Below are 57,671 nucleotides of genomic sequence, written 5' to 3' on the forward strand. Positions count from 1 at the left end.
GTAATTCATGTTCCTCTGAAAGATATTTTGCCGCCTCTTGCTCGATGTTGAAAGGCTCTTGATTCCAAATCAACTCTGCTAAAGGCTCTAATCCTCTCTCTTTAGCAATGGTAGCTTTCGTTCGGCGCTTTTGTTTATATGGTCGATATAAATCTTCGACACGCTGTAATTGTGTAGCTTGCTTAATTTCTTTTTCTAGTTCTTCTGTTAATTTGCCCTGTTCCTCAATAATGCGTAGAACTTCTTGCTTTCTATCAGAGAGATTAACAGCATAATGCCATTTATCCTGCACAGCTTTAATTTGTACCTCATCAAGACCACCTGTAACCTCTTTACGATATCTCGCAATAAAAGGAACGGTGTTACCTTCATCTAATAGTTCAATTACTTTTTTTATTGTCGTTGTATTCACTTCTGTTTCCTTGGAAACCCATTTTATAAGATTGCTATCTAACTGATCTGTCAAAGTTGTTCCTCCTTTATATACCAATATTATTTTATCAAAAAAATAGGTGAATTCCTAATTGACTTCTTTTATCGCGTCATTGAGATGAGGGAAGTATCGCTAGTCGTTTGATGCTTCGTCCACGTGGCCGTTTAGATAACTAAATTATCCACAGTATTCAAACTTTATTCTCTAAGTAACAAAAAAGCTGACTTTATATTTTAGTCAGCCAAAAGTTGTTTCTCTGCTATATATCTCACTGCAATTAGCGTGGTATCGTCCATTCTAATTTTATCACTTGTCTGTTCGTATGCTTTTGTAATACATCGAACATCTTTATTCATAAAAAAGTGCTGCGATAATTCTTTATCCAATACGCCATCAGAAAAAATGACAAAAGTCATCCCAGGTTCAAGCTTTTGTGTCATGACTTTAAACGGCCGATGGTACCCAGCCAAATAACCCGCATTTGGGATATTTCGCTTTTTTTTTCTATCCGTTGTAATCGACATAATACCTATATTACCTATGGAGGAAAACGCAGATATCTTCGTACGATAGTCCATCCTTAAAATTCCAAGTACAACCCCACGTTTTCCCATTAACCTAGCATTACATATTTTAACTAATTCCTCCACTGTCGCTCCAATATTGTCTCGGATAATATTGATAACAATTTGTGAAGATTCCTTTGCAAATTCACCACTACCTAAACCATCTGCTAACGCACAAACAAATTCATTTTCCGTTTCTGTATAAAAATAACTATCGCCACAAAGATAATTACCTTTTTTAGCTTTCTGAAAAACAGATACTTCTACTTTACTGTTCCCGTTCAATCGAAAACCTCCGTTTTATCGGACTGTATTGCTTCGCGAAGCTTTCTCAAAGAACGCCTTTGAAGTCTGGAAACATGCATTTGGGAAATTCCCAATAATTCACCTGTTTCTTTCTGGCTCATATTTTTAAAATACGTACATTCTAGTATCTGTTGTTCGCGTTCTGACAAGATAGGGAAAATTTTCTCAATCAACATTTTTTGATCAATATTGTTGTATCCTGCTTCGTCATTTCCTACTAAATCTAATATAGCTACAGAGCTACCATCTGAATCTGCTTCAATCTTACGGTCAACAGATAATGCTTTATAACTTTTACTCATTTCCATCGTTTCCAGTATTTCCTCTTCAGACGCATCCAAATATTCCGCGATTTCATGTACAGTTGGAGACTTCTGATTCATTGTTGTTAATTCATCTACTGCTTTTTTTATTTTCGGTCCCAATTCTTTTATACGACGAGGTACATGAACGCTCCATGTCTTATCACGAATAAATCGTTTGATTTCACCAATGATTGTTGGGATTGCAAAGGATTCAAATGACTTGCCAAACGTTGGATCATATCTTCTGACAGCAGCCAACAACCCAATCATCCCTACTTGCACCAAATCTTCATGAATTGCACTATTCTTGGAATATTTCCTAGCAATGGAGCTTACCAAATCCTTATAAGTTAGCACAATTTTCTCTTGAATTTCCTCATCTTTTGGCTCTTTTTGGAGATGTTCAATCCATTGGTATACCTCGTCTCTTCCTCTATTGTGTGGTTGAGACTTGGTCGCCATCAAAATCCACCTCTTTTTCGCTAAGGTACTTTTTCATTAGTACAATGACACCGTAATTATTATTGATCTGCACTTCATCCATTAAAGCCTCAATTAAAAATAATCCAAACCCACCTTCTCTAAGGTTCTCAATGGGTTCGTCCCGTTCATATGGTCCTATTTCGTCTTTTACCTTCTGCATATTGAAGCTATTGCCACGATCCGCAATCATAATTTCCAAATGGTCATCATAGATTCCAAATCCAATCGTTATCTCACCTTGACCTGTATCGTCATAAGCATGTGTAACTGCATTCGTTATCGCTTCTGAAACTGCAACTTTTAAATCTTCAATATCCTCATAAGAAAAACCCATTCTATTTGCAATCCCAGACATTGTCAAACGAACAACACCCACATACTCCGCTTCCGCAGGGATCTTTAACTCGACAAAATCAAATCTTTCCATCACTCATTTCCACCTCGAATCGCCGCTCTAATCGTAATCACTTCATCCAATCCTGTAATCTTAAAAATACGAAGTACACGGTCTTGTAAATTTAATAATGTTAACGTGCTATTATTTTCTTTCGTAGACTTTAAGGCACTAACAAAAACTCCTAGTCCCGTACTATCCATATACGTAACATTCTCCAAATTAACTTCTACTTTATTCTTTTCCTTTTTCGTTAAGGGAAGTAAAGATTCCTTTAATTTTGGAGCGGTATAAGCATCTATTTCACCTGATACATTCAAAACAGACTTTTCATTTTCCTCAACTACATTAACTGTTAAATTCATGGTTTACCTCCCATACGTCTATCACTATGTAGTACATTCATGCCTCTATTCGACATTGATCATCTGATAGAACTGCCATTTTTTCTTCATAACTCTTGTATTACCCGTTATTTTAAAAAGCTAAACCTTTTTTCGCAGAATAAGTAATGTAAAGTCATCTCTCAACTGGAAATCCTGTAACCGCTCAAAATGCTTGTACACATTATCTACCATTTCTTGAGCTGGTAAATAGGCATATTTTCTAATGATGCTGAGTACCTCCTGACTTTCAATAAACCTTTCTCCATCTCGGCACTCTGTTACACCATCAGTCAATAGAATAATCATATCATTTTTTTCAATCACTAATTCGTACTCACTGTATTCCGAATCCGGGGATACGCCTAAAACAAGCCCTTTTGCATCTATTTCTTTAAACGTATCATTTTTTGCATTATAATAATAGCCCGGCTCATGCCCGGCTGAGGAATAACGAAGCTTTTGTTCTGAAGGCAAGTATTGAGCATAGCACATCGTAATAAACATGCTGGGGTCCACATTTCTTTCTACAACCCGGTTCAAATTTTTTAATATCGATTTTGGACTCATTGATTCCTCTGGATAACTATCCATCGCGTATTTTATCATCGACATACATAAGGCTGCCGGGATACCTTTTCCGATGACATCTGCAATTGCGATTCCTAATGAACCGTCTTTACCTTTTATAAAATGGTGATAATCCCCATTCATTTGATGAGCGGGAACACTGACTATCCCAATATCTAATCCCTCAATAGACGGCTTCGTTGTTCCTAAAAGTGTTTCTTGCATGCTTGCTGCAACAGAAATTTCGGATTCAAGTACATGCTTTTCTTCCCGAAGCATTTGAATTTCTTGCATTGCAAGTCCATAAGAAATCATCGCTTCTAGTAAAAAATTCATTGAATGTTTGTAATCCTTATTAAGCTTTGTCGACACTTCCTCCATCGCATCAATATGAAGGTTGACAATTTCTTCTGGTAATATATTCTCTTTAATAAAAGCTTTCGTGACCTTCTCAACACCATACAAAGCTCGCTCATCTTGTGTATCTACATAGTTCTTTAATAACTCTTTGTACGTTGCAGCGTGTAGTTTAATAAGCTCTTCCATCTCGATTCCCCCTAAAAGCCAAATAACAGGAAGTATTTTTTTATTTACAGAGGTTGTCCAAAAAGTCCGGTGAAAATGACACATCGTAGGGGACCTTCTGCTAAAACCGCCCACGTCCAGTGGACAACGCAAAAGTCACCACATCCTGTGGAAGCTCGTTGGCGAGAGGGGAACTTCTACTAAGTACGCCCACGTCCTGTGGGCAACGTAGAAGTCAGCACATCCTGTGCAAGCCCGTTCCTCACGTATTAATTGCATACGTTCCGGTACTCAAAGTGTCACCGCCTCGAACTTCTCGGTCCTTTTCATCCTCCTTTTTAAACACGCACTTATAAGAAAGGTGTTTATTAGCCTAGCTAACAAACACCGCCCCCTTAATTAACGAATCCATTTTGTCGCTATTATTTTTGTTCCCTCTCCTACTTCTGAACGAATATCGAATTCATCCATTAGCCGCTTAACACCTGGAAGTCCTGCGCCAAGCCCACCTGAAGTTGTAAAGCCATCTTGCATAACCTGACCAATATCGGCGATTCCAGGTCCTGAATCAATTGCCATCATGCATAACCCTCGGCGCTCGATTGAGTCGATTATTTCAAAGCAAACTTGCCCTTGTTCGGCATATAAGTATATATTTCGAGCTAATTCTGATACCGCAGTTGCAATTCTTGCCTGATCGACTGTACCAAATCCAAGGTTTTTAGCCATTTCACGACCAAGCTGTCTCGCACCAACGATATCCCACTCTTTATGAATGTTAACACAGGACTGTGGTTCCATTATTATACCCCCAGTTCCTGTTGCAGCTTAATGAGCCCCTGTTCAAGATCCAATGCTGTAGGTACATTTTTTAAATGAATACCTAAGTCAATTAGTGTCATCGCTACAGCAGGTTGAATTCCAGTTAAAACTACTTTTGCCCCCATTAAATCTGACATTGAAACTACGTCACCTAATACTTTTGCAATAAATGAATCAATGATTTCAACAGATGTTAAATCAATAACAACACCTGACGCACCACTTTTATGAATTTTATCTAATAAATCCTCTTGAAATTGTATTGCTGTCTGATCATCTATTTCCGTCTGAATCGAAATCAATAAATAATTGTGTAGTTTCAGAATCGGAATTCGCATTCATCTCACTCTCCTCGTAAAGAATCCATCATTTTCTCAATGTTATTTTCTTTTACATTCAGGTCTGTTACATGTCTACCAGTAATCGCTAGGGCCGTTGAGAATCCCTTCTTTAAGGAGCTTTTCGTCGGGAAATTACTTAAATCGATTCCTAAGTTCACAATAGTTTGCGCTATTTCTGGACGAATCCCCACAAGGATGCATGTTGAGCCAATCAACCTTACAGCTTCAGCAGCTTGTATGATATGATGAGCTACCATTGTATCAACAACTGGAACCCCAGTAATATCAATTAAAACAACCTCTGAATTATGCTTTATAGCTCCTTCTAGCAGGTTTTCCATTATTAATTTTGCACGCTCAGTATCAATCGTTCCAATTAACGGCATAATTGTAATACCTTCCATAACTGGAATTAGTGGTGCAGATAACTCTTGTAACGCTACTCGTTGCAAGGAAACAATGTGTTCCCAGCTTCCAGAGTATTCATTCACTAATTCACGTATCAATGGTTCTACCCAATCATTAACACTCGATGATAGTTCAGTGAAAAAGTTAGAATCTACTACTTCCGATTGCGTTATTAAATATTCAGTAGATACTCTCCTAAATATTTGCAAACCGTCTGTAATATAACTTAATGGCCATCCGAGGTTAATAATTTTTTCAGAGAAATCCTCCACCGCTTTCGTGGAGCCTTCATTTCGAATGCTGGTAAAAATAACATTAACAAACTCACGGTTTGTGCTTTCATATAGTTCGTCTGATATTGTCGCAGTATAGTTGCTATCCTTAAGTGATTCGATTTCCTCCATCCATTTTTGTACAATTGAATCACTATTCTCAATCAGTAACCTTTTGAATTCCATCATCTTCCCTCCGTAATCAACTGGTAATGTCACGAATATTGTTACACGTTCATATTAAAAGTGCAAATCAAAATAGTACGGATACATCTATAAACTATCATCTATTTTAACATACAAATAATCCTTCAAAAAGTTTTACATAACGCCATTTCCCTCCGTCTGACACGCTTTCTTAGTATTTGATTCGAAATACCTATATTTTATTGGTAATAAATCCCTGGTTATAATTGGCTAACGACACAAAAAATACCCTTTCTCAGTTCGATAAGGGCATCATTAGTTATTGCTATAAATGTCTTTCAGTCCAAGACTAATTTCTAAAGCTTGGTTTATTTTTGTCATCATTTCATTATCTAATTTTGTTATTTTATCCGTTAAGCGCTGCTTATCCAACGTTCTGATCTGTTCTAGTAGTATTACCGAGTTGCGGTCAAATCCGTACCGCTTTGCATCGATTTCTACATGCGTAGGCAACTTCGCCTTTTGAATTTGTGCAGTAATTGCTGCAACAATCACCGTGGGACTAAAACGGTTTCCAATATCATTTTGAAGGATCAATACAGGGCGTACGCCTCCCTGCTCTGATCCTACTACAGGGGATAAGTCAGCGAAATATACCTCGCCTCTTTGAACGATCAAATTATTACACCCCGATCACAGAGCGCTCAAGGGTGTTTTCAGCCTCCTCTTCGGCTTGAAAGGCTTCTGAAGCTATCGTTAAATTAATTCGACCCATTTCTTCATATCCACGTTGCATGTTTTCGTGAAATCGCTGAATATGCTCCTCTTTCTTGTGGTTTAGATAATTTTGTGTTGCTTTACATATAAAATCGCTTAAATCGCTATTTTCATATTTCATTAATCCATCCACCTCATTCAATAGGTTCTTTGGTAACTTAACTAATATCTCCTGCAAGCTTTCCGACAAAACCATACACCTCCGACAACTGTTAAACGATCGATAAAATTCTATTTAATAATAGCATTGAATTCGGCCGATTGCAAAGGGTTCTGGAGTTTTTATAAAAAAAATCCGTATATTTGTCGTTTAATATCTGTTTAGTCGGGAATATAAAAGTGGTTTGACTTAATTTCTCAATAGCACTCCTGTAATATATATGCGACTGAACGTATAACATGCCCGCTTTTTAAATTTTGACTTTTTGCTTTGAACCACGAGTAAAAAAACAAAAAAGCAGACCCTCCTCTTTTATGAGCCTGCCAAATGACTGTCTTGTTGTTATTTTGCTGCTTGCCCTTGAACGGATTGAGCTACTTGAATCATTTCTTCCTGTGTTAATTCATCGCTTGCCAGTTTAAAGTCAACACCATTATAGCTCCACTCTATTGCATTTGAAGAAAGCGCTGCTATCGCATGACCTAAATTCACAATTTCTCCTTGCACTTCCTGTGGAGTTGCTGAAACCGGAGCCGTTTGATTTCGCTCCTCCACTAAGGTAAAATTCTTTTCTCCATCATAAGTCAAAATAACCCTTTTACCATTATCCATGGTAACTTCCCTTTTCTCCAAAACTTCTGAACCTGCAGTATATAAAGGATAGTACACTGCTAATTCTTCCGTTTCAGCATCGTCTCCTTCTGCCTCAGCGGAGGTAGTAGTATCCGCATCCCTGCTACCCATGTTTTTTTCCATTGAAAAATCATCATCTTCAAACGCAGGGTCCATATCAAAGTTAGAAAAGCTCACCTCAACCAATGCGTTGTTATCTTTGTCTAAAACTCTCACCATCGTTGGGACATAGGATTTTTTATCAAAATGGATTTCTTGGAAAGGCAAATTACTATTGCTTTGATAATTTGTTTTTGTCCGGAAAATATAATGCGTGTCAGTTGTCTCAAATTGTGCTTCGGAATCTTTCATCACATCATTTATAAGAGACTGATAAAGATACGGTTGGCTACTATTATCGGGCCACTCTGTTTGGAATTTAAAGCTTTTATCAAGTGCCGGTGTTAAAACAAATACGCCATCATCGTTTTTAAGAATAATTTGACTCTCATTTTGTTCTGAGCCATTTTCCAAAGCTACTCGATAATAATCTCCCTCTTTATACCATACATCTATATTAAACTTCTGCTCTTCTTGTCCGGTGTTCATTGACATTTCTGCAACTGCTTTATATCCCGACATATCTTCTACATTTTTTTGTAATTGTGCAACAACATCTTCTTGCGATTTCTCCCCACAAGCAGCTAATACAATTATTAATAAGGCTAAAATACAAGCCATCCGATACGAAAATAACTTTTTCATTGACATATCTCCCTTGTCTCAATTAACAAAGGGAACAACGTCACACACGTTTACAAGGAAATGCACGATATACTTTCGAAATACCATCGATAACATCTGTGGCCATCAAATCATAATACGTTTGCTTCTCTTCGATCTGTATGTCTGCAGACTTTCCATGAATAAAACAGGCATTGCACAATGCATCAAATAATTCTTGCTGCTGCATCATCATGGCAAGTGAAATTCCGGTTAACACATCACCGGTTCCTCCTTTTGCAAGACCTGGATTTCCACTAGATTCCACAGCCTGTCTACCTTCTGGCGATGTAATGATGGTATGCTTTCCTTTCAAAATAATATAAACTCTATTAGCTTTTGCAAAATCACGCGTGTAATGAAAAGGTGCTGATAAAAGATCAGAAATTGAAATACCCAAAAGCATAGCCATTTCACCTGGATGTGGTGTTATAATCGTTGGCTCGCTTCGTTGTTTTAACATTTCAAGCTGGTATTTTAGGTGATAAAGTCCATCTGCATCAATAAGTAGTGGGCAGGGTGCATTGTTAAGGAGTTCTGCAACTACATGCCTGGTTTCCTCTCTTCTCCCTAATCCAATCCCAACTGCAATTGCATCATAATTACTTATAGGTGATGCAGTACAACCTGTAATATAGCCATCTTTTTCAGGCAATATCATATACGTTGCTTCCGGACACATCGCAGCAATCATAGAAATGACTTTTTCGGTTGTTCCAGCCGCTACCAAGCCAGCACCTGCTTTTAAAGCGGCCTTCGTAGCCATCGCAAGCGAACCTGGCATTTCTGAACAACCTCCAATAATAAGCCCTTTACCATGACTCCCTTTATGGGCATGTACATTACGGGAAGGGATTGTTTTTCCGAAATCCTCCTCTGCCCATTGTCTCTTTGCAGTATTGTTCTGGAATACGATATTCGGTATACCAATTGGTACGATTTCCCACTGCCCATAAAAATCTGCTGTATCAACCATGAAGGAACTTTCTTTTGCTGCAGCGATGACAAACGTATAATCCGCCTGGATAGAAGTAAATTCTCCTATTCCTTCATCAGCTGGTAAGCCAGATGGAATATCAACGGATATAACACAAGCTTTTGAATGATTAATAATGCGAACTATCTCTTGGATAGGCTCCCTCAATACTCCTTTTACGCCAATACCAATTATTGCATCAATTACAACGTGTACACGTTCCACCTTTTCACGTATTAAATCAAGATCCGTGAGGTAGCTAACCTCTCCTCCGCATTGAATAAATACACGTTTATGAAAGAGAGCATCACCTGTAATTTTGTCATCCGGAACGACCTGTACAACTTGGACTAAATAACCTTTATCAAGCAATACCCTTGCAATAACAAAACCATCTCCGCCATTATTACCCGCGCCAATAAAAATGCAGACAGGCTCTGTTTCTCTTATCAGCTTTATGACCCTTTCACTTACTGCTCGTCCTGCATTCTCCATCAGTAATTTTCCTTCAAGTCCAATTTCACTTATCGTGTAATCGTCAATATCGTACATTTCCTTTGCGGTGACAATATACAATTCGTTCCCTCCTACCCGCAGTAAAATATATGAGACAAACCTGCTAATTATGCAATGTATCCGAAGTTCATTTCTCTTCCAGTACTACTTGAGCCGCAGCATAATCCCTGCTGTGCGTAATGGAAAGGAATATAGTTATATCCTCCTCGTACCCCTTCACAGCAATAAATGGAGCACCAAATTCATCGTTCATTACAACCATGTCCTGAAAGCTCAAACGCCCAATTCCGGTACCAACCGCTTTAGCAAAAGCCTCCTTTGCTGCAAACCTGCCCGCAATATACTCCACGCGACGTTTTGGTGATGTAAGTTGTTGATATATTTTTTTTTCACTTTCAGTTAAGATCCGATCGACAAACCTATTATTTCGTTCCATACTAGCTTGGATCCTATCTAATTCAATTAAATCCATTCCGATTCCTTTAATCATTATTAATCCTTACCCTTTCTTCTATAAATTCAATAGTATTTCAACGCATGTTAGATTGGTCATATTAAATGAAATTACGTATTATTATAGTAATAGTAACTTATCTACTCCACTTTCGCACGACTAAAAATAAAGTTCATTGATTTACACTTAGAATGTTTCTTTCTTAACAGACTTGGTAAAGATAAAGATTGTTATTTACACAAAAGGTATAAAATGCGGCGGCGTGATTTACAATGATGGATTGTACGTATACCCGCTACGGAATTACACTTCGCTTTCCGCGGGTGACCCGTGAGCCTCCTTGAACTCCGTTCTTCAGAGTCTCACTCTGGTCACGTATCCCGCAGGAGTCTACGTGTATTTCCTCCGCTAGTATTGCTTCACGAACTTCTAATAGTGGAATCCACGAGAAAAATGTCGTTGCTGTCACCAGTCCGGGTGAGCGTAGGGCGATGACTCCTGCGGGAACAGCACGTGTCTGAAGACTCGTAGGAAGTGGTTTTCTTCCGGAGAGGCTGAAGCCGTGCCCGCGGAAAGCTTCCGCCCGAAGCGAGCCCGGACGGTCGGCGCTACTCAAACTTTTCTAACAGAAAATAATTTACGTGACATTGATTTTACTTCAAAAGCGATGTTAATATGCAAAAAAATAATCCAATATGCAGGGGGACCTACATTGTTTATCCGTAACGAAAGAAGTTTAAAAGAGTTTTTTCAATCTTATCCAGTTGTTTCTACACTAATTACTATTCATCTCATCCTATGGATCATAATTAATTTACTTCAGCTGCCAATCGGCAGAGAGATTTATCAATGGGGAGTCGGAAGTAATTTCATGATCTACCTTGGTGATTATTGGAGATTTGTTACACCAATATTTTTGCATGGGGATTTAATGCATGCTTTATTCAATTCATTTTCACTTGCATTATTTGGCCCTGCCTTAGAGCAAATGCTCGGTAAAGTTAAATTTCTTCTTGCATACCTCGGAGCAGGTATTATCGGTAACATTGCTACTTATATGTTCGAAGACCTAAATTATTTTCATCTTGGTGCTTCTGGAGCTGTATTTGGTTTATTCGGGATATACGCCTTTATGGTTTCATTTCGAAAACATCTTATTGATCAAGGAAGTTCTCAAATCGTAATGACGATTTTAATTATCGGGTTGGCGATGACCTTCCTACGAAGCAATATTAACATTTATGCACATATCTTTGGATTTATTGGCGGCTTCGCAATCGCTCCTCTTGTCTTAATAAATGTCCAAAGCTATTCACCGTGGAGGCGAAGGAGATACCGCTATGATGACGATGATTCTATCCAGTTTGATCCAAATCGTTGGAATAAGAAAAGAAGGATTCCGTCGCAATTAAAGAAAAATATCATTTGGATTGTTTTAGGAATTCTGGTGTTACTAGGATTATTAAGCAGATTCTAAAAGAAAAAGTTAAGAAGTCGGCCTTAAGGAAAACTTCCCTTTAAGGCCGACTTCTTAGATAACGTACTGACTTGTATTTGCTATTCTCGATACGAGTACCAGTCTCCTAACTTATCAACATGCTCCTCTTCCAGCTCCTTGAGTCTATAATGCTTGCCTGTTCCGTTTTTTCCAAGAATCGATAGTTTCATCGTTGCCAGTCCTTCTCTTTTTTGGAACGGATGCTGTTTTTTCTCAAATGCTTGAATACGCTTGTGATAAAGCAACATTGTTTTCCTGCTAAATCCACGAAATCGAATAATAACCCGTTCTGGTTCTACAGAGAAGCCTCCATCCTGATAACGCATAAACCCAAGCAGGAAAGTTACTAACAAGACAATTACTGCAAGCCAACTAAATTGCGGATAAAAGTAGGTTGCCACTATCCCAAGTACTAATATAGATACACATGCACGAATCAAATAGAATTTCATTGCTCGCTTAGGCAAGGGAGTAAAATGCACTGATTCCATCGAGTAACCCGGCAAAAATTCCTGTAAAAACGACTCAATCTCCGTCTTTTTCATAATTGGAAATAAAACCGTAGAAAAGTCTTCACCGCTATCTAATGCCCCCCCTGCAACTTCGACAAATACAGTGACAAATCCAAAAGGCTGCCTGATAACACTTTCAGCTATCCCAACTGCTTGAATTCGTTTAAGCGGAATTGTTATTTGCTTTTTCTCTAACAGCCCTCTTGTTATGAATAACTCATCACCTACCTTGGTAATTGCAAATTTCCCATATTTTATCATTGTCCCAGCAATGCCTAACAGCCAAAATACCAATAATACGACGATCGCTAGTCCAATTATGAATGCAATTGCTAACTCACTTATCCAATCAAATGTCCGATCATAGAAATGCTCTGGAATAAATTGCTCTAGCTCAGAAAAAGCAATAGCTGCAAATGCCATAATGATACCAACACTACCTGATGTTACGCCAGCTAGCAAAAGGCGCTTCGGAGTGATTTCACGTAAAGGATTGACCAACTCCTCTTGCCCTTCTATTTCTATATCTGGATGCGATTCCTTTCTACCCTTAAGTGCATTTCGAAGCTTTTCACCATCAGAGAGCTTTATAGCATTCAGCGATGCTTCTGCACTCTTTCCGCTTCCAGCTGTTTCTATTTGCAGCTTAACCAGTTTAAACATACGGTGAATAATACCTGCTGTTAAGTCAATGGACTGGATTCGGTTTATTGAGATATAGCGCTTTTTTCGTATTAGAACGCCATATTCAATTCTTAACTCTCCAGCTTCCAGTCGATACGTAAATCGATACCAGGATAAAACACTTAAAAGTATTCCTAATAATGAAAAAATAGCTAGTAAAAGGATAAAGTAGAACCGATCAAACGTAATAAAACCAAATACAATTAAAAATATCCCTTCCCGTGCCGTCTTGATACAATTAAATAGGATGGATACTGGATGCAGCCGATATGACGGGCCATTAGACATCATCTTCGTCCACCCTTGCTAATGCTGAGATACGATCACGAAGTGCTGACGCATCTTCTTCACGCAAAGCAGGAATTTCATGTGTTGTAGCTGCTGTTGATATTGTTACACTAGCAAGCTGATATTTTTTTAGAAATGGTCCTTGCTTTGTATCAACATGCTGTACACGAATCATCGGCACTAACGTACGTGACATTATTAAAATACCATGCTGTATGTATATTTCTTGCTCAAATAATTCATAGCGCCACTTTCTAAATCGTAATTTAGGAAGGATAAAAACAGTAAAAATAGTGGATAAAATACTAATCATCACAAGTACAATTCCAATCCAATATGGCCAGTCAAATAGATAGATTATAATAGCAACTGCAATCGTAATTAACCATAACAAGCCTTCATAGAAAACGCCTGTTAATTTCCAAGCTTTTATCGCATCGGGGGCAATTGTATTCATTGGTGGCTCTCTCATACAACCTCATTCTCCTCTCTTTTCTTTCTTATGGTACTTACGTTTTAGGCAAATTAAAGTTTCAATATTGCTGCATTCGTACTCAAATATATTATATTCAACAGATTGGGCACAACAAAAAAAGCCCCAATAGGGGCTTTTTCGTTTAACTATTTATCGCGGTTTCTGCGCTGGAAATTGCCTTTACGACCTCTTCCCCCACCTTGGCCACGTCCGCCGCCACCATCTCTACGTTGACCATAGAAACGTTTATTGTTGGAACGACGGTTGTTGTCTTTAGAACGTTGTGCTTTTTTCACGCTGATTGGTGCAACAGACGAGATTTTAACAGGAGCATCTCTGCGCTCTTTTGTTAATAAGCTTAGTGCTGCTGCAATAACAGATACTGAATCATTATCTTCTAGTAAATCATTCGCTGCTGCATGATAAGATTTTAGATCTTTTTTCTCAATTGTTTTCACGATCTTATCGATTGTTACTTGCTGTTGTCCTCGCAATGCATCTTGGTTTGTTGGCGGCACAAGACGTTTCATTTTACTTTTCGTTGTTTTTTCAATTAATTGTAAATGCGCCATTTCCCGTGGTGTAATGAAGGATATTGCTTCTCCAGTACGTCCAGCTCTACCAGTACGTCCAATTCGGTGTACATAGCTTTCTGGGTCCTGTGGAATATCAAAGTTGTATACATGTGTAACTCCAGAGATATCAAGTCCGCGCGCTGCTACATCTGTAGCAACAAGTACATCAACACGGCCGCCTTTAAATTTATTTAATACAGACATACGTTTACCTTGGGTTAAATCACCATGGATTCCCTCAGCACGGTAGCCTCTTGCCTGCAGTCCCTCTGTAATTTCATCCACACGTTTCTTCGTTCTGCCGAATACAATCGCAAGTTCTGGAGAGTGGATATCCAAATGGTTATTCAGTGTATCAAATTTAAATTTCTCAGGAATTTCAATGAAATACTGCTCAATATTCTCAACAGTCATTTCTTTCGCTTTTACTTTAACTTCTTTTGGTGATTTCATTAACGTTGTAGCGATATTGCGAATCTCTTTTGGCATTGTTGCTGAGAATAACAATGTTTGACGATCTTCAGGAATACTTTTTAGAATTTCACGAATATCATCAATGAATCCCATGTTCAGCATTTCATCTGCTTCATCCAATACAGCCGTTTGTACAGCATCCGTACGAATTGTTCTTCTGCGCATATGATCCATTAATCTTCCTGGAGTTGCTACAACAATCTGTGGACCATCTTTTAAAGCGCGGATTTGTCGATCCATATGCTGCCCACCGAAAATTGCAAGTGCACGAATACCTGTGAACTTCGCTAAACGGTTTAATTCTTCTGCAACTTGAATTGCAAGCTCACGTGTTGGCGCAACGACCAAACCTTGAACCTTTCTTAATTTCGAATCAATTTTATCAATCATTGGAATACCGAATGCAGCTGTTTTACCTGTACCTGTTTGTGCTTGTCCGATTACATCGTTACCTTCCAATGCAAATGGAATTGTCTCTGCTTGAATTGGTGTAGCTTCCTCAAACCCCATTTTTTCTAAAGCTTTCATAATTGAGGCTGATACACCTAGTTCATTAAATTTTGTCACCTAATAGTCGACTCCTTTTTTTGTGAAAATTTATTCGCAAAAGAGGCCCTGAATTTTTTCTCATACTTTATTCTTTAAATAATCTTCCCGCCTGACATGCAGATAAACCGTCTTTGACGTAACAATCTCACATTTTCATTCCACCACTCCGCCTGCAGAATGAAACGTGGATAATATGCTGAATCGTAAGTAAAAAACAATACCAGCTATTTATAGGGAATATAAGACCTAAACTCGTATCATTATATTTTATTCATATTAAAGTACAAAAAAGGCTTCACCTAACGTGGTAAGAGGCCTCGAAACTAATGCTTCAACTATCATACCACACATGATGCATTTATATCTACTTCACACCAAATGATTTTTTTCATTTCCCATGTTAAAATTGAAAGTACGGCTTCACTTCGTATTCTAATAAAAAACTATAGTTTATAAAAATAGATAATTTGGGAATTAGAATGGAACAGTGTAATATTCTGTTTTATCCTTGCTTACCCTATAAACCACATTTCCTCTTTTTTTAAAATACATGGCTAACTTTAAATTGATTGGCCAAATGAACTTGCAAAGGATGTTTTTTATGCGACTTCCTCCATTCAACCCATATGCAGCAGTTGCTATTGGTGTCCTGGCTGTTTCTACCTCAGCTGTACTAGTAAAGCTTGCAAATAGCGCCCCTGCTGGTATTATCGCAAATTATAGATTGCTGTTTGCTGTACTTATCATGTTACCAATTGTTTTATCGAAATATAGATATGAATTTCGGCTTATCTCTAAGAAAAATTGGTTATTTTCTATTTTGGCGGGAATCTTTTTAGCACTTCACTTTATTCTTTGGTTTGAATCGTTGAATTATACCTCAGTAGCAAGCTCAGTCGTTCTTGTAACGATGCAGCCGATTTTCGCATTTCTTGGGACATATTTACTTTTTCAAGAAAGATTTTCCTACGGTGCGGTTATAAGTTTGATAATCGCTCTCTTTGGAAGTTTCATTATTGGATGGGGAGATTTTCAACTAGGCGGAATGGCATTGTTCGGAGATATACTTGCACTCTTAGGTGCAATCGCAGTTACTGTTTATTTCCTATTTGGTCAAAGCGCAAGACAACACCTATCCCTTATCACCTATACCTTTATTGTTTATGCCATTAGCTCCATCGTGTTAATTCTTTATAATATCGTGCTGGGGAATTCCTTTTTTGGGTATCCACAGGACCATTGGTGGGCATTCATTGCTTTGGCGATTATCCCTACATTCTTTGGGCATAGCTTATTCAATTGGGCATTAAAGTGGGTAAGTACCTCTACCATTTCGATGGGGATTGTGCTTGAGCCTATCGGGGCGACTATTCTTGCATATCTTGTCTTAAACGAGACAATTACATGGTCACAATTTCTCGGTGGTACCATTGTTATAGTTGGACTGTTTTTATTCATCGTAAGCACGTCCAGAAAAACAAAGGTTACGATAGCAACGAAAAACAACCAGTAACTAGGAAAGTATTGCATTGTCGGATATCGTTCGGAATTCAACCATACCTATTCCGCAAAATGCTGATATACTAAAACTTATTAATAATAAAGCGGGTGAATTTATGACGATTCAACTAATGACAGACGGTGGCGCTGATATTCCTGGGCGCTTACATGATTCTTTAAATATTAAAGTTGTTCCATTGTACTTACACTTTAGTGATGGTCACTATAAAAGCGGGATAACATTAGATATAGCAGGTTATTATCAAAAGGTTAAAGATTTAAAGGAACTTCCCCGCTCTGCCGCTCCAAGTCCAAATGACTTTTATGAAGCATATAAAGCAGTGGATCCGGCGAAGCCAATTATTATGTTGAGTCTTTCCAAGGAGCTTAGCAGTACGTATGATCATGCACTGCTTGGAAAAGAAATGCTTCTTGAAGAAGAACCGGAAAGAAAAATTGAAGTAATCAATACAAAAACTGCTTCTTGTGGTATCGCACTATTGCTTCATGAAGCAAAGGTTAAACTAAGCGAAGGATATTCCTATGAACAACTAGCGAAGCACCTTCAGAAACGTGTCGAGCAAACGACAACTCTATTTATTTTAAAAACGTTAGAAAACCTCGTACTAGGGGGACGACTCGATAAAGTGAAAGGTAAAATTGCTAAAACATTAAACATTAAATTGTTAATGCGTGCAAGCAGTGAGGGCTCAATTGAAGTGACAGAGAAAATCCGTGGTGATAAAAAATCGATCCGGCGATTTGTTGATCAAATCGGAGAATATACAAAGCATGTAGAAGACAAACTTATTTCTATGACACATTGTAATGACATCGAACGAGCTACGGATGTGTTAGCAAATATACGTAATAAGTATAATTTCAAGGATGCTTATTTAACAGAAACTGGACCTCTTATTTCCACATATGGTGGAGAAGGAGCACTTGTAATTGCCTTTTTTAGAGATTAATAAAAGCCTACCCCCTAACGTCTTTAGGGAGTAGGCTTTTGTTCTCGCATAGAAAACTATAAAATTTGATTGCAGTGGATAACTTAGTTGCCAATCAGCCACGTCTAGCTCCAGCGCCCAACGACTAGCGAGACTGCCCTCATCTCCGTACGTCGCTAACCGGGCGCTTCCTCTTTTTGTTCTGTTTTCTCTACTAGAAAGTCATAAACCATACCATTTAACGTGTCCTTATCATCTCCAAGGCATATCAAATGTCTGGATCGTTCAAAAAAAACAACTTCCTTTTCTTCCGAGTGGATTTCTTTATCTAAATAATAGCCTGTTTTATAAGGCACCATTCCATCCTGTTGTCCATGTGCAATAAGTACCGGTGAATCAACCTTATCTAGATAACGGCGCGTAAACCGAACAAGCTTCATGAATTCAAGATTGGCTTTAAAAGGAACAGTTCCTATTTTTTCTTTATAATGCTGGTAAAGTTTATTTTCCCCTAAACTTCCTCTTACCCCATCAACAATAACTTCCGCTATGTCTAATCCGATCTGTCTAAAATTTAAATATTTCCCAGATGTCGCTAATAGGACGAGCTTATCAATTTTATATTTAGCCGCCAAATAAGCAGCAATCATTCCACCCATGGAAAAACCAATTACATAAATTTCTTCATACTTACTTTGCAGTTTTTCCAGCTCTGTTTCTGCAGCCATTATCCATTTTTTATAAGAAACATCTTCTAAGTTTAGTTCTTTTCCATGTCCTGGTAATGTTGGAACCTCAATATGCCAGTCTGTATTTTCCTTTAGAAAATCAGCCAATGGATTAACCTCGTAAGGACCGCCAGTATATCCATGTATTATTAAACATCCAATCATATGCTGCTCTCCTTTGGTCACTCTCCCACCCTTATCTATATCTTATTCAATTTTTTCATATTCTATTTGTTTTTGCTTCCTTTTTGCTCACATTTCATTCCCTTTTACTCCATAATTATCCACTTATCGCGCAACCTCTTACCTTATATTCTTAATTAGAGAACTGAATTGCTGTACAATTGGAGAAACTTGATGATACGTGCTTGCAATCTGTCCTACAGTGGATATAATTTTGTCAAAATCAAGCTGCCCATTTCCATTTTGGAAATAGGACATCGGATTTGCTGCAGACTGTCCTGGATTACCATTTATGTTTTGCATAAAATTAGGATCATGATTGGCATTTGGATTCATATTAGGATTACTTCCAGAATCCGCAAATTCCGCATTCGTTTGGACCTGATTAGTCCACTGACTTGGTAGCTCAGGCTTTGCAAAAAAGTCATATGGAGTTTGATGCTGTTCCGCTCCGCTCCAGTTCTGATTCGAATAGGATGTGTGATATGGGTACAGATTATGATTAACTGGAGGGGAATAATGTGGTTGATTGTAAGGTCGATAGTGCATTCGTACACACCTCTTTTTCGTTTTCCTATTTACAATAATTTATGCTCGATTGTGAAAAAGTGTGTAGATGACATGGCCAGCTATTCTCTAAAACCGTTTGATTTTTGATCCAAATTCGGAATTATCATCACTTATACCTAATTCATTTTTGATTTTACTTTCTTGATATCCAAGGATAGGATCGTTTTCATCAATAAATGTAGCTGGAGTTCCATAGACCCCCATCCCCTGAAGTTCCTCCATATTCGCGTGATCAGCTGTTATACTTTTCTTTTCATAGGAGATATTATATTTATCCAGCAATGATAGCACTTTATCGCACTTCAAATTATTGTCACTAATATATACCGTAACATGTGAATAACGCATTAATGATTCCTCCTGAAAATTTGCCTAAAACAAGTATTTACCATACTACTTTTATACCCAGTGACGGCTTCCAATAAACCAAAACATTTGCGAAATTTAACAATCATATTACTAGAAAACTTTGCTTCACAACATGCTTGTAATTGCATTTTAGTAAGGAAAAAGGTTATTTCAAATATAAAAAGAATCTCTTAATCAGATGACTAATTGAGATTCATTGTTCAAGTACAGTATCAAATTTTCTTAACTGTGGTTCCCAGCTTCTTTAACAACTCTATTGCAGTGTCTTTTTCCTCATCATTTAAACCATTCATAATCGTTTTAAGTTTCTCCCAATGTGCCGGAAAAATACTGTTTAATAATTCTCTGCCTTGATCACTTATACTTGCATATGTTACACGTCTATCATTAGGACTGGCCTCTCGAACGAGATACCCCTTTTTCTCAAGCTTATTAACGATATATGTTATACTGCCACTCGTCATTAGAATCTTATCCCCAATTTTTTGCATTGGTTGTTTTCCTCGATGAAAAAGCAGCTCTAATACAGCAAAATCCGTTAAGTTCAAACCTTTTGATTTAATATCCATTTCAGCTTGTTCTATAATAGCTCGATATGCCTTTGCTAATACAACAAAAAGCTTCAGTGAAGAATCTTGTTTCTTCACTATTAATGTTTCCTCTGTCAAGACAGTCCCCTTCTCTCGTTATCTTAATTATCTACTCACACACAGTATCTATATTACATACAACTTTTTCATTCAGTTGATGTCCTCTATTTCTTATCGGCTCTATCTATACGAACTTTAGCCCATTAATGTTTCAAAACAATAATTAAAAGTCTGAACTTTCACCACACTTAATTGCTTACATTTTAATGAATAAATATTTCGAAAATATAGGACTAAAGCTTTGTAAATAATGTGTAAAATTCCAAAATATGACTAGCTTTTTATATAAGAATACTATTTAATAGAAATGTAACACAATTTTTACAATACATAGGAGGGTCTACATGAAAAAACTTTATAGCTTGTTGCTTGTTCTCGCATTAGCACTAGTATTAGCAGCCTGCGGCGGGTCAGACGATTCAGATTCAGGTGAAGAATCTTCGAACAGCAACGGTGATGATTCAGCAAGCAGTGAAGGTATGATTCCAGATACATTGGTTATGGGATTTGTACCATCACAGGACTCAGATACCATTGCTAATACAGTTGAACCATTAGCAGAGCGTTTAGGTGAAGAATTAGGGATTGAAGTTCAAGGCGAAGTTATGACGAACTATAACGCTTTAGTTGAAGCAATGGGAGCGAATCAAGTACACATTGGCTTTATTCCTGCGTTCGGTTATGTTCTAGCTAACGAGCAATATGATGTTGAAGTTATTCTAAAATCCATTCGCTACGGATCAGGTACGTATAAAGCACAATATGTAGTTCATACAGATTCTGGAATTGAGAGTCTTGAAGATTTAGAAGGAAAAATTTGGGCATACGCTGATCAAGGGTCTACATCTGGATACCTATTCCCTGCCAATCAATTAATGGAAGAATTCGGTTATGATACTGCAACTGAATTAGAAAGTGATTTCTTCAGTGCTACAGTCCAAAGTGGTGGCCATGATAATGCTGCAATTGCAGTGTTAGAAGGTGATGCAGACGTTGCAACTACATTTGACGATGTACGTACTGAGCTTGAGGAAGAATATCCAACTGTAATGGAAGATTTAACTATTATTGATTATACAGATGAAATACCAAATGACACAATTTCCGTGACAAAAGATTTGGACGCAGAATTTGTGCAAAAAATTAAAGACACATTCTTATCATTTAACGATGATCCAGAAATGATTGAAATTATGAACGAAGTATACAACTGGGATGAAATTGACGAAGCAACGGACGAAGAATATCAGGTTGTAAAAGATACGTACCAAAAATTCAAAGATAATATTGAACTTTAAGCTAGAGGAAGGGGGGAGTTGCAGCTCCTCCTTTTTTCACATTTCATAATACTTTTATTTTAAAATCTAGTATACTAGCAATAAGCTTGTACAAGCTTCACTTTATTTATATTGGAGGAAATACATACGATGATCGAATTTAAAGACGTTGGCCTTGTGTACCCAAACGGTACAGAGGGATTAAAAAAGATTAACGTTACAATTAACGATGGTGAGTTTGTTGTTATTGTAGGTTTATCTGGAGCCGGTAAGTCCACGTTTATCCGCAGCATTAACCGTTTGGTTACACCAACATCTGGTTCCCTTCTCGTTGATAACGAGGACATCCTGAAGTACCGCGGTTCTGATATGAGAAAACTCCGTACAAAAACAGGAATGATTTTCCAAAACTACAATTTAGTTAAGCGTTCGAATGTACTTAAAAATGTGTTAGCTGGCCGCCTTGGTCATACAAGTACATTACGATCTATTTTCAATTTGCATAAAAAAGAAGATGTTGGCTTAGCATACGAAAGCCTTCAGCGTGTAAATATTGCAGAGAAAATTTACAATCGAGCCGATGAGTTAAGTGGTGGTCAGCAACAGCGTGTCAGCATTGCCAGAGTACTTACTCAACAACCAAAGTACATTTTAGCAGACGAGCCTGTTGCATCACTCGATCCACCAACATCCCATCAAGTCATGACCTATTTAAAGAAAATCAATAAAGAAGATAATATTACAACAATTGTTAACCTGCACTTTATTGATATGGCAATGGAATATGCTGATCGAATTATTGGAATGCGGGCAGGAGAGGTTGTATTTGACGGGCCTGTTTCTGAAGTTTCAGAAAGCACATTTGAGGAAATTTATGGACGTTCGATACGTGAGGATGACTTGCGTGGGGGGGCAGACGAATCGTGACAAACGAAAACAATTCTGTGACTACCAAAAAAGTACCATCCATCTATCCAGCTAAAACAAAAATACAAGTAACCGTTATATTTTTTGTTGTGCTTGGTATCTATTTATTTAGCATGACTTGGACCCAACAGCAAATGGTCGGTGGTTTTAGCGGTGCATTTCAAAATGTATTTCAAGTTATTGAAAAGTTTTTCCCGCCAAATACAGCCGTCATATCAGCTATTTGGGGACCAATGGTAGAAACCATTCAAATGGCAATTATTGCTACAACCGTTGCCGCAATTCTTACGGTTCCACTCGCTCTTTTAGCGGCACAAAATGTTACGACATTTAAGCCATTATATTACATTACTCGAACATTTTTAAATTTATTGCGGACGATACCTGATTTAGTATTGGCTGTTATCTTTGTTGGTCTATTTGGAATTGGGTTATTTCCTGGAATTTTAGCCCTTATCATTTTCTCATTAGGGATATTAGCAAAGTTAATAAGTGAGACAATTGAATCGGTGGACATGAATCCATTGGAAGCAATGCGAGCATCTGGCGGGAACGTATTACAGGTTATTTGGTATGCATTAATTCCGCAAGTGCTGCCACAGTTTACTTCATTAGTGCTTTACGTTTTTGAAATTAATATTCGTGCTTCTGTTGTACTGGGATTAGTTGGTGCAGGTGGGATTGGTTTAATATTAAACCAGCAACTGGGCTTTTATAATTACCCAAATGCCATGATGATTATTATTCTTATCTTTGTAGTTGTCATTGTTATTGAATATATTAGTACGAAAATAAGGGAGGCATTGCTGTAATGAAACATTATTCTTTACCTCCAAAACCAAAAAATTCAGCTTTTAAAAAGATTAGAAATATCGGTATCACAATACTAGTCGTCGCGATGTATGTATGGACATTTCTCAGTATTAATATTGATTGGGGACGTGCCATCGAACGTGCAGCAAATAACTTCTCTCGCGTGATACCAAGATTGTTCAGCCCGGATTGGGCGGCGACTAGTGATGTAGCAATGAGCATGCTCGAAACCGTATTTATTGCATTTGCAGGGTCTTTAATGGCAGCCGTTATTGCTGTTCCATTGGCATTCCTTGCTGCCCGTAATATGATGGGCGGCGTCATTGCTTCAACAATCGGGAAATGGATACTCTCTGCTGTTCGTGCATTTCCAGACATCATTTTAGCGATCCTATTCGTTGTAGCTGTAGGACCAAATGCATTCGCTGGGGTTCTAGCCATTGCAATTGGCTCGACTGGGATGCTAGGTAAGATGTTCTCGGAGATTATTGAATCCATAGATATGAATGTTGTTGAAGCAATGGAAGCAAGTGGTGCGAACAAACTGCAAATTCTATTTTACGGAGTGCTTCCGCAGATTACACCGGAATTCTTGTCTTATGCTATCTATCGATTTGAGGTAGATATTCGAGCCTCTTCCATTCTCGGCATCGTAGGAGCGGGCGGTATAGGTACCATGATTATCTTTGCATCCAGCAACCGAAACTGGAATGAAATGGGTACAATTTTACTTGCGATTATCATTGTCGTCACAATCATCGACTTTGCTTCGGCAAGAATCAGACGTAAAATTGTTTAAGACGTTATAACAATTACGATGTCCCTAAGGTTTCCTTTGGGACATCTTTACTGTAGGAAGGATGTTTTATTTTGCATACGCAATCATCAATCACACTGCTCTACACAAGTGATATTCACGGCAACGCAATGCCTATTTTGTATGGAACAAATGAGGAAGCTCCAATTGGTTTAGCCAAATATGCCACCATTGTGAAACAAATTCGGCAACAAGAAGAAAACTTAATCGTAGTTGATAATGGAGATCTTATTCAAGGCACACCGTTAATGACACATTATGTAAAGAAACATCAACATCATGAGAATCCGATGATTGGAATTATGAATCGAATTGGTATTGATGCTGCTGTGGTTGGTAACCATGAATTTAATTTTGGAGAAAAAATACTAACAGATGCAGTCAACCAATCTAGCTTTCCATGGGTATCGGCAAACATTTTGGATAAAGAAACAAAGGAACCGAAGTTTGGTCCTCCGTATATTATAAAAACGATGAAAAACGGGATTAAAGTTGCCATTGTTGGTGTCACAACCCATTTTATCCCTAATTGGGAAGCACCGGCACATATTAGAGGGATTCAATTCCAAGATGCATTTACCACTTTAGAAGGTTGGGTTAAGAAGATTCGAGATGTTGAAGATCCAGATGTTCTCATTGCTTCTTACCATGGCGGATTTGAGCGAGATTTAGAAACTGGTGAACCAACGGAGCCTTTCACAGGGGAGAACCAAGCATATCAAATGTGCGAACAAATTAAAGGGATTGATGTTCTTTTAACAGGGCATCAGCATCGTCAATTAAACGATATGCTTCATGACATACTAATTCTACAGCCTGGTAATAATGGACAAGTATATGGAGAAGTTCACATCGATCTAGAAAAAAAGAATGGAAAATGGAAGATTATCGAAAAGAGAGGCACTCTTCATACATTCGAAAACACGGAATCAAACACAGATATAATCGATTATATGCAGGAAATGGAGGCATCGACACAGCAGTGGCTGGATCAGCCGATCGGATCCATTGAAGGGGATATGACAATCACCTCTCCATTTGACGCACGAGTTAAAAAACATCCATTTATCCAATTTATTCAGGATGTACAAATGGCGGAAAGTGGTGTTGATATTTCAGTTACGTCACTTCTTAATAATGCATCAACTGGCTTTAAACCTGTTGTCACCATGCGAGATATCGTATCAAACTATATGTATCCAAACACACTTGTCGTTCTTGAATTGACTGGTGAAGCAATTAAAGCTGCCTTGGAAAAAAGCGCCGAATACTTCACTGTTTTAGACAATAAACTAGCCGTTAATCCAAGTTATATTGACCCGAAGCCGCAGCATTACAACTATGATATGTGGGAGGGAATAAATTACACCATTCATGCCTCTAATCCAGTCGGTTCACGTGTAACTGCTGTCACCTATCATGGTAAACCGCTTGATCACAGTAAGACGTATCAGGTTGTATTAAATAATTATCGTGCTTCTGGTGGAGGGAATTACGACATGTTTAAAAATAAGCCCGTTATTCAAGAAATTCAAAAGGATACCGTTGAGTTGATACGAGCATACTTTGAAAAGCATAAAACCGTGCAAGCAACCGTAAAAGATAACTTTCGTGTGATTGTATAACTCCCTCGAGAGGATTGTTGCTTATATTTCTGCATTTGGTGCTTTAATGTGGGGGATGGTGCTTTATTTCTGCTTTTGGTGCTTTAGCGAGGTGGGATGGTGCTTTATTTCTGCTTTTGGTGCTTTAGCGAGGTGGGATGGTGCTTTATTTCAGGATCTAAAATCGAATTGAATAAAATGCAAGGAGCGCCTGACCTAAAGGCAGGCGCTCCTTGCATCAATCATCAATTTCTAAATCCATAAACAGAATTTCTCCTGTATATGCATCGATCTCTATCTCTGCCTCATTGTCTCCATCTGCTATTTCTACTTCATAGATAAGCCGATCATCATCATCGTCGAGTTCAATTCCTTCTATCGTTCCTGAAAATTCAGCTAATGCAATACTTCGCGCTTTATTCGTTCCAATTACTGCTTTTTTTGCCTGCTGTTGCTTCGATTTAGGCTCAGAATTATTCGTTTCATCATTAGTTGACTTTACAGCTGCTTTTTCAGCTTCAGATTTAGAATCTTCACTCTTGTCACTGTTCAGTTGGTTTAAAGGTTGTTTTTCTTTTATAGTGATTTCATTTTCATCTTGTTTTTCCTGCTTATTTGCGGTTGGTTTAACTTCTTGATCAGTCTCTTGTTTATTTGCTTTCGACTTTTCCGTTAAATCCAATACCTCACCAGTATTTCCATCAATTAACAGATTATATTTTTGACTATCAATTTCTAGATTGACTTTATAAACGGGATTTTTTGACTCATCATCCAACCCTACTTCCGTAATTTTCCCTGGATATTGATCGTCCACCTGTGTCATAACATCTTTTCTGGTAAGGTTAGGCTCAGCTTTTACAATAAGCGAATGTGAAATGCCAAGCCCCAGGATTGTAACCGTGATGATCGCACCTAGCAATATAATAAGCTTCTTTCTCATTTAGGCCCCCCCTTTTTCAGAACGACTTTATCAGTCGTCGTCTTCTGTATCAATTTCCATTTCTAAAATTTCTCCGGTTAATGCATCAATTTCAAATTCAGCCTCTTTATCGCCATTTCTTACTTCCATCTCATACACGTAACGTCCGTCATCCTCATCCAGCTCAAACTCTTTGATTGTTCCATCGAATTCCTTCAATGCAATTTCTCTTGCTTTTTGATCTCCGATTAAATTCTCAACGGATTTATTCTGTGCAGCTGTAGTTTCACTTTCATTCTTTTTGTTGAAATTTGTTTCTTTGTGCTTTTCATTTAGAACTTCACCTGTATCGCCATCTAATTTCAATTCATATTCTACACCATCACCTTGAATTTCTACCTCATATACAGTTTTATTACCTTTCTTATCAACTTCCAACTCTGTAACCGTTCCTGGATATTGATTTTGAATCAGATCACTAATTTCTTCCGAAGATAAAGTTGGGTTTGCTTGTGCTGCATCTGAATGATAGACCCCCATCCCAATAACTGCTGCCGCTGTTACAGTACCAATTGCAATACCTAATTTCTTTTTCATTTGTAATTCCTCCTTGTTTTCTTGTTACCTTTATCTTAAACAGGTGGAATGAAAGTGCACTGTGAATAAGATTAGAATTTGATGAGAAAAAAATAAAGTTTTTATCAGAAGACTTTTCCACTAAAAAAAACTGACAGCGTTCAATCGCTGCCAGTCTGTATCTTAATCATCGATATCAATGTCTAAGACCAAAATCTCCCCTGTGTAGGCATCGATTTCGACCGTTGCCTCATCTTCTCCGTTCTCGATTTCTATTTCATAAATTTTTCTTCCGTCATCCTCATCTAGCTCTAAATCTACGACAGTTCCAGCAAATTCTTTAAGCGCAATTTCTTTAGCTGCATCTTGACTTAGCATTGCATTGGATGCACCGTTTTCCTTTTTCTCTTCCGTTTGTCCAGGTTCATTTGTGCTTGGTTCTTTATTAGAATCGTTCTCTTCTGCTTGATTATTATCATTTTGTTCGCTGCTTTCAGTTGTTGCTTCACCTAATATTTCTAAGTCAGTCACTTCACCAGTATTTCCATCTAATGTAACAGCATAGTTATTTCCTTTGCTTTCAATTCTAACTTTATAAATTGCCCCATCTTCATTCTTTTCTAGATCCGTTGTTGTAATTGTTCCTGGATATTGCTCTTGAACAAGATTTTCAACTTCTTCCTTCGACAACTCTGGCTCGGAGGATGAAGCACCCGATTGATAGATACCAAACCCTAAAGCAAGGACTCCAACGAGACAGACTCCAGCAATAATTAGCTTTTTTCTCATAGATTCACTCCTCTCGTTATAGAATCCATTTTACTATTATAAAAATAAAACCTGTGCTACTCCCTATACGGCAAACAAAGCGTAAAGGTCGATCCTTCTCCAACTTTACTGGATACAGAAACTTCTCCATGATGCTCCTCTGTAATTACCTTTGCAATTGCTAAACCGAGTCCTGTTCCACCAGTTTCTCTGCTTCTCGCTTTATCCACGCGGTAGAAACGGTCGAATATCCGCTTTTGCTCATCTTCATGTATTCCTTGTCCATGATCCTTTACTTGAATAATCACATCATCATTCAATTTTGAAGCACTGACATTTATTTTATCATTACTGTATTTTATTGCATTTTCGATGAGTATATAAATAACTTGTTCAAGTTGATCACGATTACCATAAACCATTAAGTCGTCTGCATTTTGCTGGAAATTAATCTTACGTGCATAAGCCTTCTCAAATGTTTCTACCGTCTCCTCGGTAAGCTCTCCGAGATCAACACGATTCATTTCTTGTGCTTGGCGATTTTTCGCGAGCGATAAAAGCTGTTCCACGAGCTTTTTCATTCGATCTGCCTCTGAATCAATCGCTTCAATTGACTCTTGCAGCAACTCGGGGTTTTCCATTCCTCGACGTTCTAACAGCTGTGCATAGCTTTTGACAATCTGTATTGGTGTTTTCAGTTCATGTGAAGCATTCGAAACAAAAATTTCTTGTTTTTCAAAGTTATCTCTCAAGTAATCGATCATCTCATTGAACGTCATTTCCATTTCGTATAGCTCATCCTTAGAGCGGTTTTCTAGATTGATTTTTTGCCACTTGGCATGCTTCGTATTATCCTTCATCGTTTGGATTAATTTCTGAATCGGATTTAATAAAAATCGCCCTAATAGTGTACCGGCAATGATAGAAGGTATCAGCATAATCGCACCTGCTACGATGAGTACATAGAATAGCGTCTTCATCGTTTCTTCTAAATGATTGAGATGGTTGGAAAGCTGCACGGTCACAATCTCACCGTTATTCCATATAACTGGTCTTGTAATAATAGCTACATCCGGTCCATTTGCCTGAGTTTCAATTGTTTTACTCTCTGTTGTCACATACTCCCATGGCAAGGTTTCATATGCTCCAGATTTCGTTTGTAGAATGAACGGTCTGTCATTTTCATCAATTACACGAATCATCCCGTTTGTAGGGAGGTAAGCTTTGATCAACCTTTTGGCTTCTTCATTCGATATATCTGGATTATCTGCTAGCGTTTCGGTAAGTGCATCCATTTGAACGGCCATTTGTTCAAGATCACTATCTGCAGCTATTTTATAAAACAAAAAGTAAATCGATGTATTAACTAATAAGACGAGTACAAGCATAAATAAACTAGTAAAAAGCTGTATTTTCGTCCGTAATTTCATTTCTCATTATCCTTTATCGTATATCCGACACCTCGAACAGTTAGAATATATGCTATGTCATAGTCTTTATCGATCTTTTGTCTCAAATAACGAACGTATACATCTACCACATTCGTATCGCCATAATAGTCAAATCCCCATACTTGCTCGATTAATTGCTCTCTCGTTAATACGATATTTTTATTTTTTAATAAGCAGACAAGTAAATCGAATTCACGAGGTGTTAGTTCAATTAATTTACCTGCTCGTTTAACTTCGTGACCATTTAAGTTTACAGCTAGATCTCCAACCGATAACAGCTCGCCGGTAGCGTCTTTTTGAACTGGCTTTCTTAAATGCACCCGGATGCGTGCAAGCAATTCCTCAATTTGGAATGGCTTCGTAATATAATCATTTGCACCAAGATCTAGTCCACTCACCTTATCGTGGATCTCATCCCTTGCTGTCAATAAGATAACCGGCGTTGTTTCGTCGTTTCTTCTCACTCTTCGCAGTACTTCTAATCCACTTAATTCCGGAATCATGATATCTAATAATACAAGATCCCAGGATTTTTCTTCCATTAATCGAAGTGCCTCTTTCCCATTTGCAGCAATTTCAGTTTGATAGTTTTCATATTCTAGTTCAAGTTGCAGAACACGGCTAATCTTCTGCTCGTCCTCCACAATCAATATTTTAATTTCACTCAAAATCCCCACCAACTTTCATTCTAGGTATTATTACTTTTTTAATTTTATAATTTTATTTGCTATTATTATACTATAGAAACCATCGCTGGAACGACAGTCCCTATTACACATTTTAAAGGAAGGGTGTTCACTATGTTAGCATTAGACCACCTAATTATCGCTGCAAACGATCCTGAAAAGGCAGCACAGCAATTCGCACAAAAATATGGGGTTAAAGTCATCCAAGGAGGAGAGCACCATAATTGGGGAACGTATAATTATCTTTCTTATTTTAAAAATGATTGTTATCTCGAATGGCTTGGTATTTTCGATGAAGCCCTCGCAAGAAAATCTGGTAACCCATTGATTCACCAGCTTGTCAAAGCTTTAGATAATCATGTGGAAGCGCCGATTCAATATGCCCTTCGCACCAATCAAATCGATGCATATATAGCGCATTTTAATGCAGAGGATATAAGCTATAATGGCCCAATTCCTGGCAGCAGGAAAAGAACTAATGGTTCGACATTAAATTGGCGCATGCTGTTCCCACTCTCAGAAAACACCGCGCTTCCCTTTTTAATTGAATGGGGTACTGAGAAAAATGTCCCCGAAGATAACGATTTAATCAATGAACAAAAGCTTCATACTGTTATGACTCCTCATGATGTTCAGGCATATTCGTTACGTGTAGAAAACGGTGCTGTGAATTTAGAAAATGCTTCTTTATTTATAAAGCAAGGTAAAAATTTAACGTTTACGTTTGCTTAAATGGTTCATTAACAATAACGATATAAAAAACAACACCCGATCATTTCCAATCATGATCGGGCGTTTTATTAACCTAATTGCTGCTGTAAAAATTCTGATACAGACTCAGGTGACTTCGTATATGCGCTATGCTGATGGGCAAGCTTCTCACCATTTTGGAAAATCAAAATACTTGGAATTCCCATTACCTGATGGTTTTCTGCAACACCTGCCACTTCATCGCTGTTCACTTCATACCATTTATAATTATTAAATTCTTTTATAACATCACCAATAAACATGTCCAGCACTTTACAATCTGGACACCAGTCTGCGTAAAATTTAACAATTACTGGTTCGTCACTTTGAATGATTTCATTAAACTGCTCAGCCGTTTGAATAGCTTCCATAACTGTTCACTCCTTTTTCCTTTTAACAATGATTATACGCTTCTTTCATTTCTTTTTCACGTTACTTGTATTCAATTCCTCTAAGCGTAATGGCAGCAAGAAGACCAGCGATAAAGGTTGCCACACTAACGAGCAGCATCGGCACGCTCTCTGGCCATCCAGGGAAGACAGCAAAGCTCGAGCCTATAACCAATCCAATGATTACAGCAAATGTACCGGTATAATAATGATTCAGGAAAAATGCGACAACCTTGCTCATCACAATAAATCCTATCGCAATTCCTAACCCAGTAACAATAATAATATCGAAATAAAGATTACTTATAGCTGAGATGATTGTGGAGTATACACCAATAAGCAATAGCATAAACGACCCACTAATACCCGGAATAATCATTGCACTGCTTCCAATAAACCCTGAAAAGAAAAGCAAGATGTAAGTAGAAGTTGTAACATTTTCAATTACTGTTCCTTCATTTGGATTTAGAAAAGCCAACATTGCAACAACAATTGCCCCAATCCCCAACATCACATAATGCTTCGATTTAAATTTCTGTTTAGCTTCTGCTTTATAAAATAAATATGGCAGGACCCCAAGGATTAATCCGAGAAAAAAGAACTGCGTTGGTCCCGGATAATGCTCAAACAGCCATTCAATCAAACTCGCAAGTAAAAAGATGGCTATTACCATCCCAAGTCCTAAGGGAATTAAAAATCCGATATGTTTTTTCCATTCCTTACTAAAGATGCCGCTGATCGCAGCAATCAGCCTATCATATATTCCTAGTAAAACAGCTATCGTTCCACCACTTATACCAGGAACTAAATCTGTAGCTCCCATTAATAGGCCACGATATATATTTCTCCATTCCATCTATTAACGATCTCCTTTATGTACACGAACTATAATAACTGCAATGTTTATCATACCAAAAAACACCAACAAATTATAGAAAAACCTGTATACGAAATCCCCATCTTCTGGAGAAAAGATGGGGGCCATTATTATTCCATAAACTCAAGCTCTGGCATCCATTGTGACAGATGCGCTTTTATTTCCTTATAGTGTTGATGCGCTCCTTTAAGCTCATCCTTTGTTAGAGTGTACATTGGTGTCACTTCATAATTTGTAAAATCCTCACTAAATGTCACATAGGTTGGCATGAACTTCGGTGAATGAACTTCCAATTCTTCTGCATCACCTTTGACTATTTTTTTAATGGAAAGTGTTAATATTCCACCAATTCGCTGGTACAGATCCTGTTGATTCGAAAGGAAATTTCCTAATGAATACATTACAAAGGTTTCATGTCCATCTTTACCTGTCACCCACTCCATTGGCTGCAGGACATGTGGGTGATGGCCAATTACAATATCGACTCCTTGATCAGCTGCAAACTGTACAAGCTCCTTTTGTTCTTCATTTGGCATTCGCTCATTTTCATTCCCAAAATGGAGGCTTAATGTAACAACATCCGCTTTTTCCTTTGCTAGCGCTACTTCCTCGGCAATACGATCTTTATCAATCATATTCACTAAATAGTCTTTGCCCTCTGGCACAGGAATTCCATTTGTTCCATACGTATAAGAGAGAAACGCAATGGATATATCTTCTTCTGTTTCATAGATTCGTAGATTTTCACGATCCAGCTGATCTTTATATGCACCTGTATACATCATATCAATTGTTTCCCATTGACTAATTGCATTTTGAATCGCAGCCTCACCACGATCTAACGTATGATTATTAGCCAATGTAACAACATTGACACCTACCGCTTTCAATGCATCACCAACTTCAAAAGGACTATTAAAGGAAGGATATGAGGATAATCCAAGCTCTTCTCCACCAATCATCGTCTCTTGGTTTGCTACTGTTATCGTTGAAGTCTCTAATGTATCTTTGACCCTTTCAAGCATAGGAAGAAAATCATATCCTCCCTCTGTCTTTGCATCCATATAGACTGGACTATGGATAAGAATATCACCAATCGCTGAGATTGTAATTTCTTTACTAAAGCTCGGGAATTCTTTAGAAGCAACGACTGAACCTCTAACTGCATTGCCTTTACCATTCGTTACAACTATTTTATCTGCACATCCAACTAAAATAAAAGCAGCTACACATAATAATGCAAGCAAAATAGTTATCCGCTTTTTCATATAATAATCTCCTAACCTGTATTTGTCTCCATTCTACCATCGTTATGACAAATTGTGATTAGAAAATCTAAAATTCGATAATAGGATTTTTTATAATTCATTTTTTCTTTCATATACACATTGCAGATAGCAATATAGGGCTCTTTTTAAAATAGTTTTATGGAAGGGATGTCGGACATAAGCATAAATTTCTTTTGTTAGCAGAAAGTAAGTCGTGTGTAATTCATTTCAGCTTTTGCTATAATATTAGTAATAAGAAAAAATTCCTATATTACCAATCCCAATTCATACATATAATTACTGAGGTGTTGCGTGTGAAACGATATCTTACATCCATTTTCATTGCTTTAAGTGGGATTATTATTCTCATTGGGGTTATGTCTGACATATACTGGGGTGGTGTTGCAGCTTGGGGATTAGCTATTATTTGCTTACTAACCGCAGCGTATTATACCAAATATATCCCCAATGAAAAAAAACGTAAGAAATCCAAATAATAATATTTAAGCAATAGTACTTACTAACCGGTTACTACAGCAATCCAATTATCCGAAGCATACATATTATGAGGTAAACGATCGACTAGTGATTGGGGGAGATGAAGTGAACACAGAAAAAAACAGAGATACTGCTTACTGTCATAATGAATATGATCCATTGAAAAAGGTAATTACGGTTTCTCCACGCTATATGCAAATTAATGAAGTGATCAATCAAACCCAAGCGTATTATGTAAACGATAATATTAATCAAACAAAAGCAGTAGAGCAACATGCCAACCTTATCCATCACATGGAATCCATTGGGATTGAGGTTATCAAACTGAACGAATTAGAGCACTTGAATGAGCAGGTGTTCACGCGTGATATCGGTTTTACGATTGGAAATACGTTTTTTGTATCTGCAATGAAAGAAGACATTCGTAAAAAAGAGCAGAACATATTATTAGATTGGCTACAGCGAAACAAAGTTGCTTATTTTCCATTCGAGACGGCATCAATTGAAGGTGGAGATGTCATTATTGATCATTCAAAGGTTTGGGTCGGAATCAGTGACCGTACTTCTAAAGAGGCAGTAGCTGTTCTACAAAGCCAGCTTCCGAATCATGAAGTATCTCCCATTAAGTTACGAAAAGATATTCTTCATTTAGACTGTATTTTCAATATTATCGATGCTCAAACTGCATTAATATATCCACCAGCTATGGATTCTGATGCTTATCTTATGTTAAAAGAAGAATATACACTCATTGAAGTAACAGAGGAAGAACAATTCCACTTAGGTCCCAATGTACTTTCACTTGGAAATAAACACGTTATTAGCCTGCCTGAAAATAAACGCATGAACCAAAAATTAACCGAAATGGGCTTTCGAATCACCGAAGTACCGTTTTCTGAAATTATTAAGTCTGGGGGATCCTTTCGCTGCTGTACGTTACCATTAATTCGAACGTCCTGATAAAGTGAAATTTCATTCATTGGGGATATTACAGCTCGCTAATGTATGCTAAAACAAATACCAGCCTTCTAGTGAAGGCTGGTATTTTAATATTATAGTTTCATTTGAATAAAACCTGCTACTTAATTCTTTACTCTTCTCGCAAAGTCAACAAATCGAAATTTGTCCGGTCGATGCCTGGACTCTGTGCACTGAAATAAATTAGCATCCTGTAAATAAACCTGACTTCGGATAACGACAATATTTGAGAAACCTTCTAAGTCCAATAATTTCCGGTCCTCTTCTGTTGGATCTTCCACGACAATTTCTTTTTGTGCAAAACCAATCTCCAGTCCTAGATTATTCTCGATATGATGATAGATTGATTTCTCACATATATCCAGGGAAAGCAAGGGAACATAACGCTCCGTGAAGTAATCTTTATCCAAAATAATTTTCTCTCCTGAAATCTCTCGCACTCGCACAACATTCCAAATGCGCTCACCTTGCGTCATTGCTAACATTTTAGTTATCTCATGATTAGCGTCCAGGTACCCCAACTGATGCACTGCTGTGCTACTCTCCAATTGAAGCTTCTCTGCCAGCTCTGCATAGCTTTCAATACCGGAAACAGGAAAAGAAAACTTATGAATATCAATCACAACCGATCCCTTTCCCCTCACCTTTTGAATATAGCCATTGTGCGATAACAGATTTAACGCCTTTCGTATTGTTTCTCGTGAGGTGTCATACTGAATCGATAATTCATTTTCAGAAGGTAACAGCGTAGATACCGGCCATGTATTTGCTTGTATTTTGTTTACTAAATCATCGTAAATTGCTAGATATTTCTTTTGCATGTCTTAAACCTCATTACGTTGCATAATCAAGAGGAACTTGCTTCACTCAGCAAGGGCTCTGTTTCAGCAAGAATATGACCTAAAATAAAATCCCAGCGATTTTATCACGCTTGGAGAAGGGATATTACATCCCCGGTGATGCGTGATAAACAATCGATTCATAAGGTCTTAAACTTAACTGCTCCAGCGACTGTGGTGAATCAGCGTAATTGGATAACAAAATTTCTGGATTTGCTATTTTCTTGTCCAGCTGTAAATCTACCGTTGCATTATCTCCAGAAAAATTACTTATAACAATCAGCTTTTCGCCATTCCAGTTTCTTGTATATGCAAATATTTTAGGATCATCCTCAAATAGTAGCTGGTAGTCCCCATACGTAATAATATCATATTTCTTCCGTAATTGAATCAACTGCTGATGGTGATAAAAGATAGAATTTTTATCCTCTAAAGCTCGATTAACATTGATCTCAGGATAATTAGCTGCAACATTGATCCATGGCGTTCCAGATGTAAATCCTGCATGCTTTTCATTAGACCATTGCATTGGTGTGCGCCCATTGTCACGTGATTTTTGCTGTAAAATCGCTATTGTTTCCTGTTCTGATTTTCCACTGTCTCGTAATGATTTGTACGCATTTAACGACTCTACATCACGGTACTCATCAATGGAAGTGAAATTAGGATTTGTCATCCCAATCTCTTCACCTTGATAAATATATGGCGTACCTTTCATCATATGAAGTGTGGTGGCAAGCATTTTTGCTGATTCACGGTGCAGCTTCGTATCATCACCAAATCGCGATACAGCACGCGGCTGATCATGGTTACACCAGAATAAAGCATTCCATCCGTTTTCTTCGTGCATCCCAACCTGCCAATCCGAAAGAATTTTCTTCAGCTTTAAGAAATCAAATGGAGCTTTTGTCCACTTTTCTCCATGTGGATAATCCACTTTCAAATGATGAAATTGAAATGTCATCGAAAGCTCTTGTCGCTCAGGTTGTGTATAAAGCACACAAGCTTCAAGTGAGGTTGACGACATTTCACCGACCGTCAGCATATCGTATTTTGAGAATACTTCCTGATTCATTTCATTTAAATATTCATGGATGCGGGGTCCGTCTGTATAAAATCTGCGACCATCCCCAATGTCGTCATTTGGAAAAGTTTGATCTTTTGAAATTAAATTAATAACATCAAGCCGGAATCCATCAATTCCTTTTTCCGCCCAAAAACGCATCATATCAAAAAGCTTTTCACGCAGCTTTTCGTTTTCCCAATTCAAATCAGCTTGTGTTCGATCAAATAAATGCAAGAAATATTGTTCCGTTTGTTCATCATATTGCCAAGCAGAGCCACCGAATTTGGATTGCCAATTGTTTGGCTCTTCCCCATCAACCGGATCTTTCCAAATATAGAAGTCACGATATGGATTATCCTTGGATTTCTTTGCCTCTTGAAACCATTCATGCTCTGTTGATGTGTGATTAATAACAAGATCCATAATCAGCTTCATATCACGTCGATGTGTTTCTTCTAATAGCTCCTCAAAATCTTCCATGGTTCCGTAGCCTGGTTCAATGGAATAGTAATCACTGATATCATATCCATTGTCATTTTGCGGTGATTTATAAACCGGTGTTAACCAAATAACATCGACACCTAGTTTTTTCAAATAGTCTAATTTCGAGATAATACCTTGAATATCTCCTGTTCCATTTCCTGTTGTGTCGTGAAAACTTTTTGGATAAATTTGATAAACGACTGACTTTTTCCACCATGCTTCGCTCATATTTTCACTCCTAATCTAGTTGAATTAATGTGTATTTAATTTTCGTTTTGCAATAACGTACGTAATGACAAAAGGTAAAATGATTACAATTGCCATTCCGATACCAAACGAAACCCATCCAGATGGAACAATGGAAAGAATTCCTGGTACTCCGCCAACACCAATGGAGGTTGCAAGTACATTTTGCATCGTAATAAAGGCACCAGCAATAGCAGACCCTGTAACTGCTGCATAGAATGGATACTTATATTGCAGGTTAACTCCAAACATGGCTGGCTCTGTAATTCCTAACCAAGCCGAAATCCCAGACGTACCTGCAAGTCCCTTTAATTTCTCCTCTTTTGCAACTGCCATTATCGCAAATGCTGCAGCACCTTGCGCAATGTTAGATAGTGCAAGAATTGGCCATAAGAATGTCGTTTCTGTACTGCCAATCAGCTGTAAGTCTACTGCTAAGAAGGTATGATGCATTCCCGTGATAACTAATGGTCCATAGATTGCTCCGTATACGAGACCACCAATGATTGGTGCTGCTTCAAAGATAGCGATCAAACCGTCTGTAATCCAGTTTCCCACTGTAAACGTGACTGGCCCAATAATAATGAAGGTTAAAAAGCCTGTAACGAGTAATGCAACTGGAGCAACGATTAATAATTGCAACGAATCAATAACACGTTTTCTCATAAATAGTTCAATCTTTGCTAATACCCAAGATGCAAATAATACTGGCAATACTTGGCCTTGATAACCAATCGCCTCAATTTCGAACCCGAATAAATTCCATATTGGTACTTCTCCAGCCTCTAGTGCTGCCCCATAATCCCAAGCATTTAATAAGTCTGGATGAACCATGATTAAACCAAGTACAACACCTAACAGTTCACTTCCACCAAATCGTTTCACTGCAGACCAACCAATTAAGGCAGGTAAGAAGGTAAATGCAGTATTCGCGATTATATTAATCATACTTGCCAGGCCAGCCCACTGTGGATACATTTCAATCACTGACGGTGCTTCTCTGCCAAAGATTCCAGGGTTAGCTAAGATATTATTAATCCCCATTAATAGTCCTGCTGTAATAATTGCAGGAAGAATTGGAATGAAGATATCTGCCAGTACTTTAATTCCTCGCTGTAATGCATTTTGCTTATTGCCACCAGCAGCTTTCACATCCTCTTTCGATGCCTCCTGGATGCCGGTTTCATTGACCATCGCCCGGTAAACTTTATCTACGGTCCCTTGTCCAATAATAACCTGAAACTGACCGTTAGCAGAGAAAGTTCCTTTTACAATATCCATCTGTTCTAATGCTGCTTTATCAACCTGATCCTCATCTGTTAAAGCAAATCGAAGTCTGGTAACACAATGTGTTGCCGCTTCCACGTTTCCTAATCCACCAACAGCTGTAACAATGGCTTCGGCTTCCTCACTATACTGTGTTCCCTTTTTTGTGATTGTTGAACGTTCTTCTTTCTTTTCTTCTTTTATGTTAGCCTTTAGAAACTGACTCTCTCCGGCTATAACACTTTCTTCACCCGTTTTCTCCAGGTTCTCAATTTTATCTCCGTTTGTAATTATAATTGGTGTAATGACACTAGCGGCTTTCCGCTTAATTAATTCAAAATCAAAGGTTACAAGCGGATCTCCTATACTTACTTGATCGCCTTCATTCACATGAACCTCAAAGCCCTCTCCATCAAGATTAACTGTTTCCAATCCAATATGGATAAGGATCTCAATTCCTGATTTACTTTTTAATCCAATTGCATGCTTTGTTGGAAACGTAAGTGTTACTTCACCATCAATTGGCGCAACTACTTTTCCCTCCGTCGGCTCAATTGCAAGTCCATCACCCATCATCTTTTCAGAAAAGGTTGGGTCTGGAACATCTTTTAATGGTATGCGCTTACCAGTAAGCGGTGCATATATTGACTCTACTGCTCGCGTTTTCTCCTCGTTCACCATCCTAAACCTCCTATAATGCTTGTTTATATTATACTCCTAATCTTGTATATACATGTTACGTTAATTAGTATAACTTGTATATACAAGATTTGCAAGTGCTTACATAGGAGTTGTTTTGGAAAAGGTGTGTCACGTTTACCTTTCCCTTTATAATGCGCAACTAAAACCCATCATTTTTCAATGAACAAAAGCGCAAGCACCCGGGTAGCAAGTTATCCACAGCATTCAATTTTTATAATTTCCTGCAAGTAAAAAGCCCTTCGTCCGTTAACCGAACAAAAGGCTTTCAAACTAATGTAATTGATTTTTCGGAATAGGTATATACAACAGGCGATCATCGTTTTCTGCAGGGTCACCTCTACCATCGGTATTATTTGTAATAATGTATAGACCATTCTCTGCTGCTAACACATCTCGCACTCTTCCCACATCGGATACAATCAATTCTTCCGTTTCATTCACCGGATCCATTTTCCTTAGTCCTTCCCCTCGTAACGAAGCAAAGTAAACGTTACCTTCATAGTAATCTATACCAGATGGTGCCCATGTTTCATCTCCTGAATGAATAACTGGGGTTTCCATCCCATCCTCCACTTCATCTCCCTCAATTATTGGCCAACCATAGTTAGCACCTGGGTTAATTTGATTGATTTCATCATGTGCTTGATTTCCGTGCTCTGAAGCAAACAATTCACCTTCTGGGCTCCATGCAAGTCCTTGAGGATTACGATGGCCATAGGAAAATACATATGAATTAGCAATTGGGTTGTCCTCCGGGATTGAGCCGTCCAAATTAAGCCGAAGTATTTTTCCTGCTAAACTATCTTGTTCCTGTGCTAATTCCGGAATTGATGCATCCCCAGTCGTCACATATAATTTATCATCTGGGCCAATCTCCATTCTTCCACCATGATGAAAGGCTCCGCCAGGAATTTCATCTAATAGGACATCTGTTTCTATCCAATTATCATTTTGTTCTTCAATCGTTACAACACGTTGATAGGTTTCCCCCTTTTCCTGATAGGAATAATAGGCATACGCTTCATTCGAATCAGGAAAATCCTCTGGAATTACAGTACCTAAGAGTCCAGCTTCTGCTTCATCAGATAGTTCCCTTTCCAATTGAACTTCTTTTCTTGTCTGCTCCTCCCCATCAATTGTGACAATTGAGCCAGTTCGCTCACTAATATAAAAAGTATCACCAAGCTTTGCGATTGACCATGGGGAATCTAAATTCTCAGCAAGCACTTCTCTTTCTTCTTCGGGGACAGCTTGTTCCGTATTGTTTTGTTCCTCCTCGGGTTTTTTTTCACCTGGTGTACTATTTTCTGTTGTGCAACCTGCAAGACTTAAACAGATAAAGGCCATAACAAATACTCTGTAACGGATATGGAATCATCTCCTTTTTGGTAAATAAGTCAGTATAAGTCTACCCCTTGTTTTTTATATAAACGAGGAACTAGATCTCCCCTTGCACCTACATCTTAATTTTACTTGAAATAATTAATAAACAAACTACCTATTATGATAACTAAAACAACTATTATCATAAAACCAGGACTTCCAATAAACGCTCTGTCAAATGTATCTCTATGATCTTTTTTATCCCTATCCATAAAACCCAACTCCCTATCGAATATTTTAGCTGCTTTCATTCTAACGAATTAATCGCTGTTTTAAAATCATTTAGAATTGATTATTATGAAATATCGGGCAACAATGAATAGAAATGTGTGTATTGATTGGCAAAAACAGAAACAGCAATGGTAATTTACTCACCATTGCTGTTTCTGTGACTTATTTACTTTTCTTCGCTGCTTTTTCACGTTCGTTTTTATTTAAAATCTTCTTACGCAAGCGAATTGATTCTGGTGTTACTTCACAATACTCATCATCATTTAGATACTCTAACGCCTCTTCTAGAGACATATCACGCGTTTTGCGGATTGTGGATGTTTGATCTTTTGTAGCAGAGCGGACATTCGTTAAATGTTTTTCTTTCGTAATATTAACGGTTAGATCATTTTCACGGTTATGCTCGCCTACAATCATTCCGGCATAAACTTCTGTACCTGGATTAACGAAGATGACTCCGCGGTCTTCTAATCCCATGATTCCATATGTTGAAGCTTTTCCATTTTCCAATGCAACAAGTACACCTTCACGTCTGCCGCCAACTTGCCCTTTGATTACTGGCTCGTATGCATCAAACGTATGGTTTAAAATACCATAACCACGAGTTTGTGACATGAATTCTGTAGAATAGCCAAGCAATCCACGAGATGGAACTTTAAATTCAAGACGAACTTGCCCATTTCCATGGTTTACCATATCAAGCATTTCACCCTTACGTGCCCCAAGTGACTCCATAACTGCTCCAGTATATTCTTCTGGCACATCGACTTGTACACGTTCTACAGGCTCGGATTTCACACCATCAATTTCCTTAATGATTACCTGCGGCTTAGAAAGCTGCAGCTCGTAGCCTTCACGACGCATGTTTTCAATTAGAATGGACAAATGAAGCTCACCACGCCCAGAAACAATCCATGCATCTGGTGATTCTGTTGGGTCAACCCGCAGACTCACATCTGTTTCTAATTGCTTCAGTAACCGCTCCTCGATTTTACGAGAAGTAATATATTTTCCTTCGCGACCAGCAAATGGACTGTTATTAACAAGGAATGTCATTTGTAATGTTGGTTCATCAATGCGTAGACGCGGTAGCTCCTCTGGATGATCTGCTGGACAAATTGTATCTCCTACATTAAGATCCTCCATACCAGACACAGCGACAATATCCCCTGCTTTTGCTTCTTCAATTTCAATCCGTTTTAATCCAATGAAGCCAAATAGCTTCGTAACACGGAAGGATTTATTCGTTCCATCCTCTTTCAGGACAACAACCTGCTGGCCAACTTTGATTGTGCCGCGAACAATTCGCCCGATGCCAATCCGTCCAACATAATCATTATAATCAAGCAATGTTACTTGAAACTGTAATGGTTCTTCACTATTATTAGCTGGTGCTGGGATGTGCTCCATAATAGTAGTGAAAATCGGATCCATTGTTTCCTGCTGATCATCTGGTTCAAACCCTGAAGTTCCATTTAATGCAGATGCATAAACGACAGGGAATTCAAGCTGGTCGTCATCTGCACCAAGCTCGATGAAGAGATCAAGCACTTCATCAATAACATCGTTCGGCCTTGCATTTGGTCGATCTATTTTATTTAAAACAACAATAGGTGTTAATTTCTGTTCTAATGCTTTCTTCAATACAAAACGTGTTTGTGGCATTGTTCCCTCGTAAGCATCTACGACGAGTGCTACACCATCAACCATTTTCATAATACGCTCTACTTCGCCACCAAAATCAGCGTGTCCTGGTGTATCTAAAATGTTTATTGTCGTATTTTCTTGATACTTTACTGCAGTGTTCTTCGCCAAAATCGTAATTCCACGCTCACGCTCAATATCACCTGAGTCCATCGCACGTTCATCAACTTGTTCATTTTCACGGAAAGTTCCGGAATATTTTAAAAGCTGATCTACTAATGTCGTTTTACCATGGTCAACGTGGGCAATAATTGCGATATTACGAATATCTTCTCTTAATTGCATAAAAAGTACGCCCCTCTATTATTCACAGGATGTTCAACTAGAAAATTATATCATATTATTTTCATTTGAACAGCTTTTTTTACAATTTCTTTAAAAAACTGTTCTCCATTGGTGACAATTATTGCAAGCATTAGCCTTTATCCATGCCTTTTCTTTCTTGAAATAAATGAACCTCAAACTTTGCACCACCAAGCTCCGATTTTCCAACTACTATTTTCCCGTTTGACTGTTCCACAATTGCGCGTGCAATTGCTAGTCCTAAACCAGTTTCCCCGTCTTTTCCTTTAACAAACCGATGAAAGATTTGTTCTGCTTGCTCCTCTTCAATACCTTCTCCATCATCTTCAATGATAATCGCTACATATCGCTTTTCTTGAATGACTCGAATAGAAACCTCTGATTTCGCATGACGAATACCATTAAAAACAATATTCAATAGAGCTCTTAAAAATTTTTCCTCGTCGGCAACAAATTCAATGTTTTCATCCACATGATGATGCAAATGAATTCCTCTTTCATTGATTAATGGAATAACACGATCAACAACTTGGGCAATCAATAACTCTCCTTCTATCGCTGTTGGGGTATAGGAGGATGGTCCACTGTCGAGTTTCGCCAGTAGGATCATTTCATTTATGATTTCTTTTAAGCGCTTCACCTCGGAGACCATGACTTCTAACCCTTTTTCCTGCTCTTTATCCTCAAATATTCCATCTTTAATCCCTTCCGCATAGCCTTGGATAGTCATCAATGGTGTCTTCAATTCATGGCTGGCATTTTGGAAGAAGGTTTGCTGTGAATTCATATATCTTTCCAGTTCCTTGGCCATTTCATACACACTTTGCTCTACTTCTTTAATTTCTCCAGTTGCCTTTACTCGATTCATCTCGTTAAACTTTCGCTTTTCAATTTTCTTTAGCTCTCCCTTTAATTGGGAAAGTGGTGTAACGAGCTTATTTGTCATAAAATAACTAAGTAAAACAGCGGCAGCAGCTCCTATTAAGAAAACGAGAAGTAAGCGGACAAAAAAGCTTTGCTGTACAACTGTTAAATCATGCATCGGTGTAAGCAAGATCAATTCTAATCCAGATATCTCCGGATAGAACAAAATTCTGGACGTGACAAATCGCTCATTTCCATACTCCCAAAGTGTTTGATCGGTTGCCGAGAAATTATTCGATTCAAAGAAATCACTGGCAACTGGAGCGGACATTGTAGACATTAATACAGCGTCACGATTTCGATCATATAGAAAAAGCTGCAAGTCCTGATCCTCCAGAAATTCATAAAACTGTCTGTAATCACCAACCGTTTCAAACTGTTCGTTAAGAAAACTAACTAAAAGCTCTCCCGTTTCCTTCAATTGCCGCTGTTCGTCTTGGATTAGCAAATCAAGAATCAACGAGTAAATAACATAGCTAGCTGCTGCCATAATGACTAGTAGCAGCGTTGTAAAGGCCGCATTTAGCTGTGATTGAAGTTTCATCATTACTCCTCTTCTTTACGCAGTCTATATCCATAGCCCCACACCGTTTCCAGCGGGATATGGTCCATTTTTTTACGAATCCTTTTTACTAAATCATCTACAGCACGATCACTTCCGAAATAATCATTCCCCCAGATTTTTAGTAATAGCTCTTCCCTCGAAAAAGCCCGGTTCGGATTTTCGGCAAATAGCAACAACATCTCGTATTCTTTAGATGTTATTTCATATTCTTTTCCTTGGAAGAAAATTCGACGGTCTTCCCTGTAGATTAAAAGATGGTCCACCTTCAGCCTGTCTGTCTCTTCTTCAGCGTGATTTTGTTTTGGCTGCGTTCGCCGGAAAAGTCGCTTCACTCTTGCAATAAGCTCTCTAGGACTAAAAGGCTTTGTTAAATAGTCATCACCGCCTAATTCAAGTCCTAGAATTTTATCGATTTCTTCATCTTTCGCAGAGATAATGATAATCGGTACATCACTTCTCGTACGTATTTTTTTACAAAATTCATAACCATCCATTCCTGGCAGCATGATATCAAGAATCCACATATCAGGCGGGTCATTTTCCCAGAGCTCCCAGCCTTTTTCTGCAGAATCCATAATCGTTACGTCATAGCCTTCTTTCTTTAAATAAGCAGAAACAATATTTTGGATGTTCGCGTCATCTTCAACAAGTCCAATATGATAATTCATGTTATGTCACCTTTTTCAATTAATAATAGAGGTTGTTTAAAAATCCGATAAATAGGTTCAGAAACTTATTCTAGTTCTATTTTTACATAAACCGACCATTCTTCACACCAATATGTACCATTACACATTTTTTCCACATTTATCCCAAATAGTTCCCAACATGGTTCTCTATAATAAAACTATACAATAGTTTCTATAACAAACAAGGGAGGACACTTTAATGGATAATAACAATGACTTTCATAATAAAGACGATCGTGATTCCAATTTCCTTGATCATCCAGACGTACAAGAGGAAAAAGCAGAAGCAAGTAAATCGGAAGAAAATAATACAGATAAACACACATACAAGTCAGAAAAGAATGAACCGACCTCCAATAAGAAGCGGACTTTTAGCGGACTCGGCAGCGGACTCGTTGGTGGTATAATTTCGGCTGTTATTGTTGCGCTTTTGTTCACAAATAATTTGATTCCAGGAGACACAGTTGAAACGAATAACAATGAAACAACAGAAGAGACTTCAACACCAAACATTGTCGAAACACTTGCCACAGAGGAGGCGGATGTTTCGACCAATATAAGTGAGGTCTCTGAAGCAGTAGTAGGTGTCGTTAACATGCAGCAGGGAAATGTTTGGGAAGGTAGTCAGGAGGCTGGCACTGGGTCTGGAATTATTTATAAAAAAGAAAATGGAAAAGCATATATCGTAACGAATCAGCACGTTGTTGCCAATGCCAAAGAGGTTGAAATTGTATTAAATGATGATGAACGTATACCAGCAACTGTACTTGGCGGGGATACGCTTACCGATTTAGCTGTGCTAGAAGTTGACGGTGCATCAATTGACACGGTTGCAAAATTTGGAACTGCCGATGAATTAGCAGTTGGTGAAACAGTACTTGCAATCGGAAATCCATTAGGTCTAGACTTTGCAAACACTGTTACAAAAGGAATAATTAGCGGGCTAAATCGAACTGTAGAGGTTGATACAAACAAAGATGGCCAAGCGGATTGGATAACGGAAGTGCTGCAAACAGATGCAGCAATTAACCCTGGTAATAGTGGTGGAGCATTAGTGAACTCGAATGGAGAAGTTATTGGTATCAACTCCATGAAAATCGCTCAAGGTGCTGTAGAAGGGATTGGTTTTGCCATTCCAGCAGATGCTGCACTTCCGATTATGGAACAGCTCGAAACAAATGGTGAAATATCACGTCCATTAATCGGGATAAGCACCGCATCACTAAATCAAGTGCCACCACAATACCGATATGAAATCAATCTCCCAGAAGATATTAAAGGTGGTATGGTTGTCGCAGATGTACAATCAGGCTCTCCTGCAGATGCGGCAGGTTTACAGCAATTTGATGTCATTACAAAAATTAATGGTCAGGAAGTAACATCCATCCTTGAATTGCGGAAGTACTTATATTCCGAAACAAATATCGGCGATGAAATTGAAATAGAATATATTCGTGACGGTGAACGTCAAACAACGAATATAAAGCTTGTTGAACAAACTGAGCAAACTGAAGAGAATTAATAAGTATGAGCACGGGTCTGCCTTAAAATACATTTTTTAAGGCAGACCCGTTTTTTAAATGAATGATGACGAAACCAAAGTCGTCCACTTTTCGTACATATAGCATAAGCCCTTGAATAAGAATGATATAGTTGCTTTTGGCTACATTCTTCCGTAAACTCATTTTGAACAAGGTATTTAGTAGAACTTTGTCGAAAGTAGATGGTATAAGTCATCTGCTTATCAAATTAGAAAGGAAGTGTAAAAATGATCTGTCCATCTTGTAAAGAAGAAACAGAATCAGGAAAATTTTGTACGAATTGTGGAGCATCACTGACACACGAGGAGGCTGCAGCAACTTCAGATCCTAATCCAAATCTTACATCAGAAGTAATAGCTGCTGAACCGAAACAACCTGCTACTACGGAAAATCAATCGACCAACGAAGCATTGGAAAAAGGAAAACAAGTAGCTGGTAACTTTGGAAACTTCTTCTTAACATTGTTAAAGAATCCAAGCCATGCACAGAAAATTGATGGTAAGGAATGGATCTCCGGAACTATAACGATCGCCATTTTTATTTTATTATTCTCCCTTAGTACCTTTATCACATTGAATAGCAGTTATTTCGGTACGACGTTTGTTGAAGGCTTCCTAGCGCCATTTTTACGATTGTTAATTTTATTCGCAGTTGTTATCGCCTTGATTTTTGGTGGTTTAAAGGTAGCTGCTCACAAAGCAACGATTACGGCTACTACCGCTAAAGTAGGAGCTTATCTTGTTCCTTTCCTTACCATTGCAATTTTAGGTGTACTACTTGCATTTGTAGGGCTCCCATTTGCTGGAACGTTGATTTTAATTAGCCTAGTAGCTCCAATTTTGCTTATTCCAACATTTATTATGCTTGAACAGCCAGTTAACGGATTTGATTCTATTTATGTATTGATTGGAATTTATATTGTCGGTATGCTTATTGCTGGTTATCTTATCCAACAAATGATTTTTGCATTTTTAGGTGGTATAACGGACTTATTTTAAATAACGATTCATTAAGTGCAAAAAAACCTATTTAAGAGAAGGCTCCTGGCTGGTTACAGGAGCCTTTTCTTTATTCCTCATGTTTATCATCATTTGGTGCGACACCAGTAAATTTTCCATGAATATCTGCAGCAAGTATATTTTCTAAATCTTCAACAGATCCTACATTTTCGTCACTGTTTGGAAACATATCATTATAATGCTCTTTATCACCATAGAAATCAGATGGGGTCTCTGAAGTTCCATAGCGACTAACTTCCTGCCATGCATCCTCAGCATCATACCCAACTTGCTCCTCATCTGTGACTTCGTCTGGATTTATGTTTGGACTGAATACTTCTTCTTCAATTGGACGCCCTCGGTTAAACGCTTCGGACTTTGCGTGCTCTATACATGTATCTGTTGTCGGAACTGCAACCAAACGCTCGTAAGGAATGTCTGCACCGCATATCTTGCATATACCATACGTTCCTTCTTCTAGCGCATGAAGGGCTTTATTGATTTCTTCCAATTCCTTTTCAGCATGTTCATTAAGTGCTAAATCCTTTTCTCTTTCAAAAAGTTCGCTCCCTGTGTCGCCAGGGTGATTGTCATAATTTGACAATTCACCAGACGTTTCCTGAGCAAATTCATATTTCATTCCAAAGTGATCCTGAACGTGTTTAATTAATTCCGATTGCCGGATAGTTAAAGCTTCTTTGCATTTGGATAGTTGCTCTTTACGGATCATTGCTATCCCCTTCCATCAATATGATTACTGCTAACTATACTATGTGTAGATGGAGCGTATTGATTCTATAATACCGCTCCCAAATCATGTCAATGCGGGGAATCTTCCCCTTCTCTATTGTTATAAACTACAACTTATTCTATCTGTTTTATATTTTCCAGCCTGTGAAAAAGGATTCAAGCAAGAATTGTCGAATACTTATATAGAATGGATTATAAGGAGAGACTAGTTATGCTTACTAAAGATACAACAATAGGTTTTGTCGGAACTGGAGTTATGGGGAAAAGTATGGCAAGAAATCTGCACCAGGCTGGATATACGATAAACATCTATACGCGCACAAAAGAAAAAGCGAAAGAATTATTGGAGCTTGGAGCTGCCTGGAAAAGCTCTGTAGCTGAGCTTGCTTCATCTTCGGACGTCATTATTACGATGGTTGGGTATCCAGTTGATGTAGAAGAGGTATATTTCGGCGAAAACGGTATTTTGGAAAATGCAAAAGCGGATAGCTTTGTTATCGATATGACCACCTCTAAGCCATCGTTAGCAAAGACCATTTATCAAAAAGCAAAAGAAAAAGATATTCATGCTTTAGATGCCCCTGTTTCTGGTGGAGATATTGGCGCGAGAAACGGCAAGCTATCGATAATGGTTGGTGGTGATGAAGAAGCTTTTTCAACACTTCTTCCACTATTTGAAGTAATTGGTAAGAATATTATGCTACAAGGTGAAGCAGGTTCCGGCCAGTATACGAAAATGGTAAATCAAATAACGATTGCTACTACAATGATTGGTGTTTGCGAAGCCATTGTTTATGCAAAAAAGGCTGGCCTTGACCCGGAGCGTGTTCTCGAAAACATTTCATCTGGTGCAGCTGGAAGCTTTTCACTTTCAGTGCTTGGTCCCCGTATGCTTGCAGGCGATTTTGCTCCTGGTTTTTACATTAAGCATTTCATTAAAGATATGACGATTGCACTGGAATCTGCAGAAGAATTGGGACTTGAGACTCCTGGGCTATCCCTGTCATTAAAGCTATATAAGGAACTTGCTGAGAATGGTGAGGAAGACAGTGGAACGCAGGCACTAATTAAATGGTTTGAATAGCAGCAAAGCGCATACGCCCGTTTAGCGGAAGTATGGACTGCCCCCGTACATTGGGGTGGTTCAGCTGATCGAACATTCATACGCAGGAGATAAAGAAAGCGGGAATACACCAAATCAGTTATCCCGCTTTTCTATATGTTCTTGAACGATAAAGGCTAAATCATCATTACCAAATAATTGCAGTACATTTAATACGGTTTGATCAGTAATCTCAGCTGATTCTTTGGCGGGTACCGTCTCCCCTATGATCTCTATTAGAGCATTGTTTTTCAGCTGACCTGGATATGCCTTTTCATAAAGTTCAACTGGATCCAGCTCGTTATTAATACACCACTGCGAATAAATCAATATCATCATTTTTTCATCGTTTTGATAGCTCTCAATAACTTGTTTGTCTTTTTCGTTCATTGTATTCACCTGCATTTCTTAACATAAATACCCACATAAAAGAGAGTGATTGCTTTAATTTTAACGGAAGATCATGATAATGTCTTTTTTCCACCCCTGCTTTATAAACGCCGTAGCTGTCAATACATTTTAAGGAAAGCTCTGAAGCAAGTTGACTAAATTCCCATGGCATCATGGTATTGCAAATTACCTTTTGTCCATGTAAACGCGGATAGCTATTTGTTCTTGGTCCAGCTGTCGGCCCAAGAACACCAACGCAGAGTATTCCATTTATGTTTACAACCCGCTTCATTTCCCGCAAAGCAAAGAGTGGATCTTCTAACCATTCGAGTATATTGATTGCCATAATCCCGTCAAATTCTCGAGCTGCAAATGGAAGCTTATTAACATCACCTTGAAAAAAATGAATATTATCCTTTTCACTAGACTTCGCAATCCGAATCATTTCCGATGACAGGTCAATACCAGTTACATTATAACCACTATTGTACAGTTTGTGTGTGCCGTATCCATCTCCGCAGCCGATATCAAGTAGCTTACTGCCCAGACTAACAAAATTATTCATAAATGGAAGAACATCTTTTCTGCTTCCATTGTCCCACATATCTCTACTTCGTTTGTTCCAAAATACTGCACGCTTATCCCACTCGGTTTCTGCCTCGTATTTCCAGTTAAATGAAGCCATCTCAATCCCCCTCGTATAAATGTATCCAGTCCATAATCAAAAAAAGACTTATCCCGAAAAGGGACAAGTCTTTATTATAATTATATTGATTATAAACGCGTAACGTTAGCAGCCTGAGGCCCGCGGTTACCTTCTACGATTTCAAATTCAACTTCTTGACCTTCTTCAAGCGTTTTAAAGCCTTCAGCTTGGATTGCTGAGAAATGTACGAATACATCGTCTCCATCTTCACGCTCGATAAAACCAAAACCTTTTTCTGCATTAAACCATTTTACTTTACCAGTCATTTGATTGACCTCCCTATACAATATCGTGCAAAGTAATTGAATCATAAATACTTTTACACCATCTTGAAAAAGAGATCGTAAAGTATTATTCAAACTCCAATTTCCTTTTGCTATCTTAACTTTAACCTCTTTTTAGTAAAAATGCAAGCGTTTATAAATTAATTTACGGTTAAAACTAATTGATTTTTTCAATAATAACAAAAAAGGTTAAAATGAAGAATTATTTCTTTTAAATTGGATATATACAAAGATAATAAAGCCTAAATCAAGTCTCAGCAAATATACTCCGGTACAAAACCGGAGTATAAGGTATTAAATTTTTCCGAATAATCTGCATAGAAAGCGAGGGAAAATTCGATCCATATAAAATCTATTTCTTCTTAACATCTATTTTTTTGTGTCTTAAGATATTCTTCTAGAATACATCCAAAGTTGCTACGATAGCTATAAGAATTTGTATCAACAATTGAATATTAATCGCTACATCTGCGTCCAGTGTAATGATTCTGACATGTTTTGAACAATCAACAATTGTTTTTTGACGATTGCTCTGTCTTGTTCTAGAAATCTGTTTAAAGTCTTGCAAGACAGCCTTTGCCCGTTCAGAATCACCAATTGATATACTAAGAACTACTGCGATTGCTGCTTGAATACCAAGTTGCAAGGAGACTGCAGCTTGCGCATCTGTTGTAGATACATGAACATCTTCAGAGTTCTTAATGATTATCCATTCATCTGATACCTGCTTAACAGAATCACGCTGTACAGCTTCTTGTTCCACGTCAGCATTATTGTCCTCCCTATGATCATCACAGTGATCTAAAGCTCTCCATTCTTTATACTTCGACATATTCTATACACCTCTTTTCAGTAAAATTTTTCATTTTATAAAATGTCGACGATTATGACCAGTGCTAATAATAACTGCAGCAAAGCCTGAATATTGACTGCTAAGTCTAAATCTGTTGTAGTGACCCTTGCATCTTTTGTATTGTAAATATAGATTTTTTGTCGGTTTGATTGAGTCAAATCAAATTGCTGTATTAACTCTTGTGATACTGCTTCACTTTGATCAGAATCTCCGATTGTAATTCGTAATACTAGTGCAATCGCAAGTTGTAATCCTGCTTGCAGAGAAATTCCTGCTTGCGTATCCGTAGTATTAATCTCGATATTACAGGACTCTTTTACCCAAATTAGCTCCGCTGACTCTTGTTCCATAAATGCAAATTCATCACCGGATTGTGAATCTGTTGCATCATTGTTATAAAAAAAGTTGTTTTCAAATCTTGATTCGTTTCTTGACCCATTCCTACACCACTCGCCACAATAATTACCACTGCTCCTGCGACGTTCTTCGGAATCTACATAAAACTGTTGCTTGCTGTTATCACTATAATCTCTTGACCGTCTGTAAACTCCCATCTTGACACTCCTTTCTTCTAGTTATAAGATAATTTATGGTTTTTAAAACTAGAAGATTGTATAGTTGTACTAGTAATCTTATAAATAAAGAAAACACCTACGTGTAGGTGTTTTCATACTATTTATTCTTCATTTTGATTTGCATTTCTCTTTTTGAATTGATCAACTTGGTCTTTTAAATCTTCTACCATTTCTTTTAGCATCTGCTTCTGCTCATCAGTCAAATTCTTCTTTAATTCATCTGGCTTAATGCCATTTTTTCTGAATATACTATCGACCATAAGATCAACTACTTTTTCCGGTATTTGCTGCTTCGGTGCATCACTCATTCACTTCACCCTCTTCCATTTAATATATTTTATACTATGGAAGTTAACTAGAAATTGACTATGCTGTTGTCTATGATGAGTGAGCGTACTACATCAGGCAGTATGAAATTGCGAACGGAAAGCTATTTACCGATTTGTGGTGAGACTAAAAGATATATTTATAAAGCTTTCTACTGCATACTTGCCAACAGTTTTCACGCATGTAAACGCATATTTTATCAATGTAAGCAATATTAGTGAAAATATCTTTTTTCTTCAAGGTTGCATCAAAATTGTGACGAAGGTATTTCATGTATTGAGAAAATGGGAGAAAAGCTCTGAACCAGATGAAATCACTTGGATAAACGATATCATAAGCTAAATGTTCTGGTATATAAACCTGAAATAAAAAAAGATACGAACCCGTTTACATTCAAACTGATATTAAAATCACATAAAAATTTTCAATGACCTGTAAATACCGGAAGGAGCCAAGAGAAAATAGAAAACGAGAGATTTAATAGACAAAAAACCTTAGGTATTGAGCTCTCTAATTCCCGAAAATAAAACACTATGTTAGTAATTTAAAACCTCTTCCATTTCTTTAACTTGACACTTAAGATTGATAAAAGTGAGGGTTAAAGTTTGAAGTATATTAAATGAGTTTTAACCCTCTTATCAAATAAAATAACTTACAATAGTTCACAATTTAATTCGTCTGCTAATTCCAAATCCCATTCATCCATTATTCTGTTGAAAACACTAGGTGTCATACTCTCAGGTCTCTCTTCTACTGAATCAATAAGCACTTTCAATCTATTTAATTCATTTATTACATCATACCCTGATTGGATTAATCTCTTTCCTGGACAAGAGTTTTTTCTAAACGAGTTCCCTTCCTTACTATTCTGGAGATGAAATGAACGAAATAAGAAGTCCTCAGTATAGCGAAATACCGACTGCATTGATAATAATACCTCTTTTTCACCTTCTGACAAGTCATTGTTACTAAGTAATAACCTTAGTGATTGTAGACTATTAGATGTATCTGAGCAAAGTACAAATACGTTTTATCTTTGGATTTCAGAAGAGGGTGGCAAAGAGACAAAAAAAGTGATAAAATAACTTCTTGCAAGATAAAAAGAGAATACCGACTACCAACCATTTATATCTTGCAAATATGAATGAACAGGTGGTAATGAAATGGAAAGCAATCACAATTATCAGGTTTTATTGTACTATAACTATGTTCACATTGAAGATCCAGAAAGCTTCGCTGCTGAACACCTCAAGTTTTGTAAAGACCTTGAGTTAAAAGGCCGTATCTTAGTAGCAGAGGAAGGCATCAATGGTACCGTTTCTGGAACAGTTGAACAAACGAATAAATACATGGAAGCAATGCATCATGATTCACGTTTTGCAAACATGGTATTTAAAGTTGATGCACACGATGGACATGCGTTTAAAAAGATGCACGTACGTCCACGTAACGAATTAGTTACACTTCGTTTAGAAGATGATATTAATCCACTTGAAACAACAGGAAAATATTTAAGTCCAAAAGAGTTTAAAGAAGCTTTATTGGATGAAGATACTGTTGTGTTGGATGCGCGTAATGACTATGAATTCGATCTTGGCCATTTTCGTGGCGCGATCCGTCCAGACATCAAAACATTCCGCGATCTTCCAGAATGGGTACGTGAAAATAAAGAGCTATTAGATGGCAAAAAAGTTTTAACGTACTGCACAGGTGGTATTCGCTGTGAGAAATTCTCCGGGTGGCTTGTAGAAGAAGGCTTTGAAAATGTTGGTCAATTACATGGCGGAATTGTTACCTACGGGAAAGATCCAGAGGTACAAGGAGATCTATGGGATGGACAATTGTACGTATTCGACGAACGTATCGCTGTACCTATAAATCGAAAAGAACACGTTGTAGTCGGCGTTGATTATTTCGATGGTGAGCCGTGTGAACGCTATGTAAACTGTGCGAACCCTGAATGTAACAAACAAATCCTTAGTTCTGAAGAAAATGAGCATAAATATTTACGCGGATGCACACATACTTGCCGTGTAACACCACGTAACTTGTACGTGAAAGAGCATAACCTATCTCAAGAAGAAGTGGAAGAGCGCTTAGCACTTCTTGGTGAAAGCTTTAAGCAAGAAGCGTAATCAATATAATATAAAAGGCTGCTGCACGAAACACATTCGTGCAGCAGCCTTTTTTAAAGTCCGCTTCCATTTCAAACATGGACTATTTTTCAAACCTTACATAGACTTCTTCTCCGTCCATCCTCATCGATACACCATAAAAGCCTAACGCTAACACATCCTGCTGTTTTGCTATATCATCCATACGGACCTCAATCCACTCTTCCGATTGCAGTTCGGTCTCACTTGATGCTAAATCCTTCCTAAATACATAGCGAAGCTTACCATTGTATTTGTCTTTAAGGACAGCAATTTTCATACCTAAAGAAAATTTATCCTTTAAGCTGGGAAAATTAAAAGGAGCAACCGTTGATAATAGATAGCGATAGCGATTTCGGTCAACATTACGCAGTAACAGCTTGCCCATATATGTCTGCAGCCCATTTCCTCGAAACCTAGGATCGACGTTTGAGATTTCGGAATATAAAATGCGATGGAATTCTGTTTGTTCTAACCCGATATCCGCACCTAATCCCTCATCATCATTTTCAGGGGCAAGCATCGCACGAAATGCTATTAGGTTATTCTCTACAAAAATACCGATCATCATTTGCTTATCCTCTAGAATATTCGTAAATTCCTCCGTGGTAAGCGGTTCTAATACATCAGGGTGCGGTAGAGCGTTTACGACTTTCTTTTGTAATTCCAGGATTCTCGCCAAATCTCCAATACGTAAATACCTGGCATAAAAAATTTGTCCATTACGAAGTGCTCCTGTTGCTAATTGTTCACTCATCGACTAATCCTTTCTGAATATATGGTTAAATCGTTTAATATTGCTTCGTCTATATCAATTCCAAGACCTGGTTTTTCATTTAATTTAATAAATGGTACATCATATGTTAAATTACCAACATCTTTTGCGAACTTTAAGGGACCTGTTAATTCAACACTTGTTATTATTTTTTTCGAGAAAGCTACATGAAATCCAGCTGCTGATCCAACGGAGGACTCGACCATTGAACCAACCTGACATGTTATTCCTGCCATTTCAGCTATATGTGCCAGCTTATTTGCCGGGTAGATACCGCCACATTTCATGAGTTTAATGTTCACTTTATCTGCGGCACGCTTTGTAATAATATCTCGCATATCTTTCATACCTTGCAAGCCTTCATCAATCATCATTGGAATGGTTGATTTCGCTTTTGCTTCAACCATTGCATCAAGATCATCACCAAGCACTGGCTGCTCCAGCCAATCGATGGACAAATCCTTTAGTTTTTCCAATGCTTGTAATGTTTGAGCACTTGTTTGCCATCCTTGATTCACATCAACCCGAAGTGCGATATCTTCTCCTACACGTTCACGAATGCTGCGAATCCGCTTAACATCGTCTACAATATTTGTTCCAACTTTGATTTTAAAGGAACGGTATCCTTGTTCAACTCGTTCAGCAGCTTCTTCTGCCATCTTCTCTGGCGCGCCGATACTAAGAACATGTGTGATTGGGAATTTCTTATGATATCTTCCGCCTAGCAGCGTATAAACAGGGACACCGAGTGATTTGCCAGCAGCATCGTAACAGGCAATATCAATCGCGGCCTTTGCTGTCGGTACCCCCTTAACCAGTCTGTCCATCTTATCGTGGAGCCGTTCCATATGTAATGGATTTTCTCCAATCATGGCTGGGGCTAATTTCGTCCGCAGAAGCGCATATGTGCTATCCCATGTTTCTCCAGTGATATGTTCATCAAACACGCTTTCTCCGTAGCCAATGATTCCAGTATCTGTTGTCAGTTTCACAATAATAGAGGGCATGGAATCATATCTTTCATAGCTAATAATAAATGGCTGAATAAGTGGAAGCTGAATCGCAAATATTTCAATTTCAGTGATTTTCATTGTATACTTCCTTTCCATTTTATGAGTTAATTGACTAGTTATCATCCACTTGCTATCCTTCTTAATAAAGGGAGGGTTTTCATATGTCTGTTTACAATTATAAAGCAAAAACAATCCAGGGTGATGAGAAATCGCTTGCTGATTATAATGGTAAGGTATTACTAATCGTGAACACCGCAAGCGAATGTGGCTTCACACCTCAATTCCAAGAGCTACAAGAGCTATATAAAAAATACAATACAAAAGGGTTGGAAATTCTTGGCTTCCCTTGCAATCAATTTGGTGAACAGGATCCGGGAGCAGATACACAAATTGCCCAATTTTGTAAGAAGAACTATGGTGTTACATTCCCGATGTTTAGCAAGGTCGATGTAAAAGGGGAAAACGCTCATCCGCTATTCTCTTATCTTACTTCAGAAAAGAAAGGGCTCTTAACGGAACAAATCAAATGGAACTTCACCAAATTCCTCATTGATAAAAACGGACAGGTCGTTGAACGGTTTGCTCCACAGAAAAAACCAGCAACGCTTGAAAAACAGATTGAAGCATTGCTTTGAGAATTTGAGAATTTGAGAATTTGTGTACTTCAAAAACCCTATAGCGATAGGAAAACTCCCCCCACAATTATGTTGGAAGGAGTTTTTCATCTTCTATAGTACTTTATCTAAAAAGTCTTTCGCACGGCTCGTCTTCGGTTCTGTGAAGAATTCCTTCGGGTCCCCTTCTTCCATCAAAACACCGCCATCCAGAAACAAAACTTTATCTGCTACTTCTTTTGCAAAATTCATCTCATGTGTAACAATAACCATTGTCATCCCAGTTGTAGCCAAATCCTTCATAACATCAAGCACTTCTTTTACCATTTCCGGGTCTAGTGCAGATGTCG

At 38.0% G+C, this 57,671-nt stretch carries 64 protein-coding genes (2 of these 64 only partly in view); 16 read left to right on the forward strand and 48 right to left on the reverse strand.

Annotated elements, in window-relative coordinates; all coding sequences use genetic code 11:
* The 14 genes from NYE61_RS09895 to acpS form a co-directional block, all read right to left on the reverse strand.
* Positions 1-466: the beginning of a Tex family protein gene (locus NYE61_RS09895; RefSeq protein WP_303449004.1), read on the reverse strand. The gene continues 1,706 nt to the left of window position 1, outside the view; 466 of the gene's 2,172 nt are visible here — the first part of the coding sequence; its start codon is at positions 464-466; the stop codon falls past the left edge of the window.
* Positions 467-666: 200 nt separating this feature from the next.
* Positions 667-1,284, reverse strand: a complete 618-nt coding sequence (locus NYE61_RS09900; RefSeq protein ID WP_095311902.1) for a protein phosphatase 2C domain-containing protein — start codon at positions 1,282-1,284, stop codon at positions 667-669.
* Positions 1,281-2,072 (reverse strand): RNA polymerase sigma factor SigB, encoded by a 792-nt coding sequence (gene sigB / locus NYE61_RS09905; RefSeq protein ID WP_095311901.1) that lies wholly within the window; start codon positions 2,070-2,072, stop codon positions 1,281-1,283. The genes NYE61_RS09900 and sigB overlap by 4 nt, the downstream gene beginning before the upstream one ends.
* Entirely contained in the window at positions 2,044-2,520 is a 477-nt protein-coding gene (rsbW, locus tag NYE61_RS09910; RefSeq protein WP_303449009.1) for an anti-sigma B factor RsbW, read from the reverse strand. The genes sigB and rsbW overlap by 29 nt, the downstream gene beginning before the upstream one ends.
* The gene (locus tag NYE61_RS09915) at positions 2,520-2,852 is read right to left on the reverse strand and encodes an STAS domain-containing protein (RefSeq protein ID WP_095311897.1); all 333 of its coding nucleotides are present in this window, start codon (positions 2,850-2,852) and stop codon (positions 2,520-2,522) included. Before NYE61_RS09915 ends, rsbW begins: the two co-directional genes overlap by 1 nt.
* Before the next feature lie 120 nt (positions 2,853-2,972).
* Positions 2,973-3,986 (reverse strand): PP2C family protein-serine/threonine phosphatase, encoded by a 1,014-nt coding sequence (locus tag NYE61_RS09920; RefSeq protein ID WP_095311895.1) that lies wholly within the window; start codon positions 3,984-3,986, stop codon positions 2,973-2,975.
* Positions 3,987-4,364: 378 nt separating this feature from the next.
* Entirely contained in the window at positions 4,365-4,766 is a 402-nt protein-coding gene (locus tag NYE61_RS09925) for an anti-sigma regulatory factor (protein ID WP_095311893.1), read from the reverse strand.
* Positions 4,767-4,768: 2 nt separating this feature from the next.
* Positions 4,769-5,125 carry an STAS domain-containing protein gene (locus NYE61_RS09930; RefSeq protein ID WP_095311891.1) on the reverse strand — a complete coding sequence of 119 codons (357 nt, stop codon included), beginning with the start codon at positions 5,123-5,125 and terminating at the stop codon, positions 4,769-4,771.
* A 5-nt stretch (positions 5,126-5,130) separates the two neighbouring features.
* Positions 5,131-5,997, reverse strand: a complete 867-nt coding sequence (locus NYE61_RS09935) for an RsbT co-antagonist protein RsbRA (protein ID WP_339317388.1) — start codon at positions 5,995-5,997, stop codon at positions 5,131-5,133.
* A 273-nt stretch (positions 5,998-6,270) separates the two neighbouring features.
* Entirely contained in the window at positions 6,271-6,633 is a 363-nt protein-coding gene (locus tag NYE61_RS09940) for a type II toxin-antitoxin system PemK/MazF family toxin (protein ID WP_095311886.1), read from the reverse strand.
* A gap of 4 nt (positions 6,634-6,637) precedes the next feature.
* Positions 6,638-6,922, reverse strand: a complete 285-nt coding sequence (locus NYE61_RS09945) for an antitoxin (RefSeq protein ID WP_095311884.1) — start codon at positions 6,920-6,922, stop codon at positions 6,638-6,640.
* A gap of 312 nt (positions 6,923-7,234) precedes the next feature.
* Positions 7,235-8,269 carry an outer membrane lipoprotein carrier protein LolA gene (locus tag NYE61_RS09950; RefSeq protein WP_095311882.1) on the reverse strand — a complete coding sequence of 345 codons (1,035 nt, stop codon included), beginning with the start codon at positions 8,267-8,269 and terminating at the stop codon, positions 7,235-7,237.
* Between the two features lie 40 nt (positions 8,270-8,309).
* On the reverse strand, positions 8,310-9,839 hold the full coding sequence (locus tag NYE61_RS09955) for an NAD(P)H-hydrate dehydratase (protein ID WP_303449018.1): 1,530 nt from the start codon (positions 9,837-9,839) through the stop codon (positions 8,310-8,312).
* 67 nt (positions 9,840-9,906) lie between these two features.
* Positions 9,907-10,269: a holo-ACP synthase gene (gene acpS, locus NYE61_RS09960; protein ID WP_303449020.1), complete on the reverse strand. Its 363-nt coding sequence runs from the start codon at positions 10,267-10,269 to the stop codon at positions 9,907-9,909.
* A gap of 676 nt (positions 10,270-10,945) precedes the next feature.
* Between acpS and NYE61_RS09965 the strand changes: the two genes are divergently transcribed.
* Positions 10,946-11,710: a rhomboid family intramembrane serine protease gene (locus NYE61_RS09965; RefSeq protein WP_303449022.1), complete on the forward strand. Its 765-nt coding sequence runs from the start codon at positions 10,946-10,948 to the stop codon at positions 11,708-11,710.
* 80 nt (positions 11,711-11,790) lie between these two features.
* On the opposite strand, the gene NYE61_RS09970 is transcribed toward NYE61_RS09965, so the two are convergent.
* The 3 genes from NYE61_RS09970 to NYE61_RS09980 form a co-directional block, all read right to left on the reverse strand.
* Complete coding sequence (locus tag NYE61_RS09970) at positions 11,791-13,218, reverse strand: PH domain-containing protein (RefSeq protein ID WP_339317391.1); 1,428 nt, start codon at positions 13,216-13,218, stop codon at positions 11,791-11,793.
* Positions 13,208-13,687: a PH domain-containing protein gene (locus NYE61_RS09975; protein WP_095311871.1), complete on the reverse strand. Its 480-nt coding sequence runs from the start codon at positions 13,685-13,687 to the stop codon at positions 13,208-13,210. Before NYE61_RS09975 ends, NYE61_RS09970 begins: the two co-directional genes overlap by 11 nt.
* Positions 13,688-13,836: 149 nt before the next feature.
* The gene (locus tag NYE61_RS09980) at positions 13,837-15,306 is read right to left on the reverse strand and encodes a DEAD/DEAH box helicase (RefSeq protein ID WP_095311868.1); all 1,470 of its coding nucleotides are present in this window, start codon (positions 15,304-15,306) and stop codon (positions 13,837-13,839) included.
* 583 nt (positions 15,307-15,889) lie between these two features.
* On the opposite strand from NYE61_RS09980, the gene NYE61_RS09985 reads away from it, so the two are divergent.
* The gene (locus tag NYE61_RS09985; RefSeq protein WP_095311866.1) at positions 15,890-16,801 is read left to right on the forward strand and encodes a DMT family transporter; all 912 of its coding nucleotides are present in this window, start codon (positions 15,890-15,892) and stop codon (positions 16,799-16,801) included.
* Between the two features lie 103 nt (positions 16,802-16,904).
* Positions 16,905-17,759 carry a DegV family protein gene (locus NYE61_RS09990; RefSeq protein ID WP_303449144.1) on the forward strand — a complete coding sequence of 285 codons (855 nt, stop codon included), beginning with the start codon at positions 16,905-16,907 and terminating at the stop codon, positions 17,757-17,759.
* A 155-nt stretch (positions 17,760-17,914) separates the two neighbouring features.
* On the opposite strand, the gene NYE61_RS09995 is transcribed toward NYE61_RS09990, so the two are convergent.
* The 4 genes from NYE61_RS09995 to NYE61_RS10010 all read right to left on the reverse strand — a co-directional run bounded on the left by NYE61_RS09995 (position 17,915) and on the right by NYE61_RS10010 (position 20,256).
* A complete protein-coding gene (locus tag NYE61_RS09995) occupies positions 17,915-18,631 on the reverse strand; it encodes an alpha/beta fold hydrolase (protein ID WP_251660419.1) in 717 nt (238 codons plus the stop codon).
* Between the two features lie 138 nt (positions 18,632-18,769).
* Complete coding sequence (locus NYE61_RS10000; RefSeq protein ID WP_095311862.1) at positions 18,770-19,198, reverse strand: YppG family protein; 429 nt, start codon at positions 19,196-19,198, stop codon at positions 18,770-18,772.
* 87 nt (positions 19,199-19,285) lie between these two features.
* Positions 19,286-19,567: a glutaredoxin domain-containing protein gene (locus tag NYE61_RS10005; RefSeq protein ID WP_095311860.1), complete on the reverse strand. Its 282-nt coding sequence runs from the start codon at positions 19,565-19,567 to the stop codon at positions 19,286-19,288.
* A gap of 233 nt (positions 19,568-19,800) precedes the next feature.
* The gene (locus tag NYE61_RS10010; RefSeq protein WP_251660418.1) at positions 19,801-20,256 is read right to left on the reverse strand and encodes a MarR family transcriptional regulator; all 456 of its coding nucleotides are present in this window, start codon (positions 20,254-20,256) and stop codon (positions 19,801-19,803) included.
* Positions 20,257-20,582: 326 nt separating this feature from the next.
* Between NYE61_RS10010 and NYE61_RS10015 the strand changes: the two genes are divergently transcribed.
* The 5 genes from NYE61_RS10015 (at position 20,583) to NYE61_RS10035 (ending at position 25,697) form a co-directional block, all read left to right on the forward strand.
* Complete coding sequence (locus NYE61_RS10015; protein ID WP_095311858.1) at positions 20,583-21,536, forward strand: phosphate/phosphite/phosphonate ABC transporter substrate-binding protein; 954 nt, start codon at positions 20,583-20,585, stop codon at positions 21,534-21,536.
* A 129-nt stretch (positions 21,537-21,665) separates the two neighbouring features.
* Entirely contained in the window at positions 21,666-22,442 is a 777-nt protein-coding gene (gene phnC / locus NYE61_RS10020) for a phosphonate ABC transporter ATP-binding protein (RefSeq protein ID WP_118889735.1), read from the forward strand.
* Positions 22,439-23,254, forward strand: coding sequence for a phosphonate ABC transporter, permease protein PhnE (phnE, locus tag NYE61_RS10025; RefSeq protein ID WP_118889736.1), 816 nt, complete (start codon positions 22,439-22,441; stop codon positions 23,252-23,254). Before phnC ends, phnE (NYE61_RS10025) begins: the two co-directional genes overlap by 4 nt.
* A complete protein-coding gene (gene phnE / locus NYE61_RS10030) occupies positions 23,254-24,054 on the forward strand; it encodes a phosphonate ABC transporter, permease protein PhnE (RefSeq protein WP_095311852.1) in 801 nt (266 codons plus the stop codon). Before phnE (NYE61_RS10025) ends, phnE (NYE61_RS10030) begins: the two co-directional genes overlap by 1 nt.
* Before the next feature lie 71 nt (positions 24,055-24,125).
* Positions 24,126-25,697 carry a bifunctional UDP-sugar hydrolase/5'-nucleotidase gene (locus NYE61_RS10035; protein WP_303449041.1) on the forward strand — a complete coding sequence of 524 codons (1,572 nt, stop codon included), beginning with the start codon at positions 24,126-24,128 and terminating at the stop codon, positions 25,695-25,697.
* A gap of 217 nt (positions 25,698-25,914) precedes the next feature.
* Here NYE61_RS10035 and NYE61_RS10040 read toward each other — a convergent pair whose 3' ends face one another.
* From NYE61_RS10040 to NYE61_RS10060, 5 genes are all read right to left on the reverse strand, one after another.
* On the reverse strand, positions 25,915-26,619 hold the full coding sequence (locus tag NYE61_RS10040) for a PepSY domain-containing protein (protein WP_303449043.1): 705 nt from the start codon (positions 26,617-26,619) through the stop codon (positions 25,915-25,917).
* 30 nt (positions 26,620-26,649) lie between these two features.
* A complete protein-coding gene (locus NYE61_RS10045) occupies positions 26,650-27,195 on the reverse strand; it encodes a PepSY domain-containing protein (RefSeq protein WP_251660411.1) in 546 nt (181 codons plus the stop codon).
* A gap of 162 nt (positions 27,196-27,357) precedes the next feature.
* Complete coding sequence (locus NYE61_RS10050) at positions 27,358-27,963, reverse strand: PepSY domain-containing protein (protein ID WP_095311841.1); 606 nt, start codon at positions 27,961-27,963, stop codon at positions 27,358-27,360.
* 56 nt (positions 27,964-28,019) lie between these two features.
* The gene (locus NYE61_RS10055) at positions 28,020-29,372 is read right to left on the reverse strand and encodes a HAMP domain-containing histidine kinase (protein ID WP_303449046.1); all 1,353 of its coding nucleotides are present in this window, start codon (positions 29,370-29,372) and stop codon (positions 28,020-28,022) included.
* On the reverse strand, positions 29,369-30,061 hold the full coding sequence (locus NYE61_RS10060; protein WP_303449048.1) for a response regulator transcription factor: 693 nt from the start codon (positions 30,059-30,061) through the stop codon (positions 29,369-29,371). Before NYE61_RS10060 ends, NYE61_RS10055 begins: the two co-directional genes overlap by 4 nt.
* A gap of 132 nt (positions 30,062-30,193) precedes the next feature.
* Here NYE61_RS10060 and NYE61_RS10065 point away from each other — a divergent pair, with 132 nt between their 5' ends.
* The gene (locus NYE61_RS10065) at positions 30,194-30,811 is read left to right on the forward strand and encodes a VOC family protein (RefSeq protein WP_303449050.1); all 618 of its coding nucleotides are present in this window, start codon (positions 30,194-30,196) and stop codon (positions 30,809-30,811) included.
* 68 nt (positions 30,812-30,879) lie between these two features.
* Here the strand turns inward: NYE61_RS10065 and NYE61_RS10070 are convergent, their stop codons facing one another.
* From NYE61_RS10070 to NYE61_RS10080, 3 genes are all read right to left on the reverse strand, one after another.
* Positions 30,880-31,200 (reverse strand): thioredoxin family protein, encoded by a 321-nt coding sequence (locus NYE61_RS10070; protein ID WP_095311832.1) that lies wholly within the window; start codon positions 31,198-31,200, stop codon positions 30,880-30,882.
* Positions 31,201-31,261: 61 nt separating this feature from the next.
* The gene (locus NYE61_RS10075) at positions 31,262-32,074 is read right to left on the reverse strand and encodes a DUF368 domain-containing protein (RefSeq protein ID WP_303449053.1); all 813 of its coding nucleotides are present in this window, start codon (positions 32,072-32,074) and stop codon (positions 31,262-31,264) included.
* A 131-nt stretch (positions 32,075-32,205) separates the two neighbouring features.
* Positions 32,206-33,363, reverse strand: a complete 1,158-nt coding sequence (locus NYE61_RS10080; RefSeq protein ID WP_303449055.1) for a CapA family protein — start codon at positions 33,361-33,363, stop codon at positions 32,206-32,208.
* A gap of 314 nt (positions 33,364-33,677) precedes the next feature.
* Here NYE61_RS10080 and NYE61_RS10085 point away from each other — a divergent pair, with 314 nt between their 5' ends.
* Both NYE61_RS10085 and NYE61_RS10090 read left to right on the forward strand, forming a co-directional pair.
* Positions 33,678-33,860: a hypothetical protein gene (locus tag NYE61_RS10085; RefSeq protein WP_095311826.1), complete on the forward strand. Its 183-nt coding sequence runs from the start codon at positions 33,678-33,680 to the stop codon at positions 33,858-33,860.
* A 106-nt stretch (positions 33,861-33,966) separates the two neighbouring features.
* Positions 33,967-34,821, forward strand: a complete 855-nt coding sequence (locus tag NYE61_RS10090) for an arginine deiminase family protein (RefSeq protein WP_251660398.1) — start codon at positions 33,967-33,969, stop codon at positions 34,819-34,821.
* A gap of 122 nt (positions 34,822-34,943) precedes the next feature.
* Here the strand turns inward: NYE61_RS10090 and treR are convergent, their stop codons facing one another.
* From treR to NYE61_RS10130, 8 genes are all read right to left on the reverse strand, one after another.
* Complete coding sequence (treR, locus tag NYE61_RS10095; RefSeq protein ID WP_095311824.1) at positions 34,944-35,660, reverse strand: trehalose operon repressor; 717 nt, start codon at positions 35,658-35,660, stop codon at positions 34,944-34,946.
* Positions 35,661-35,784: 124 nt separating this feature from the next.
* Entirely contained in the window at positions 35,785-37,455 is a 1,671-nt protein-coding gene (gene treC / locus NYE61_RS10100) for an alpha,alpha-phosphotrehalase (protein WP_095311823.1), read from the reverse strand.
* A gap of 24 nt (positions 37,456-37,479) precedes the next feature.
* Positions 37,480-39,420, reverse strand: coding sequence for a PTS system trehalose-specific EIIBC component (treP, locus tag NYE61_RS10105; protein ID WP_339317401.1), 1,941 nt, complete (start codon positions 39,418-39,420; stop codon positions 37,480-37,482).
* A 291-nt stretch (positions 39,421-39,711) separates the two neighbouring features.
* Positions 39,712-40,788 (reverse strand): PQQ-dependent sugar dehydrogenase, encoded by a 1,077-nt coding sequence (locus NYE61_RS10110; protein WP_303449062.1) that lies wholly within the window; start codon positions 40,786-40,788, stop codon positions 39,712-39,714.
* Positions 40,789-40,910: 122 nt separating this feature from the next.
* Positions 40,911-41,075: a hypothetical protein gene (locus NYE61_RS10115; RefSeq protein ID WP_339317403.1), complete on the reverse strand. Its 165-nt coding sequence runs from the start codon at positions 41,073-41,075 to the stop codon at positions 40,911-40,913.
* Positions 41,076-41,217: 142 nt separating this feature from the next.
* A complete protein-coding gene (gene typA, locus NYE61_RS10120; RefSeq protein ID WP_095311817.1) occupies positions 41,218-43,044 on the reverse strand; it encodes a translational GTPase TypA in 1,827 nt (608 codons plus the stop codon).
* A 130-nt stretch (positions 43,045-43,174) separates the two neighbouring features.
* Positions 43,175-44,530 (reverse strand): HAMP domain-containing sensor histidine kinase, encoded by a 1,356-nt coding sequence (locus NYE61_RS10125; protein WP_303449064.1) that lies wholly within the window; start codon positions 44,528-44,530, stop codon positions 43,175-43,177.
* A gap of 2 nt (positions 44,531-44,532) precedes the next feature.
* Entirely contained in the window at positions 44,533-45,219 is a 687-nt protein-coding gene (locus tag NYE61_RS10130) for a response regulator transcription factor (RefSeq protein ID WP_095311813.1), read from the reverse strand.
* A gap of 220 nt (positions 45,220-45,439) precedes the next feature.
* Here NYE61_RS10130 and NYE61_RS10135 point away from each other — a divergent pair, with 220 nt between their 5' ends.
* Positions 45,440-46,762: a trypsin-like peptidase domain-containing protein gene (locus NYE61_RS10135; protein ID WP_303449066.1), complete on the forward strand. Its 1,323-nt coding sequence runs from the start codon at positions 45,440-45,442 to the stop codon at positions 46,760-46,762.
* Positions 46,763-47,008: 246 nt separating this feature from the next.
* The gene (locus tag NYE61_RS10140) at positions 47,009-47,779 is read left to right on the forward strand and encodes a zinc ribbon domain-containing protein (RefSeq protein WP_303449070.1); all 771 of its coding nucleotides are present in this window, start codon (positions 47,009-47,011) and stop codon (positions 47,777-47,779) included.
* Positions 47,780-47,849: 70 nt separating this feature from the next.
* Here the strand turns inward: NYE61_RS10140 and NYE61_RS10145 are convergent, their stop codons facing one another.
* Complete coding sequence (locus NYE61_RS10145) at positions 47,850-48,509, reverse strand: TraR/DksA C4-type zinc finger protein (protein ID WP_303449072.1); 660 nt, start codon at positions 48,507-48,509, stop codon at positions 47,850-47,852.
* Positions 48,510-48,740: 231 nt separating this feature from the next.
* Here NYE61_RS10145 and NYE61_RS10150 point away from each other — a divergent pair, with 231 nt between their 5' ends.
* The gene (locus NYE61_RS10150; protein ID WP_303449074.1) at positions 48,741-49,613 is read left to right on the forward strand and encodes an NAD(P)-dependent oxidoreductase; all 873 of its coding nucleotides are present in this window, start codon (positions 48,741-48,743) and stop codon (positions 49,611-49,613) included.
* Between the two features lie 114 nt (positions 49,614-49,727).
* On the opposite strand, the gene NYE61_RS10155 is transcribed toward NYE61_RS10150, so the two are convergent.
* From NYE61_RS10155 to NYE61_RS10185, 7 genes are all read right to left on the reverse strand, one after another.
* The gene (locus NYE61_RS10155; protein WP_303449076.1) at positions 49,728-50,021 is read right to left on the reverse strand and encodes a hypothetical protein; all 294 of its coding nucleotides are present in this window, start codon (positions 50,019-50,021) and stop codon (positions 49,728-49,730) included.
* The gene (locus tag NYE61_RS10160) at positions 49,993-50,706 is read right to left on the reverse strand and encodes a class I SAM-dependent methyltransferase (protein ID WP_303449078.1); all 714 of its coding nucleotides are present in this window, start codon (positions 50,704-50,706) and stop codon (positions 49,993-49,995) included. The genes NYE61_RS10155 and NYE61_RS10160 overlap by 29 nt, the downstream gene beginning before the upstream one ends.
* 89 nt (positions 50,707-50,795) lie before the next feature.
* Positions 50,796-50,993, reverse strand: a complete 198-nt coding sequence (locus NYE61_RS10165) for a cold shock domain-containing protein (protein ID WP_067726342.1) — start codon at positions 50,991-50,993, stop codon at positions 50,796-50,798.
* A gap of 415 nt (positions 50,994-51,408) precedes the next feature.
* Positions 51,409-51,843: a spore coat protein gene (locus NYE61_RS10170; RefSeq protein WP_095311784.1), complete on the reverse strand. Its 435-nt coding sequence runs from the start codon at positions 51,841-51,843 to the stop codon at positions 51,409-51,411.
* 35 nt (positions 51,844-51,878) lie between these two features.
* A complete protein-coding gene (locus tag NYE61_RS10175; RefSeq protein ID WP_303449081.1) occupies positions 51,879-52,418 on the reverse strand; it encodes a spore coat protein in 540 nt (179 codons plus the stop codon).
* A gap of 122 nt (positions 52,419-52,540) precedes the next feature.
* Complete coding sequence (locus tag NYE61_RS10180) at positions 52,541-52,747, reverse strand: spore coat protein (RefSeq protein ID WP_303449083.1); 207 nt, start codon at positions 52,745-52,747, stop codon at positions 52,541-52,543.
* Between the two features lie 671 nt (positions 52,748-53,418).
* Positions 53,419-53,724, reverse strand: coding sequence for a hypothetical protein (locus NYE61_RS10185; protein WP_303449085.1), 306 nt, complete (start codon positions 53,722-53,724; stop codon positions 53,419-53,421).
* Positions 53,725-53,929: 205 nt separating this feature from the next.
* Here NYE61_RS10185 and NYE61_RS10190 point away from each other — a divergent pair, with 205 nt between their 5' ends.
* Positions 53,930-54,901, forward strand: a complete 972-nt coding sequence (locus NYE61_RS10190) for a rhodanese-related sulfurtransferase (protein WP_303449087.1) — start codon at positions 53,930-53,932, stop codon at positions 54,899-54,901.
* Positions 54,902-54,983: 82 nt separating this feature from the next.
* On the opposite strand, the gene NYE61_RS10195 is transcribed toward NYE61_RS10190, so the two are convergent.
* The gene (locus NYE61_RS10195; protein WP_303449089.1) at positions 54,984-55,676 is read right to left on the reverse strand and encodes a hypothetical protein; all 693 of its coding nucleotides are present in this window, start codon (positions 55,674-55,676) and stop codon (positions 54,984-54,986) included.
* On the reverse strand, positions 55,673-56,785 hold the full coding sequence (locus NYE61_RS10200; RefSeq protein WP_303449091.1) for a dipeptide epimerase: 1,113 nt from the start codon (positions 56,783-56,785) through the stop codon (positions 55,673-55,675). Before NYE61_RS10200 ends, NYE61_RS10195 begins: the two co-directional genes overlap by 4 nt.
* Before the next feature lie 83 nt (positions 56,786-56,868).
* Between NYE61_RS10200 and NYE61_RS10205 the strand changes: the two genes are divergently transcribed.
* Positions 56,869-57,342, forward strand: a complete 474-nt coding sequence (locus NYE61_RS10205) for a glutathione peroxidase (protein ID WP_303449093.1) — start codon at positions 56,869-56,871, stop codon at positions 57,340-57,342.
* Positions 57,343-57,435: 93 nt separating this feature from the next.
* On the opposite strand, the gene NYE61_RS10210 is transcribed toward NYE61_RS10205, so the two are convergent.
* A protein-coding gene (locus tag NYE61_RS10210) for an amino acid ABC transporter ATP-binding protein (protein WP_251660387.1) crosses the window boundary here: on the reverse strand, positions 57,436-57,671 show its 3' portion. The gene runs 487 nt beyond the window's last position; the window shows 236 of its 723 coding nt (coding positions 488-723); the start codon falls outside the window, past its right edge; it ends in the stop codon at positions 57,436-57,438.

The sequence above is a fragment of the Oceanobacillus sp. FSL W7-1304 genome (assembly GCF_037969805.1).
GTDB lineage: Bacteria > Bacillota > Bacilli > Bacillales > Amphibacillaceae > Oceanobacillus > Oceanobacillus profundus.

What these genes read in the sequence shown, in the direction of transcription:
- sigB (WP_095311901.1), bottom strand. Translation starts at nt 2,072, where the DNA reads ATGGCGACCAAGTCTCAACCACACAATAGAGGAAGAGACGAGGTATAC.
- rsbW (WP_303449009.1), bottom strand. Translation starts at nt 2,520, where the DNA reads ATGGAAAGATTTGATTTTGTCGAGTTAAAGATCCCTGCGGAAGCGGAG.
- NYE61_RS09915 (WP_095311897.1), bottom strand. Translation starts at nt 2,852, where the DNA reads ATGAATTTAACAGTTAATGTAGTTGAGGAAAATGAAAAGTCTGTTTTG.
- NYE61_RS09920 (WP_095311895.1), bottom strand. Translation starts at nt 3,986, where the DNA reads ATGGAAGAGCTTATTAAACTACACGCTGCAACGTACAAAGAGTTATTA.
- NYE61_RS09925 (WP_095311893.1), bottom strand. Translation starts at nt 4,766, where the DNA reads ATGGAACCACAGTCCTGTGTTAACATTCATAAAGAGTGGGATATCGTT.
- NYE61_RS09930 (WP_095311891.1), bottom strand. Translation starts at nt 5,125, where the DNA reads ATGCGAATTCCGATTCTGAAACTACACAATTATTTATTGATTTCGATT.
- NYE61_RS09935 (WP_339317388.1), bottom strand. Translation starts at nt 5,997, where the DNA reads ATGATGGAATTCAAAAGGTTACTGATTGAGAATAGTGATTCAATTGTA.
- NYE61_RS09950 (WP_095311882.1), bottom strand. Translation starts at nt 8,269, where the DNA reads ATGAAAAAGTTATTTTCGTATCGGATGGCTTGTATTTTAGCCTTATTA.
- acpS (WP_303449020.1), bottom strand. Translation starts at nt 10,269, where the DNA reads ATGATTAAAGGAATCGGAATGGATTTAATTGAATTAGATAGGATCCAA.
- NYE61_RS09970 (WP_339317391.1), bottom strand. Translation starts at nt 13,218, where the DNA reads ATGATGTCTAATGGCCCGTCATATCGGCTGCATCCAGTATCCATCCTA.
- NYE61_RS09975 (WP_095311871.1), bottom strand. Translation starts at nt 13,687, where the DNA reads ATGAGAGAGCCACCAATGAATACAATTGCCCCCGATGCGATAAAAGCT.
- NYE61_RS09985 (WP_095311866.1), top strand. Translation starts at nt 15,890, where the DNA reads ATGCGACTTCCTCCATTCAACCCATATGCAGCAGTTGCTATTGGTGTC.
- NYE61_RS09990 (WP_303449144.1), top strand. Translation starts at nt 16,905, where the DNA reads ATGACGATTCAACTAATGACAGACGGTGGCGCTGATATTCCTGGGCGC.
- NYE61_RS09995 (WP_251660419.1), bottom strand. Translation starts at nt 18,631, where the DNA reads ATGATTGGATGTTTAATAATACATGGATATACTGGCGGTCCTTACGAG.
- NYE61_RS10000 (WP_095311862.1), bottom strand. Translation starts at nt 19,198, where the DNA reads ATGCACTATCGACCTTACAATCAACCACATTATTCCCCTCCAGTTAAT.
- NYE61_RS10005 (WP_095311860.1), bottom strand. Translation starts at nt 19,567, where the DNA reads ATGCGTTATTCACATGTTACGGTATATATTAGTGACAATAATTTGAAG.
- NYE61_RS10015 (WP_095311858.1), top strand. Translation starts at nt 20,583, where the DNA reads ATGAAAAAACTTTATAGCTTGTTGCTTGTTCTCGCATTAGCACTAGTA.
- phnC (WP_118889735.1), top strand. Translation starts at nt 21,666, where the DNA reads ATGATCGAATTTAAAGACGTTGGCCTTGTGTACCCAAACGGTACAGAG.
- phnE (WP_095311852.1), top strand. Translation starts at nt 23,254, where the DNA reads ATGAAACATTATTCTTTACCTCCAAAACCAAAAAATTCAGCTTTTAAA.
- NYE61_RS10040 (WP_303449043.1), bottom strand. Translation starts at nt 26,619, where the DNA reads ATGAGAAAGAAGCTTATTATATTGCTAGGTGCGATCATCACGGTTACA.
- NYE61_RS10045 (WP_251660411.1), bottom strand. Translation starts at nt 27,195, where the DNA reads ATGAAAAAGAAATTAGGTATTGCAATTGGTACTGTAACAGCGGCAGCA.
- NYE61_RS10050 (WP_095311841.1), bottom strand. Translation starts at nt 27,963, where the DNA reads ATGAGAAAAAAGCTAATTATTGCTGGAGTCTGTCTCGTTGGAGTCCTT.
- NYE61_RS10055 (WP_303449046.1), bottom strand. Translation starts at nt 29,372, where the DNA reads ATGAAATTACGGACGAAAATACAGCTTTTTACTAGTTTATTTATGCTT.
- NYE61_RS10065 (WP_303449050.1), top strand. Translation starts at nt 30,194, where the DNA reads ATGTTAGCATTAGACCACCTAATTATCGCTGCAAACGATCCTGAAAAG.
- NYE61_RS10070 (WP_095311832.1), bottom strand. Translation starts at nt 31,200, where the DNA reads ATGGAAGCTATTCAAACGGCTGAGCAGTTTAATGAAATCATTCAAAGT.
- NYE61_RS10075 (WP_303449053.1), bottom strand. Translation starts at nt 32,074, where the DNA reads ATGGAATGGAGAAATATATATCGTGGCCTATTAATGGGAGCTACAGAT.
- NYE61_RS10080 (WP_303449055.1), bottom strand. Translation starts at nt 33,363, where the DNA reads ATGAAAAAGCGGATAACTATTTTGCTTGCATTATTATGTGTAGCTGCT.
- treR (WP_095311824.1), bottom strand. Translation starts at nt 35,660, where the DNA reads ATGCAAAAGAAATATCTAGCAATTTACGATGATTTAGTAAACAAAATA.
- treC (WP_095311823.1), bottom strand. Translation starts at nt 37,455, where the DNA reads ATGAGCGAAGCATGGTGGAAAAAGTCAGTCGTTTATCAAATTTATCCA.
- treP (WP_339317401.1), bottom strand. Translation starts at nt 39,420, where the DNA reads ATGGTGAACGAGGAGAAAACGCGAGCAGTAGAGTCAATATATGCACCG.
- NYE61_RS10110 (WP_303449062.1), bottom strand. Translation starts at nt 40,788, where the DNA reads ATGGCCTTTATCTGTTTAAGTCTTGCAGGTTGCACAACAGAAAATAGT.
- NYE61_RS10115 (WP_339317403.1), bottom strand. Translation starts at nt 41,075, where the DNA reads ATGAAAGCAGCTAAAATATTCGATAGGGAGTTGGGTTTTATGGATAGG.
- typA (WP_095311817.1), bottom strand. Translation starts at nt 43,044, where the DNA reads ATGCAATTAAGAGAAGATATTCGTAATATCGCAATTATTGCCCACGTT.
- NYE61_RS10125 (WP_303449064.1), bottom strand. Translation starts at nt 44,530, where the DNA reads ATGAAACTTCAATCACAGCTAAATGCGGCCTTTACAACGCTGCTACTA.
- NYE61_RS10130 (WP_095311813.1), bottom strand. Translation starts at nt 45,219, where the DNA reads ATGAATTATCATATTGGACTTGTTGAAGATGACGCGAACATCCAAAAT.
- NYE61_RS10135 (WP_303449066.1), top strand. Translation starts at nt 45,440, where the DNA reads ATGGATAATAACAATGACTTTCATAATAAAGACGATCGTGATTCCAAT.
- NYE61_RS10140 (WP_303449070.1), top strand. Translation starts at nt 47,009, where the DNA reads ATGATCTGTCCATCTTGTAAAGAAGAAACAGAATCAGGAAAATTTTGT.
- NYE61_RS10145 (WP_303449072.1), bottom strand. Translation starts at nt 48,509, where the DNA reads ATGATCCGTAAAGAGCAACTATCCAAATGCAAAGAAGCTTTAACTATC.
- NYE61_RS10150 (WP_303449074.1), top strand. Translation starts at nt 48,741, where the DNA reads ATGCTTACTAAAGATACAACAATAGGTTTTGTCGGAACTGGAGTTATG.
- NYE61_RS10155 (WP_303449076.1), bottom strand. Translation starts at nt 50,021, where the DNA reads ATGAACGAAAAAGACAAACAAGTTATTGAGAGCTATCAAAACGATGAA.
- NYE61_RS10160 (WP_303449078.1), bottom strand. Translation starts at nt 50,706, where the DNA reads ATGGCTTCATTTAACTGGAAATACGAGGCAGAAACCGAGTGGGATAAG.
- NYE61_RS10165 (WP_067726342.1), bottom strand. Translation starts at nt 50,993, where the DNA reads ATGACTGGTAAAGTAAAATGGTTTAATGCAGAAAAAGGTTTTGGTTTT.
- NYE61_RS10170 (WP_095311784.1), bottom strand. Translation starts at nt 51,843, where the DNA reads ATGTCGAAGTATAAAGAATGGAGAGCTTTAGATCACTGTGATGATCAT.
- NYE61_RS10175 (WP_303449081.1), bottom strand. Translation starts at nt 52,418, where the DNA reads ATGGGAGTTTACAGACGGTCAAGAGATTATAGTGATAACAGCAAGCAA.
- NYE61_RS10180 (WP_303449083.1), bottom strand. Translation starts at nt 52,747, where the DNA reads ATGAGTGATGCACCGAAGCAGCAAATACCGGAAAAAGTAGTTGATCTT.
- NYE61_RS10190 (WP_303449087.1), top strand. Translation starts at nt 53,930, where the DNA reads ATGGAAAGCAATCACAATTATCAGGTTTTATTGTACTATAACTATGTT.
- NYE61_RS10195 (WP_303449089.1), bottom strand. Translation starts at nt 55,676, where the DNA reads ATGAGTGAACAATTAGCAACAGGAGCACTTCGTAATGGACAAATTTTT.
- NYE61_RS10200 (WP_303449091.1), bottom strand. Translation starts at nt 56,785, where the DNA reads ATGAAAATCACTGAAATTGAAATATTTGCGATTCAGCTTCCACTTATT.
- NYE61_RS10205 (WP_303449093.1), top strand. Translation starts at nt 56,869, where the DNA reads ATGTCTGTTTACAATTATAAAGCAAAAACAATCCAGGGTGATGAGAAA.